Here is a 45483-nt window from a genome sequence, read left to right on the forward strand (position 1 = left end):
ATTTTGAAACATCTGACGAGAATTAAAAATTCTCATTTTTGAACTCACTTTCGTGAATTCGATACTCACTCGTTGTTCAGTTTTCAAAGATCAATGTCTTGCTTGTCCGTCGCTCAATGTCTCAGCAGCGACCTTTATAATATATCATGGCGACCGTTTTTCTGTCAAGCGTTTTTTTAATTTCTTTTTTTCGCTTCCTTTTCATCAAGTCATTCGAAAATGTCTTGCTTCAAGGGCCGAGAATTAATTTACCATATTATCCGGTACTGCGTCAACCCTTAAAACAAAGTTATTTTCAAACCCAATAACATCAGTACTCCGGGCAGCCCTAAAACCGTTACTGCGCCTATAGTTGCCGGGTTAAGGGGAATATGCGCATCTGTTATAACGCCTGAGAAGTTCACTAAGTAAATACCCAGCGCTGCCAGGATTAAATGAGTGCCGAATAAACTTAACCAGCTGAAACCCAGTTTTTTGCGAAATGCAATCAGAAACAATAGAAGAACGGATATACTCAATACTCCAATAGCCACTAATCTCAACAATGTCTCTCCTCCTTTATCAGCTCTGTTACATTTCTTTACAGCTGTTTCCAGTTAAGCCCCAAACTCTTGGCATGCTTTAGATGAATCTGATATTTGCGTTCCGCCGCTTCTAAGATATAAATAGCGTAATCTATCTGATCCTGGCCCAGCGCTTCATCGAACATCAGGTAGGCTCGTTCCCATTCCATTTGCGCTTTGCGAACTTCTATAAACGTGTTCCAACCTTCATCATACTCCCGTTCCTTCTCAGCATTCCCCCGCCATGCACCCCACCAGCCCATGTTCAGCTCCCCTTCCGAATAAGTGTGAACAACAAGAACGCTACCGCTCATTCGTTCATTCTCATTCATATAGGGAACGGGACAAACTTAGAACTAAAAAACTACCACAAATCTATAACCTCTTATAACAGGACACCCCTGATTAGCTCTGAACGCAAAAAAAGAAGCCCCTTAGCTTCCTTGGGACTTCTCTACATACTCTAAAGCACCTTACGATCTAAAACAGCTCACGACGGCCTTCTAAGGCCTTAGACAGTGTGACCTCGTCTGCGTACTCCAGATCGCCACCTACAGGCAAGCCGTGGGCTATTCTAGTGATTTTAATATCAAAAGGGCGCGTTAGCCGCGAAATATACATAGCTGTCGCCTCCCCTTCAATATTGGGATTTGTCGCCATAATCAATTCCTTCACCCGCTCGTCGCCGAGTCTTACCAAAAGCTCCTTCAGACGGATATCATCCGGTCCAATACCTTCCATTGGCGAGATCGCTCCCTGGAGGACGTGGTAATAACCATTGAATTCCTTAGTACGCTCAATGGCAACTAAATCCTTGGCATCCTGAATCACGCAGATTACAGACGCATCACGCGTCTTATCCTGACAGATCCGGCACGGGTCAGTATCGGTAATGTTACAGCACACCGAGCAATAGTGAAGATTGCGTTTGACGCTTACCAGCGCTTTAGCAAAATCAATGACTTCATCCTCTTTCATATTCAGCACATGAAACGCAAGACGAGCGGCCGTCTTCGGACCAACCCCCGGCAAACGCGTAAAAGCATCGATCAGCTTAGCTAGCGGTTCGGGATAATGCAAAGTAATGTTTCTCCTTTAGGCTAAATGGAGTAATGGTCTAGAACAAACCAGGAATCTTCATTCCGCCAGTAAATTTACCCATATCGTTGTTTGCCAAATCTTCAGCTTGTGTCAACGCATCATTCACAGCAGTGATCACAAGATCCTGCAACATTTCCACATCATCCGGATCCACTGCTTCCGGTTTAATCTGAATGGACAGTAGTTTCTTGTGTCCGTTCACTTGTACGGTAACTACGCCACCACCAGATGAACCTTCAACTGTTTTGCTGCCAAGCTCTTCTTGAGCTTTGAGCATTTGCTCCTGCATTTTTTTAACTTGTTTCATCATTTGGTTCATATTGTTCATAATCGATCTCTCCTTTGGAATGCGCCGTTTGGCGCTAATCTGCTGAAAGCATTATTCTTTTATGACAACAAGGTCTTCTCCAAAAAGCTGGATCGCCTCATCAATCCAAGGTTCTTGTTTTGCTGCTCCTGCCTCGTGTTCATGCTCCAGGCGCAATTCTTCCTTGCCAGGCTGTTCGGCAGACTTCATAGAAGCCTCATTCCAATCGCGAAGCATGATGGTTACAAGACGGTACGGCTTGCCCAGACGGGCAGCCAGAACACCCTCAATCACCTGCCGGTTAGCCGGCTTCTCAGTAGTATCCCGGTGTATGGTGTTCTTGAAAGCAACCAGAACTGCGTCTTCCATAACCGATACAGGCTCTCCATCCACAAACCAGGCATGGACGGTGATTTTCTCTTCCTTCACACCTTGCAGCACTAGGCTCCACTGTTTATAAATAGACGCAAAGTCAGCACTGTCCTTACCGGCGATGAATTTATCCACCTGTGGCGGCATCTTGGAAGCCGTGCTGATCCGCGGAGCAGCACTAGGCACAGAGGCAGGTCTAGCCTGTGCACCCTCGCGCCCTCCGGAAATACCACCTGACTGCAAGGCCTGTTCCAACTTCTTCTCCAGTGTGGCGATCTGTTTCTTAAGCACGCCCAGCTCACCAGGGTCAGAAGCGGCAGCTCCTCCTGCAGCAGCTCCTTGGAAGGCGCCAGAAGAAATGACCGCATCAGCCGGAACCGAGGCACTTTCCTGCAAGCTACAAAGCTTCATTAGCGCTACTTCGAACAGTGTCTGTGGATGGGTAGCATATTTCATCTCACCCAGATAACGGTTAAGCGTCTCCACAATTCCGAACAGCTGCTCACGGCTGAAGGCGGTTGCCATATCCTTAAAATCCGCCGGGTTCAGGACACGGTCGGTTAAGTGATCGGCATTCGGAACCATTTTAATCATAAGCAGGTCCCGGAAGTAATACAATAAATTTTCGAGGCATTTATCGGCACTTTTGCCCTCATGCATAAGCTGCTCAACAAGCTCCAGAAGAAGTCCCATATCGCCTTCCAAAATCGCTCTGGCCAGACGGGCGAACTGTTCCGAAGGTATTCCCCCAGTCATTCCAAGCACTTGCTGGTAGGTAACCTGGCCCTCTGTAAAGGAAGATATCTGATCGAGAATACTAAGCGCGTCACGCATCCCCCCATCAGAGAGACGTGCGATGTACTGCAGAGCGTCATCATCTGCGGAGATGCCTTCCTTCTCACAGATTTGCTTCAGATGACCCGTCTGCTCCTCTAATGATACCCGGCGGAAATCAAACCGCTGACAACGGGAAATAATCGTTGCCGGCAGCTTATGAGGCTCTGTCGTCGCCAGTATGAACATTACATGGGGCGGTGGCTCTTCCAGCGTCTTCAGCAGCGCATTGAACGCTTCTGTTGTCAGCATATGCACTTCATCAATAATATACACTTTACGACGCACTTCGGTAGGCGCGTACTTCACCTTATCCCGCAGGTCACGAATCTCTTCTACACCCCGGTTGGACGCCGCATCAATCTCCTGCACATCCATGACATTGCCAGCAGTAATCCGCAGGCAGGATGGACACTCGTTGCAAGGCTCCGGCCCCTGGCCGCGCTCACAGTTGACCGCCTTGGCCAGCACCTTGGCAGCACTGGTCTTACCAGTCCCCCGCGGACCGCTGAACAGATAGGCATGTGAGACCCTGTCTTCCCGTATAGCATTCTGCAGCGTTTGGATAATGTGCTGTTGTCCTACCATGTCCTGAAACGACTGCGGCCGCCAAGCACGGTACAGCGCGATATGTTCCACTATGCATTACCCTCTCTCAAGTGCCACTTTCCTGGCATTTGTCGCTAACTCATTATACTATATTCTCCAGACTTTGACCAAAAACAAAAAGCATCCTCGCTTATCGCAAAGATGCTGTCATTTATTCATATAAACCGTGCACCTGTTATTGATGGCTGCGATCCAAGCGGCAACCCTACTGACTGCTCGGGCTAGGCCACCCTCCGGCACAAGAGCAAACTTGCTTATGGCTGCTTCCTTCCGGACCTGACCAGGTTCACAAGCACTCATTGCGGAGGACCCAACCGTCAACACAGCCCATAGGGACCAAGGCCTCACATCGACAGCACCTCTAACAGGAATTCAACCTCGCTACAGCGGATTGCGAGTTACAGGGCACCGCTACCTCCCCGTCTAGCACGGCGAAGTTAAGTATATCCTACGCTCGGACAAAAATCAACCTCGGAGAATTAACAGCTCCCCATCACATGCTTTACAGGAATAATAACGCCCAATAATTTGGAGCAATGAAAAACCCCCGGCATTAAGCCGGGGGCTAGATCTAATAATTATGCCGCAAACGGGCTAATTGAATTAGATACCGTATTTCTTCTTAAATCTATCAACGCGACCGCCGGCATCCAGGAACTTCTGCTTGCCAGTGAAGAACGGGTGGCAGTTGGAGCAAATTTCGACGCGCAGCTCTTGTTTAACAGAACCGGATTCGAAAGTGTTGCCACATGCGCAGGTTACCTTAGTAATGTTGTACTTTGGTTGAATTGCTTCTTGCATTTGAATTTCACCTCTCTTGCCCTAAGCCTCATGCGGACTCAGAGTTAATAGACACATGAGCATAGTTTAGCACGAAACATGCAAATGGGCAATATGTTTCAAATTTACATTTCCAATGCTAAACGTGTATCCGACCAGACTTGGCACGGGTCAAATTAGCAGGCGGCACATGGGTAAATGAGCCGATAACCACACCGGGAAGTTCTTCCCGGAAAATGTCTAACATCGTCTTCATACCGAGGATCTCCCCTTGAGCTGGAGGGATCAATTCCAGATAACTCTCCGGGTCAATATTCAGATTCCGCATCTGGATCAACTTGAGATCGGTGCGTCGCACGAATTCCACCATGGCTTCGATCTCTTCTTCACGATCGGTCACACCAGGGAAGATCAGATAGTTGATCGACGTGTACACGCCCTGGGATGCCGCATATTTCAGAGATTTCTCAACATTGGCTAAAGTATAACCCCGCGGCTTGTAGTAGGCATTGTAGTGATCATCCAACGCACTGATGGTGCTGACACGCATCAGATCAAGCCCAGCATCAACGATTCCGCGGATATGGTCGCTTAAGCCCGCATTCGTATTGATATTAATGTAACCCATATCGGTAGTAGCACGCACTTCTCGCATAGCTTCGATAATAATCTTAGCTTGTGTCGACGGCTCACCTTCACAACCTTGTCCAAAACTAACTATGGACTCTGGCGTCTTCAGGTGCTCCAACATCACTTCTACCAGTTCGTCTACACGCGGGCGGAAGTTCATCCGCGTCTGTGGAGAGACAAAGCCACTGTCATCCGGTTGCTCGGAGATACAGCCGAAGCAGCCTGCATTGCAAGAATAGGAGACAGGTACAGCGCCCTCCCAACGACCCAGGAAGGTGTTGGAGGAGGTTAAGCATTCATAACCAAGTGCACAATTGGACAAATGTCCAAAGAGACGGTTCTCTGGATACTTAGCCGTCAGATCGCCTACACCTTTCTTGACAAGATCCCGATCACAGTTAAGCGGGTTCCACTGTTCAGGATCATCTGTAAGCTCTGCGCCTACATAGAAGCGCCCGTCCTTCCATACCACTGCCGAATAACCGAACAGGGGCAGCTTGTAAGACTTATCTGTCTTGACATAGCCGGGAAGGCATAACCGTGTATAACCTTGCGGCATCAATGCCCCAACCGCTTGAGAACCTTCGGGCAGCGGCAGCATTTCACCGGTTGCCGGATTCATGCCCACTGCCCGTGTGTTAGGCAGACCAACCAGCGTAGCACCCTCAGGCAGTGGAATTAGCTCTTCCTCCAGCATTTCGACAATCATATCCCCGCTGCGGGCTAGCCCATACAGCTCGGGATGATCATATACGTTACCTTTCTCATCGGCATATACCAAATACATGTTAGTCTCCTCTTATTCTCGTTCTAGGTTGTGGATACGGTGGGTGCCTTCGAGCGGGTCGTGCGGCGTGCAGATGCTCCGCTGTTCGATGTACCGCCACTGCTGGCCGTGCCACTGGCAGACTCTTTACCTGCAACATCAAATGATGCCAGGAACTCGGCATTCGTCTTGCTGTCACGCAGCTTTTTGAGGAAGCCTTCCACAAAATCATAGGACTCATTCATATTTTTACGGATAGCCCAAATGGTATCCAGTTCTTCCTTACTCAGCAATACCTCTTCACGGCGCGTACCTGAACGACGAATATCGATCGCAGGGAAAATACGTCGTTCCGCAAGCTTACGATCCAGATGCAGCTCCATATTACCTGTACCTTTAAACTCTTCATAAATAATGTCATCCATACGTGAACCTGTATCGATCAATGCTGTAGCCAGAATCGTCAGACTACCGCCTTCTTCCACATTACGCGCCGATCCGAAAAACCGTTTAGGGCGATGGAAAGCAGCAGGATCAATCCCTCCGCTCAGCGTCCGTCCAGATGGAGGTACAACAAGGTTGTATGCACGCGCGAGTCGCGTAATACTGTCCAGCAGAATAACAACATCTTTCTTGTGCTCGACCAAACGAAGCGCACGTTGAAGCACGAGCTCAGCTACTTTGATATGATTCTCCGGCAATTCGTCAAAAGTCGAGGCCACAACTTCACCCTTCACAGAGCGCTGCATATCGGTTACTTCCTCGGGACGTTCATCGATCAGAAGCACAAACAGTTCTATCTCAGGATTATTAGTGGAAATGCTGTTGGCAATTTCTTTTAGGAGGAGCGTCTTCCCTGCTTTAGGAGGCGCTACAATCAAACCGCGTTGCCCCAGACCTACAGGAGCGAGCAAATCCATTATTCGGGTAGATAAATGAGTAGGGGATGTTTCAAGCGGCAGCTTGTCTTGCGGATAAAGAGGTGTTAACGCCGGGAAATGCAGGCGTTCCGCTGCGCTGGCAGGGTTCTCGCCATTAACGGCATTGACCTGAAGCAATCCAAAATAACGTTCATTTTCTTTGGGGGTCCGACATTTCCCCGATACCAGGTCTCCGCTTCGAAGATCAAACTTGCGAATCTGGGAGGCTGAGATATAAATATCCTCCGCACTTGGCAAGTAGTTGATCGGCCTTAGGAATCCGTAGCCTTCCGGCAGAATCTCCAGTACACCTTCCATAAACATGAGCCCGCTTTGCTCCGCCTGCGCCCGAAGGATGGCAAAGATCAGCTCCCGTTTCTTCATCTGCCCGTAGTAAGGAATCTGGTATTTCTTGGCCAGCTTGTACAAGTCGGTCAGCTTCATTTCTTCCAGATCGGAAATTTGAAGATCCATGTAATAACCACCTATTCAATTTTTATAATGAGTCCGTGAATATAGCTCTATGTACACTGAACTATATCAACAAAAAATAAGAGTCCGGCAAAATCCTCATTAGAATAGGATTACCCGAATTGGAAGGAGATATGCAGTCTTCTTGCAAAATAAACTCCTTCCAGTTAGCGGGAAACCCTATAAATTCATTCTATTCGTTCTCGCGCCAAACGTCAGCCCCCAGATTACGGAGATTTGTCACCAAATGATCGTAGCCACGATCAATATACTCCACGCCCGTTACTTCGGTGATGCCTTCCTCTACTGTAAGGCCGGCGATAACAAGCGCCGCACCAGCCCGCAGATCAGCCGCTTTGACTTTGGCTGCATTAAGCTTGCTGCCTTCCACGATTGCCGAACGACCCTCGACACGAATCTTGGCCCCCATACGAACCAGTTCCGGCACATGCTTGAAGCGATTGCTGTAAACAAAATCACTCAGCACACTAACACCTTCAGCCTGAGTCAACATGCTGGTCATTGGGGACTGCAGATCGGTGGCAAAGCCCGGGTAAATCAGCGCTTTGACATCTGCATGCTCATACTTGGCTCTGCCAATTACACGAATGCTCTCATCAAGCTCTTCAATATCTACGCCCATCTCCAGCAGCTTGGCGGTTAAAGCCTCAAGATGCTTAGGGATGACGTTATCTATAAGGACGTTGCCGCGCGTTGCCGCTGCAGCAATCATATATGTTCCAGCTTGAATCCGGTCAGGAATAATGGAGTGACGGCAGCCGTGCATTTCCGTAACGCCTTCGATCCGGATGGTTTCCGTACCGGCACCTTTAATAATGGCGCCCATTGAATTAAGGAGTGTAGCTACATCTATAATCTCAGGCTCTTTAGCCGCATTTTCAATAATAGTAGAGCCTTTGGCTCTTGAAGCCGCCAACATGATATTAATCGTGGCCCCGACACTGGATACATCCAGATAAATCTTGGCCCCGCGTAATTCCTTGGCATACAGGTGGATAGAGCCGTGTTCATTAGTCACTGTTGCGCCCAGCGCTTCAAATCCCTTGATGTGCTGGTCAATCGGACGGGGCTCAAAATTACAGCCGCCGGGAAGCCCTATTGTCGCTTCCTTGAATCTTCCAAGGAGCGCTCCCATCATATAGTAAGACGCCCGCAATTTCTTGACAGGCCCATTAGGCATAGGGATGGACACAATACGGGAGGGGTCAATTCTCATTTGGTTGCCTGACCAGGATACACTTGCGCCAAGCTCTTCCAGTATTTCGGAGTAAACTGCAACATCGCTAAGGGACGGTAGATTATCCAGCACAACTTCAGATTCGGCTAAAATCGCCGCAGGAATAAGCGCAATCGCGCTGTTCTTGGCTCCGCTGATTGTAACAACACCTTGCAGCGGACGTCCACCGCCAATCATTAATTTTTCCATAAATTAACAGGTTCCCCCTACGTGTATTGCGGTTGATCGACAATACGTGCTGTGGCTTTTCTGATGATAAAGGCGATGAAAATGGAAAGACACCGGCTATGCGGTGTACTCTCCACATCATCATATTCAACTGAAAAGGACAGTATAACCTGTCCGATATGCTTATTCAAAACTTCATGGACTAATGTCCTTCAAAACTTAAGAAAACAGATCTTACGCTTTGTTGTTGGAACCGAACTCACGGATTTTACCGATAACGGTTTGTTTGATAGCATCGCGGCCTGGTACGATGAATGTACGTGGGTCGTAAGCATCAGGTTTAGCAGCCAAAACTTCGCGAACTACTTTAGCAAATGCGATTTGGTTCTCAGTGTTCACGTTGATCTTGGAAGTACCCAGGGAGATCGCTTTGTCGATGTCATGTACAGGGATACCAGTACCGCCATGCAGAACGAGTGGCAATTTAACAGCGTCGCGGATTTCTTCCATTTCTTTGAATCCGAGGTTAGGCTCGCCATGGTAAGGACCGTGTACGGAACCAAGTGCTGGAGCCAAAGTGTCGATGCCAGTTTCTTTAACAATGCGTACGCACTCGTTAAGATCAGCATATTGAATGCCGCCGATAACATCGTCTTCTTGTCCGCCTACAGTACCTACTTCAGCTTCTACAGAAACACCTTTAGCGTGAGCATATTCAACGACTTTCTTAGTCATTTCAATGTTCTCATCGATTGGGTGGTGAGATCCGTCGATCATTACGGAAGTAAAGCCAGCATCGATGGCTTCTTTACATTTATCAAAGCTGGAACCGTGGTCCAGGTGAATCGCTACAGGAACAGTGATTTTCAGGTCGTGGATAAGTCCTTCCACCATCTTAACAACAGTGGTGAAACCGCCCATGTGACGGGCTGCGCCTTCGGATACACCAAGAATTACCGGAGATTTCTCTTCTTCGGCTGCACCCAAAATAGCTTGAGTCCATTCAAGGTTATTGATGTTGTACTGACCTACTGCGTACTTTCCTTCAAGTGCTTTGTTCAACATGTCTGTCATTGATACTAATGGCATGGTTCATCCTCCTAAAGATGTTTTCGCTATAATTTATAGAACCGTTTATCACATACAGGCTTATTATAGCACATCCAGTGTCAAATACTAAATAGCACTAGCAAAAAAATGTCCCGGTGGGACGATATTTATCCACCCCTGTTGTTATCTGCCCTTTTCCAAGTTTTCCCCTCCGAAAAAAGGATTCTGCCATTTAGCAGAATCCTTACTTCAGCTGCACTGATCGACCGATTTATTGCGAAGATGCATATTTACCGCCACACGCATCTCGTCAATGTCGAAAGGTTTGGTAAAGTGCATAAGCGCGCCCAATTTCGTTGCTTCTTTAATCATGTCCAGCTCTCCGTACGCAGTCATCATGATCACCTTGATCTCCGGATTGATCTCCTTCAGATGCTTGAGAATTTCAAGCCCATCCATTCCCGGGATTTTCATATCGAGCAAGACCAAGTCTGGGGATTCGGTACGAACAATTTCCAGTGCAAGTTTACCGTTAGCCGCCTGAAATGTGGTGTAACCCTCGCTGTTGAACACTTCCATGAGAAGAATCCTGATCCCGTTCTGATCGTCGACAATTAACACTTTATTTTTCTCCATTATCAATACCCTCCCAGAATTTAAGGCAGATTGACCATACCGCGCTCTCCACAGCTAACGGCCCCTTTGTAACTTAGTCCATACGAAACCTATAATTCGTGGTGTAGATTCAAAATCCTGCTAATTGGATAAAATGCGTAAATGTATGCCATAAAATGTATCGTCCGGATCGACTTTTCTTGATAGGAAATGTTAAAAATACCAAAATGTCAACTTACATTAAAATTGAAATTATTCTTGAGGTCAGATAGGACCTAGCATAAGAAAAAGAGCCTCCAAATGGAGGCTCTCACGAACACCTTTATGGTGCTATATATACTATTTATTGAGCACTGTAGTGAGTAAGTGAAGCTTTGACGAACTCGCGGAACAGTGGTTGCGGACGGTTCGGACGGGAAATGAACTCCGGATGGAATTGTACCGAAAGGAACCAAGGATGACCCGGAAGCTCCACGATTTCTACCAGACGTCCGTCTGGGGATGTACCAGAAATCACCAGACCCGCTTTTTCAATCTCATCACGGTAAGCATTGTTGAACTCATACCGGTGACGGTGACGCTCGTACACAAGCTCATCATCGTAGCAAGACATCGCCAGGGAACCCGGCAAAAGCTTACAAGGATAAAGACCAAGACGCATTGTACCGCCCATATCTTCGATATCTTTCTGTTCAGGAAGCAGATCAATCAGAGGATGATTCGTAGACGGATCAATCTCTGAGCTGTTCGCTCCTTCCAGACCCAATACGGAACGTCCGTATTCAATGACAGACACCTGCATACCCAAGCAGATACCGAAGAATGGAATTTGTTTTTCCCGTGCATAACGGATAGCAGAGATTTTACCTTCAATACCACGATCGCCGAAGCCGCCTGGAACGAGAATGCCGCCTACACCGCGCAACTGCTCGTCCACGTTCTCATCGGTAACCAATTCCGCATCTACCCAGCGAAGCTTAACTTCTGCGTTGGATGCAAAGCCTGCATGCGAAAGGGATTCAACCACACTCAAATAAGCATCGTGCAGAGCAACGTACTTGCCGACAATGGCAATTTCAACGGTATGCTCCAGTTTGTTGATCCGGTCCAGCATGCCTTCCCATTCCCGCATATCCGGTGCAGGCGTGGTCAGCTTCAAATGGTTAACTACGATCTCGTCCAATCCCTCGTCGCGCAAATTAAGCGGAACTTCATACAGCGTGGAGGCATCGCGGCATTCCACTACGGCATTGGCGTCGATATCACAGAACAGGGCAATCTTCGCCTTCATGTCCGAAGACAGCTCATGCTCCGTACGGCATACAATCACATTCGGCTGAATTCCGATGCTGCGCAGCTCTTTTACACTATGCTGGGTCGGTTTGGTCTTCACTTCACCCGCTGCCTTGATATAAGGAATCAGGGTTACGTGAATGTACATTACGTTCTCGCGGCCGATATCGCTCTTGATCTGACGAATCGCTTCCAGGAACGGAAGGCTCTCGATATCGCCCACTGTACCGCCGATCTCCGTAATTACGACATCGGAACCGGCTTCACGGCCTGCACGGAAGACACGCTCCTTGATTTCGTTCGTAATATGCGGAATAACTTGAACTGTTCCGCCCAGGTACTCACCACGGCGCTCCTTACTGATTACCGAGGAGTACACTTTACCTGTCGTTACATTGCTGTTCTTAGACAGGTTAATGTCAATAAACCGTTCATAGTGTCCAAGGTCAAGGTCCGTTTCCGCGCCATCGTCTGTCACGAATACTTCACCGTGCTGATAAGGACTCATTGTTCCAGGGTCCACATTAAGATACGGATCAAATTTCTGAATCGTCACCTTTAGACCTCTGTTCTTAAGCAGCCTACCCAGCGAAGCAGCGGTAATGCCTTTGCCAAGGGAAGACACAACCCCACCCGTTACAAAAATATACTTTGTCACTGTAAAACCCTCCTAAATAAAGTCCAGAAATTCAGGCGACGCATGATGTTTATCGTAACCCGTTTTTCTATCGTCAAACGGGGGAAATCAAAAGTTACTTTAGCCGGCACAAAAGACCTTCCTCCGCCCCTTTAAAATCGCGGAAATTCCGGCTCCTTGGCATCTAAAAAAACAAAAAAGTGACACCCGTAGCACCGGGGCACTTTTTATTTTAGAAAACACATATTAACTTTCATCATAAGCCCATGCAATAGTTTACTCTGACGGTTCTCCACTGTCAAGGGCAGAATTGTACTACCTCAAAGAACGGGATTAATATTTATCTTCCTCGTCTTCATCGTCCAAATCTTCTTCACTTTCCGCGTCGGAGTCTTCATCGTCCACGTCATCTTCGTCGATGTCTTCTTCGTCAATAACCACATCGTCGTCAACTTCTTCTTCGCTGTCGTCGTCGGAATAGAGGTCGTCGCGATCTTCGTCGATAGCGTCGAAATCCTCTTCTTCGGATGCGTAGTTATCATCTTCCTCGGTGAAATCATCGTCTTCCAAATCGTCATCCTCGTCGTTGATGATACGTGGACGTTTGGAATTACCGACTGGATCATCGGAGCGCTCCAGCGGATACCAGCGTTTCAACCCCCACAGGTTCGTTCCTACACAGGCAAAACGTCCGTCGATGTTAATCTCAGTATATAACTGGGCAATAGTATCGTTGGTTTGTTCTTCGGTCATCCCGCGCAGCTTGGCCACCTCGACCATCAGGTCACGGTAATAAAACGGCGTATTAGCCGCCTTCAGCACTAGGAAAGCCAGGTCCACCATCGGCATTTCTTTTACTTTCTCGGGGTCCAGCTTTAAATTGAGTGGCGTACTCATTAAAGGACACTTCCTCTCACGCATTGTTCACTATTCACGGCTTTAATTCAATAATATCCAGTAACAAACCTAAGTAAAACCTATTTAGCAACAAAATGCAAGTCAAAAGGGACAAGCTTCAGACGCAAAAAAACCGCCGGCATTTTCCGACAGGGAAACGTTTTTTTCGCAGGTAACGATCAATATGTACTTTTATGAATGACTAAGCCGGTTCGTACAGGTGTAAGGCCTCTCTAAAAAAGGCGGAGGAAACTCCTCCGCGCATGACTGTATCCACGCCAAGGAATGGCTCCTTACGGGATGTTGCAAAGAGAGTGTTAAATCTCTTCTGTTTATTTTATGTGAAGCGCCGTCTTTTGACACGATGGGCAGCCCATTTCCTTAAAAAAGGGCAAGTTCCCATTCGGCTACCCTCCTCCGCTCATACAATATTTCAGTACGGCACCGAGGAGGGGACGGCAAAACACATGGACTATTACGGATTTTGGCAGATACTGCTTGATGAGATATCGGCTGCCCCCAAGAATGACGAACGGCGTATAGTTACCTTTTATGATGCCCGCCATTACGCCGGAGCCTTATCCCAGTGGAAGACCCTACGTACGAAAAAAACGAGACTGCGGCAGGTGCAGGTCTCTCCGCTGATCCGCGCTTTTTTTGTGCCTGCCGCAGGCGCGGCAAAGCTGGTGCATAAATTTTCAGACACGCTGAGCGTGGAAGACGATTACCGCATACAGCTCCATGCGCTGCCCAGTGAAAAAACCGGGACCGCCGTGATGCCCTGGGGAGTGAAAGCGATTCATGCCCCCCAGGCCTGGTCGAAGTCAACCGGTGTGCAAGTTAAGGTAGGCGTTATTGATACAGGTGCCGACTACCGTCACCCTGATCTGCGCCATTCGCTAGCAACAGGTGTCAATCTGCTGCGGCGGGGGATGCTACCACTGGATGACAATGGCCACGGCACCCATATCGCCGGTACACTGGCCGCCGCTGGCGGCACACGCGGCATGATGGGAGTTGCACCAAGAGCCATTCTCTATCCCGTCAAAGCTTTTGATCACAACGGCTCTGCTTATGTGTCCGACATTGTGCTGGGGATTGACTGGTGCGTCCAGAACCGGATCGACATCATTAATATGAGCTTCGGCATGAAGACACGAAGCAAGGCGCTTCATAATGTCGTCATGAAGGCCTACCGCGCTGGCATTGCCATTGTCGCTTCCTCAGGCAATGATGGCAAACGCGGCGGGGATTATCCGGCGCGCTATCCGGAGACCATCGCCGTAGGCGCCATAGATAAGAAGCGCCGGGTCGCCAGCTTCAGCAACCGCGGGTCGTACATCGATGTATACGGACCCGGCGAAAGCGTGCCCTCCTGCTGGCTGAAGGAGGGCTACAAGGAAATGAGCGGCACATCCATGGCGACGTCACATGTGACGGGAGCCGCTGCTCTGCTGCTCGCTCTCCGGCCAGGGCTCACCCCCCGGGAGCTGAAGCTCCTGCTGCGCCGCACCGCTTGCCCGGTGCGGCTGCGTAAAGGGCAGCGCAGAGCCTCCCTCGGCGGCGGCGCTGCCGATGCCCTTCGCCTGCTACGCGCAGGCATCAGGGCCAAGCGGGGCCCATCCGCGAATGCCGCCAGCCGGCGCGCGGATTGACAAGAGCCAGTGGCGCAGCGCCACTGGCTCAAAACGGCCGCCATCCTGTAACCAAGGATGGCGGCCGTCTGCAAAGCACATGAAGCTAACTATGTGCACTTCTCTTCTTTGTATAGACACAAGCACACCGCCTCCAAAAAATCGCTGGAGGCGGTGTGCTGACCATCCCTTGCCCCGTTCAGGCGGGGGCTTGAGGATGGACGAATTACATGCGGTCCGGAGCGGATACCGCTAGAAGACGCAATACATTGGCAATAGTGGTACGCGTTGCTCCAAGCAGAGCAAGACGGGCCAATGTTTGGGCCGAATCTTCGGTAATGACACGCTCAGCCTTGTAATAGCTGTGGAAGAGCGCCGCCAGATCATAGACATAACGCACCAGGCGATGCGGCGCGTAAGCATCCGCTGCAGAAGCAATCTCAGCCGGCAGCTCACCAATTTTGCGTAGCAAGTCATATTCGTGAGGAGCACTCAGCTTGCTGAAATCAAGTTCGGCATAATCCGGCAGTGCGATTCCTTGTTCCTCAGCTTGACGGAAGATGCTGCAAATCCGCGCATGAGCATACTGTACATAGAATACCGGGTTCTCGTTGGATGTAGAGATCGCCAGGTCCATATCGAAGTCCAGATGAGAGTCCATGCTGCGCATGGTGAAGAAATAACGGATGGCGTCGATACCAACCTCTTCCATCAGATCCTCCATCGTTACCGCTTTACCAGTACGCTTGGACATTTTCACTTTCTCGCCGTTCTGGAACAAGCTGACCATTTGGGCAATCAGGACAACCAGTTTCCCCGGGTCATTGCCGAGTGCCGACATCGCTGCCTTCATCCGCGGAATATAACCGTGGTGATCGGCACCCCAGATGTTGATCATTTTGTCATAGCCGCGGCCGTATTTATCGTTATGGTAGGCAATATCCGGTGTCAGATACGTATAGGTACCATCGTTCTTGATCAGCACGCGGTCCTTGTCGTCGCCATACTTGGTCGTCTGCAGCCAGGTTGCGCCTTCCTCTTCGTATACCTCGCCACGCTCACGCAGATCGTCCAGCGAACGCAAGACTGCTCCATTCTCATAGAGAGAGGTCTCGCTAAACCAGATATCAAATGGAACACGGAAACGTCCCAGATCGCGTTTGATTTTATCTAATTCCTTATTCAAGCCATAGGTACGGAAGAATGCCGCACGATCCCCCGGCGTCAGCTCCAGCAGAGAATCTCCCTTCTCAGCCACAAGTTCTTTGGCAAATCCCTTGATATCTTCACCATGATAGCCATCCTCCGGCATTTCTGCCGGTTGTCCCAGCTCCTGCAGGTAGCGGGTCTCGATAGATTTGCAAAGATTGGCAACCTGATTTCCGGCATCATTAATATAGTACTCACGGGTTACCTGATAACCGGCATAATCCAGCACGTTACAGAGTGCATCGCCGACAGCTGCGCCGCGGGCATGTCCCAAGTGTAGACTTCCCGTAGGGTTCGCGCTGACGAACTCAACCTCTACCTTTTGACCCTGTCCTAAGTCAATGCGGCCGTAGTTGTCTCCCTGTGCGGCAACCTGGGTGATGACATCATAAAGATAGTGCTTGGACAATGTAAAGTTAATGAAGCCTGGTCCGGCAATCTCTGCCTTCTCAATGGAAGCGCCGCTCTTGTCCAAGTGTTCTAGAATGGCCTCAGCAATTTGGCGCGGATTGCGCTTAGCAATTTTGGTGAGCTGCATAGCGGCATTGGTCGCCAGATCACCGTGCTCCTTGTCTCTTGGCACTTCCAGCACGATGGCTGGAAGGTCTTCACGTGCAACCAGCCCCGCAGCAACAACTGCATCGGCAATGGCTTCTTTTACCCGTTCATTAATAAGTTCGAGCGGATTTTGACTCTGTGTCATGATTTTGGTTCCTCCTGTATATGCAAACTGAGTACGAACTGCCCTGACAACTCCTCGTATACGTATAAATCATACTCCCACGTTACGTTCAGAGAGCGCCCGTCTCGGGAAATCTCCAGCTTCCGGGTCTCCGTGGACAGATTAAAGTTCGTATAGGGAGAGCGGTAAAAGCCCGGCAAACGCTGTCCCTCTTGGAAGCTCTGCTCGGACTCAACCGCGCCATGGCGGATCAGCTTCAGTTCGCTGCCTGCAATCTTTATCATTGTACGAACAGCTGTCTCCTCACCCTGAGGGCCCTGCCCGGGCTCTACATATCGGATGAACAGCTGCTGTCCCTTGGCTATAACTTCTCCGGTGGTATTCAGTACAGTACGCTCACCTTCATGCTGGCTTACGAGTGTAACTGAAACGCCGTATTTGTGATTCTGAATTTCCGGCACCTGCATTCCTCCATTCTGCAAGCCTCTGCAGACCAAAGGCGAATTCGCTTTCCCATTGTACTACTATATCCAGTTCAAGGGTGCAATTCAATTCCTTATTCGAGGAAGATTCCACGGAATCTAATTTTACCATAGCGACACAAAAAAGACACTTGCCCTGCTATTACAAAGATGATGATTCATTGCTTCATATTTTTCTCTTCTATAAATGCTCCTTACACAACCGAAAGACGCTCACTAACTAAACAAGGACGCCAAGTACAAAAAGAGGCTTTCCCCAGCCATATAATAGGACTGGAGCAGCCTCTTCCTCTTTAGATAGCGGCCTGAAGCTACCTTACCGCATCTTTGAAGGCGAATCTTTGCTTCCAGGTAGATCCGCCATCCGCGGTGGCATATACAGCTGATTGATCCTGTTCCCTTACGGCGAGCCAGCCATGCTTGCTGTCCGGGAAGGAGATAGTACCCTCGAATCCCTGTATAGGCTTCAAGTTACTCCACGCTTTCCCACCGTTCACGGTGCGTCCTACGGCAACCTGCTCTCCAGCGGGAGAATAGCCGACGAGAAAAGCGGTGCTGTTACCAACCAACTGCATGTTGCCAGGTCTGCCGGATGCCGGCCCAGATTTGAGCTGTGCCGATCCACTGCCCGGCGCAGGCCCACCACCGGCTGTCGCCTGAGCAATTACACGTTTCCAGCTCCCTCCCTTGTCTGAGCTGGCATACAGGGAATATGAGGTCTGCGACATGCCTGAGTCGCCATACAGCAGGGCATATACCTGGTTGCCCTTCGCATAGATCTCGCCGCTTGTTGGATAAGCAATGCGGGATTGGAGAGAAAGCTTCCAGGTAGATCCGCCGTCAGTCGTCTTCATTACCCGGTAACCCTTACCGGGTGCCACGACAACACTCCAACCGCTGCTGGGGCTGCTGAAATAGGCACCCCGCGTATTGGCAGGTGTCGGAATCTCCGTCCAACTCTGGCCGCTATCCTTGGTGGTAAATACTGCATTCCGGCTGTAAGCAAAGCCGTTCTTACTGTCCGTAAAGTCAATCCGGTCGAAGGCTGTTGCCTTCCCGGAGAGATTTTTCCAGGTAGAGCCGCCGTCTGTACTAGCTATCAGATAGTTGGCCTGTCCTTCTCCAATAGAAGCAATTGCCCAGCCATGCACATTATCGGGAAAAGAAATTCCTTTGAAGTTCCACTGTCCGTGATAAATTTCTTGAAAATGACACCCGCCGTCCGAGGTGCCAATCATAAAGCCGTTACCAACAGCTCGGCCAGTCTCACTATTCAGAAATGCAATGTCTGAATAGGTGAGTGGCGTTTCAGCTTGCTGGGCATGTTTTTTTTGTAAATTCTCCAGCAAACCATGATCGCCCGTTCCACAAACCGGTGTACCTGCTGCAGCTGATTGGGGCGCTGGTGCGGAAGAAGCAACCGTTCCCCAGCCTGAAAGCGCCAGCAGTCCTGCTGAAAAGAGCGTCAATGCTGCTCTGTGCCAATGATGTGTCCAATTCATAGGGATAACACCTCCTTTTAATATATACCCCGTGCTGCAATTGTTACTCTGTCAGAACCTCCCCCGCCCCAGTGAATATCCTGTCACTTCCTTTCCCATAATGAGGATAAGAGCAAGAAAGGAGTCTGGTGCTATGCCTAGCAATTCCGCCAACCCGCCTAAACGCAAAAGTCCTCTCCGCCGGGCATTTCGGCTGCTGTCAGCCTTGACGATCTTATGCTTGCTGGCCGCCGGATCCCTGCTGGGATATCTATATCAGAAAGATCTGCCGCCTACCCTGGACGATGTCCGCTCCAGGCTGCTTGATGTCCGGGGAAATGTACTGGCCACCTTCACATCAGATGGACGCAGTCGCGATCCAGTGGAGCTGAGTCATATTTCGCCGCTGCTTGTTCAAGCTACACTGGCGGTTGAAGACCGCAAATTCTATAAGCACACCGGCTTTGACCTCAAGGGCATGGCCCGGGCCATCCTCGTCAATCTGGAGGAAGGAGGCCGCTCGCAAGGCGCCAGTACACTTACCCAGCAGCTTGCACGCAATCTCTATCTATCCCATGAGAAGACCTGGACCCGCAAAATTAAGGAAGCCTTCTATACGATGCAGCTCGAGATGAAATATAGCAAAGACGAAATCCTGAACATGTATTTAAATGAAATCTACTACGGCCACGGGGCATACGGCATTGAAGCCGCGGCCAAAATGTATTTCGGCAAATCAGCAGCGGATCTTGACCTCGCAGAGAGTGCGATGCTGGCCGGGGTACCCAAGGGGCCAACTTACTATTCACCTTACAATCACATAGACAACGCCAAGAATCGCCAGCAGCTCATCCTGTCTGTTATGGCCGAGCTTGGCGACATTACAGAAGCTGAGGCCAAGCTGGCGGCACAGGAGAAGCTCAATTTCAAGCCGCAAGGGGAAAAAGACACCACCGTAGCCGCGCCCTACTTCCGTGATTATGTGCGTGGCTTGGCGATAGGTTTGCTGGATATCGACAGCGACGAATTCGAACAGGGTGGACTGAATGTCTACACCACTCTGGACCCGGTCATGCAGCAAGCCGCAGAGGATGCCGTCGGCAAAGGAATGGACCCGGCTAGCGAATTGGAGACGGCCCTGGTATCCATAGATCCACGCACCGGCTACATTAAAGCGATGGTGGGGGGCAAAAACTACCGGAATAACCAGTTCAATCACGCATTGGCGACCACCCGCCAGCCCGGATCTTCCTTCAAGCCGATTATGTATCTTGCGGCCCTGTCTTCCAAGACGATGAACGGACTTTCAGTGTTCAATAGCCAACCCACACTGTTCCATTATGACAATAACCGCAAGACCTACCAGCCCCGTAATTTTGGCGACAAGTATCTGGGTGAAATTAATATGCGTCAGGCGATTGCTGCCTCTGACAATATTTATGCCGTGAATACGATCATGAAGATTGGAGCGGACAAGGTGGCAGAGATGGCTGCGGAGATGGGGATTAAAAGCCCGCTCCAGCACGTGCCTTCCCTGGCGCTAGGCACTTCACCGGTCAGTCCGCTGGAAATGGCCTCAGCCTTCGCCGTGATCGGCGGAAGCGGTGTCCGGATGCCTGCGACAGCCATCCTGAAGATTACAGACGCCAAGGGAGTCGTTCTGTACGAGGCACCTGAGCCTCAGGGAGAGGCCGTAGCGGAACCGGCAGCAGCTTATGTGTTGACCCGGCTGATGGAGGGTGTGTTCGAGACCGGGGGCACCGGGAACCGCGTAGCCTCCATTATCAAACGGCCTGTTGCCGGCAAGACCGGCACGACCGATACCGATGGCTGGATGGTTGGCTTCACCCCCGAATTATCGACGGCCGTCTGGGTCGGATACGACAAAGGCCGGGATATCGCAACGGCAGACGGTAGGCGCGCTGCCCCGATTTTTGCCCAGTACACAGAGAAAGCGCTGGAAAACGTACCGCCTAAGATTTTTCCAATTCCAGACGGTGTAGTTAGTGTCTATATTGATAAGCAATCCGGCAAGCTGGCTACAGCCGATTGTCCGGACAAGGTGCTAGAGACCTTCATCAGCGGCACAGAACCCACAGCATATTGCGATCTGCACGGGGCAGGAGAAAAGGCCCACCGAACAGAAGAATCCGTTCCCGGAAAGAATGATCCCGGTGAAGGTCACTCCCTATGGCAGGATATCAAGCGCTGGTGGATGAATTAGGCCTACTTGGGTATAAAGAATTGGATTTTAGCGTTTCGTCAGCCCAAAATTGGGTATAAAAGAATAGAACCCCAAGCAACCTCTCCCTTTGGACCTTTGAATCGGAGAGGTTTTTATTTAAGAACCTATAACTGGGTATTGGGATGTAAGGCATAGATAACCCCCGCAACCTCTACGCACAGACAGAAAATATCTGCTTATTATTCCGTATCCTTATAAAGGAGGTCTGTCCATGGTCCCCTCAAAGCTGGCAGTCTATGGGGCCGCAATCATCTTTATCGCAAGCGTGGGTTGCTCGTTGGTATCAGGCTCTGCTCTAGCAGCTACGGCTGGCACAGGATCCGCTACTGTCTCTCCGGCTGCACCGACAGAACAAACCAGGCGATCGCTGGAACATGCCGGCTTCCGTCAGCAAGGCGCCATCTACCTACCTTTAAAAGAAATGGCACCACTGCTCGATCTCCACGTGCTGTGGAACGCAGACAAATCCAGTATTGAGGTTACCGGTCTTTATCAGGCGCTTAGCCTAAAGGTTGGACAATCAAAGGCCTACACGGCGGACAATAAAGTGATCAGTCTAGGTGCACCCACACTCATCAGAGATGGCATCACCTATGTACCGACCACCCTGTTCACCAAAGCCTTTAGCCTTCCTGTTGGGTGGGACGGTAAGCTAGATGTTACTGTTCCATACACCGAACGGTATCTCAAAGCGGTATCTGGGCGGGAATTGTTCTGGCTACATAAGGAAAAGGGGGTTGTCTATAGCGGAGAAAGTGGGAGGCGACCTGTAAGGGCAGGAATCGCTAATGTTCGTCAGTTGGATTGGACCACTCTCAGCGTGCGTACGGTGAACAGAACGAGCTATGTGCTTGATCTTAATAATGCCTCTGGTGAGCCACATATTCATGTCAGTAACTATCGGATTTTGCTGCATGAAGGACGACTGGTTCGCCAGGCCGTAAGTAGTTACGGAGGAATGCGCAATCTCGGGATGAGAGAGAATGTCTCCGCCTATCAAGGAAATCTGGTCATGATGAACAAAAGCATTCTTTACCTGGTCAATCCGGACGGTCATATTTTCAAAACCTACAATTTAGCAGAGCTCACCGGCATTGACGATACTTTTGCCCTCGAAGCCATCGATGAGGACTTTCTTCTGGTGCGTCCGTACCAGAAAGGAACACTGTTCCTAATTGATTGCAAGAGCGGGGAAAGTACAGCGCTCTATACACAACTTCTAGGGTCAGAGGATCAGGCCTGGTTGGAGCAGTACCCGAATTGGGACTTTGATTATCCGGGCGACCGGCTCCAATATAATGGACGTTCGGGCAATACGCTATCCTTTACTTGGACGTCTTTCGAGGACAACCGACAGGTTCACTTCACGTATACGCTTTCTTAACTCTAATTATTTACATTTCTGTTATAATAAAAGAAACACCAAATCTAAACATGTGAATGAGGGACATGGTATGAAAGATACGGGTATGATTCGGAATTTGGACAGTCTGGGGAGAATTGTGGTTCCCGTGGAAATCCGCATGACACGCAATATCGACATTGGAGATCCTATCGAATTTTTCATTATGAATGAGGATGTTATTGTGCTTAGAAAGTACACCTCCACGGAATGCACCTTCTGCAGAAGTCTGGACCACGTGAGCTATTACAAGGATCAATTCATCTGCAACAGCTGTCTGAAGGAACTCGGTGATCCGGAGCGTCTCCCGCAGGAGCCTGAACCTTCTCCGCTCCTTCCTCAGGCTACCGCCGACCCTGGCAGCAGTGTCAAACGGAAGAAGACTGAAGAGATGACACAGCGACTGGAGCGGGCCATTGAAGAGCATCCATTCGCCAATCAGAAGCAGCTCGCCGAGATCCTGGGAATCAGCCAAGCGCGGGTAAGCCAACTAAAGCGCAAGCTTAATGCTCCGAGGCAATCCAAGATCGGCTGATCGGCTGTACCGGAAGGAATCCATATCGTTCGATTTGCCTGAGTTGCCGCACTCCGCTCTATTAGCAATTATAGAATACTAAAAAGGCTGCATCCCCCTAGTACAGGAGATGCAGCCTTTTGCTGGGATGTCTGCTTAACGGACGGATAAATCCGGCAAAATTCTGAAGATTATTCCGATAGTGCCGCCTTCAGCTCTTCCCTCGAAGTTTCCCACCACTCTTCATTATGTGATATAAGCAGGGATTTCAGCGCCGCCTTTTCCGGTTGGCCAAGCCCTTCCACAATAACTTTCCGTTTTAACGCAGAATCAAGTTTGTTCACATGCTCGGCCAGAATCTTCCACCCGCGACGGGCTTCAGTGTCAATCCACATCTCACAAGCCGTAATTCCGGCGTAGTGCTGGCCCTCGGCTGTCCGGTCTACAGCTACCCATACGACCCAGACTTGTCTCCCGTTCGGAACATCCTCACGGTTCATGGAGAACTTAATGCCCTTCTCCACCTTGCTCTTAGCGTGCATAGCCCCGATATCAATGATAGCTTCGCCGTTATCAATAATGACGGGGGACACATTGTTCAAATCAATTGAGCCTGCTCCAAATCCTTTATGTTTGCTCTTCGCGTTGACAATATTCAAGGCAATCTGTTTCTTGCCTTCCGGTTGCTTGTTATCCACAGATGCACGTCCTTCCTCTTACGAATAATTTAATTTTAGCTAATAATCCGGCGATTGCAAACATATACATCCCGTAGATGCTTGTCAACGGGAGGGAATCACAGTATGAAGCCACCGACATTTCGAACCAAAATCAGCATTCTGGCTCTGGCCGCCCTAACGCTGCTGGGCGGGAGCTTGTGGAGCTACCCAGGTGCAAGCCCTGCCTTGGCAGGCATGTCTGCCCAAAAAGCGGCCAAGTCCCCCGCTGTCTCGCCCGGAAAGGGCAACGCGCAGCAGGCATTCCCGGAGAGCGCACCCGTTCCCGTGTCCGAGGCGCTGAGTCAAAGAGTCGCCGAGTACCATATCGACGTGAAGCTTGACCCGGAGACAGCCACATTAAAAGGCGCAGAGACAGTAACTTGGAACCATCCCGGCCGTAAGCCGGTAAGCGATCTTTATTTTCATCTCTATCCCAATGCCTTTGAATCCCGCAATACGACTTTTATGAAAGAATCCGGCGGTGAGCTGCGAAGTGACAAGATGCCCGACAATGGGTTCGGCAGCATGATCCTGACGGATGTGCGAACCTCAGAAGGCACTTCTCTCATCCAGAGAGTGCAGTATGTTCAACCCGATGACGGAAATATCAATGACCGCACATTGGTGAAGTTACATCTGCCTGAACCCGTAAACGGCGGGGAAAGTGTAACCCTCAAGCTGCAATTTGAGGTCAAGCTACCCAAAGTATTCGCCCGGATGGGGATCGCGGGAAACTTCGTTATGGCCGGACAATGGTTTCCCAAGATTAGCGTCTATGAACCCGCCGGAACCCGCGGAGTAACCCAGGAAGGCTGGAATCTGCATCAGTACCACGGGACATCAGAATTCTACAGCGATTTTGGCATATACAATGTGACGATAGCTGTGCCTCCTGAGTATACCGTGGCTGCCACCGGATTCCCGGTGAAGACCGCTAAACTAAAGCAGAATCAGAAAATTTATCAATTCTACGCTGACGACGTCCATGATTTTGCCTGGGCTGCCTCTCCTGATTTTGTGGTCACCGAAGAGGCCTTCTCCACGCCGGAAGTTCCTGGTGTGCGAATCAAGCTATACCTGGACCCGCTGCATAAAGACCTCAAGGAGCGTTATTTCCAAGCTACGAAGGCTGCCCTAAGCGCATTTAGTAAATGGTACGGGCCGTATCCTTATTCCACACTCTCAATAGTGGTTCCGCCCAAGGATGCCAACGGGGCTGGAGGAATGGAATACCCCACATTGATTACAGCCTTCGGTGCATCCGAGTCTTCTCCAGACACCTCATTGGAACGAACGGTGGTTCACGAAATAGGCCATCAATATTTCTATGGTATGTTAGCCAGCAACGAATTTGAGGAAGCCTGGTTGGATGAGAGCTTCACCTCCTATGCCGAAGACCGTCTAATGGAGCAAGAATACGGTGTGATGGCCAATCTGCCCATTCAAGCCAGCCTGGTGACCTCTCCTCAGGCCCTCACACTGGAAACCTGGAAATATAGCGGAGCAAATGCTTATACCCAGAATGTTTACCTCCGTGGCAAATTGGTGCTGAAAGACATCGAACGGCAGGTCGGCACTAAAACTATGGATACCATCCTGTCCACCTATGCGAATAAATACCGGTTCCGCCATCCCTCTACCCGTGATTTTCAGAAGGTCGTAGAGAACGTGACCAAGAAATCATGGCAGAACTATTTCGATCTTTATATCTATGACGGCGGAGCTCCTGATTTCTCGATCGACGATATCCAGATGCGTACCAAAGAAAATGCCGGCACCGGCCAAGGCTACGAATCCATCGTAAAGGTCAGCAACAGAGGTAGCCACTACGCGAATGTCCCCATTAAATTCACCTTCTCTGATGGCCACACCGTGGAGCGAGTCTGGAATGGGGACAACAAGAATACAGCGTTCCAGCTGATCTCCAGCTCCCCGCTATTGTCGGCAGAGATCGATCCCCAGCACACCCTTCTGCTGGAGAACAAACATATCAACAATTTCAGGCTGGCGGAGATCAAGCCGGATACCCTCTCCCGCTGGACGCTAACCTTGTCGAAACTGCTTGAAACTGTGCTTGGAACTCTGGTCTGGTGAGGTGGATGAGCTTGAAAACATCAATTATTCGCGGCTGGCAAAGTTTGAAGGAGCAAACTTATATTCTGATACTGCTATTCATCTACCGGCTACTCTGGGGCTATTTTATGTATGGTTTCGTACGGGAGGCCGTAGTATCAGTCCTACTGCGGTATCCCGACCACAACGCGGGGGGCAGCGGTATGGCCAGGCTGCTGTTCTACATCGAGGGTCAGCATAGTCTTACCTCCGACCCTGACGTACAGCGCTGGCTATGCCTGCTGTTAGGGTTAACCTTGCTGCGACTGCTCATTTCCCCGTTCATTCGGGCGGGCCTGCTTCATGAGCTGCATCAGGAGCGCTCAGGAGAACGCGGTCTGTTCTTTTTCCCCGGCATGAAAAAGCATGGTCTGTCCGTGCTGATCTTCAGCCTGGTAGAGTGGCTACTCGCCCTCCTGCCCGTTTACTGGTTCGCACCCAAGATATATGCACTGCTGCTGTCGTCTTTAATGGACTATAAGCTGCTGCTGAACGGTGTTCCCTATATTCTGGCTTGGTGTGCCTATGTATATGTTATCCGCTTGCTGCTATTGTACATGCAGTTTGGTTATACAGCAGGAACTGGCATGTTCTCCTCCCTGCTAATCGCCCTACGGTGCCTTCTCACCGCGATAGGGGTATCAATCGTGATGGGAGCAGGCAGTCTGCTGCTCTTGGTGATCTACGCCTTGGGGATTATTTACTTCCCTGGCTTGCCTGCACTCCTGATCCGCCAACTCCTTCCGCTCCCGTCCACACTCCTCAAATTGTGGGGCATTGCGGCTCAATATGACTTATGGAGGAGTAAAGCATTTCCACAATAAATCCGCCCCCTCGGGGCATATTAGAAGAGTCACTGTTCCTGGATAACAGGAGCCGCGACTCTTTTTTGTCATCTTCAGCAGAGCGATTTGCAAAATGGTAACGGGTTTGATACAATGGCTTCTGTACTACTAGTAACAACTTTGTAATCTTTTGAAGGTATTTCTTAATATCTACGCTTATGTCATGTATGCAGTTGTCGATACGTCACACTTTAGGTGCATAAAACGCCGAATTCCTTGCACCGGGAAGTGGGGGAACCATATTTTGGGTGAATTGATCTCGTAAGAGAGGGATCATAGGGGACCTTCTACCGAACCCTTAAGCTAACCTCGCAGGCCTTGGAAGGAGTACATCTTTTGAACAGACAGAATTTTAAGAAAATCATTGTTACAGCCACACTAGGTTTGGCACTCGCCATCGGTATCGGAACCAATAGCGCTTCAGCAGACTCCAAAATGGACACGGTTATTACAAAAACCCTCGGAACCTCCTACAAAACTGGAGGAACAAGCACGGCCGGATTTGATTGTTCTGGATTCACTACATATGTATACAAAAGCATCGGCATTTCGTTGCCGCGCACATCCCAATCGCAATATAACGCAGGAACCTCCATCTCTCGCAGTCAAATGCGTCCAGGAGACCTCGTATTCTTCAACACACTCGGCAACGGTGTATCTCATGTCGGTATCTTCGTCGGCAATGGTAAATTTGCTCAATCCTCATCTTCCCGCGGTGTCATTATTAGCTCACTGAGTGAGAAATACTGGGCTGATCGCTACATTGGTGCCAAACGAATCATGAGCACAACTGCTTATAAAGCGGTTGCCTACGACTAAACTAACCTCTAAAATACAATCATTCCATTTAACCTCATACCTATACTGTGCCCGGAGACTTGATTATCATCATAGTCAATTTCCGGGTTTTTCCTATTTTATAGTATACGTATACACCTCTTTGGAATAGATGAATCATATTTTGCGCCAAAAAACTCAATAAATTTTGGAAAATTTAGTTTGTCCTCTATTTTCAACGTTAATAGTGAGAATCCGCTCTTAAAATCCCATTTTTTTGCGCACAAATATGCTATAAATGATTGCCAAGCGACGCTGTGTTTGTTACAATTAGCGCAGTGAGTTTTTAGTAACATTTTTGTAATTATTGAGTCACCTTTTTATAAGGTTTTGTCATGTATTCATATAGCAGTCTAATTCTAATCAACGGTATATGCCGAGTTCCCTAATCATTAGGGAAACGGGGGAACCACTTTGGGTGAATTGACCTCCTGTTTGAAGAGGGGTCATAGGGGACCTTCAACCGAACCCTTAAGCTAACCTCGTAGGCATTGGAAGGGGTTTACACTTTTGAAGAAGAAATTAGCAGCAGCAGTGCTTGGCTTTTCAATGATGCTTACCGCTATTGGAGCAGGGAGCGCTTTCGCCGATTCCAAGATGGATAAGGTGATTGACAAGGCTATCGGCACCAAGTACGTAGCTGGCGGCACGACTACAAGTGGATTTGATTGCTCTGGTTTTACAATGTATGTCTTCAACAAGATGGGTATTGACCTACCACACCAATCCGGTTCCCAATATCAGATGGGCTCCACGGTGTCCCGTGATGAACTTAGAGCGGGCGACCTGGTATTCTTCAATACCAGTGGCAAAGGAATCTCCCATGTTGGCGTTTATGTTGGCGAAGGAAAATTCGCCCATGCTTCATCTTCTCGTGGTGTAACGATCAGCTCGCTGAGTGAAAGCTATTATGTTAGTCGTTATGTGGGTGCTAAACGCGTGATGAGCACGGATGCTTATCAGGCGCTTGCGACGGATGCTCAAGATTTTGACGATGTACAATAATTTATAAGTCATAAGCCAGTCCTTTTCCCGATTTTATCGAAATCTGGAGAAGGGCTTTTTTGTCGTTTCTGTTACTCTTCATTACCCCTCCTGAGATTCACCAAACAACATTTTCCTGACTTTCTGCGCCTGATCTTATGCTTTTTGTATATAATTAAATTATAGAGCTTTATCCTGTGGAAAGGAGGTCTCACGACCCGATGATGCATTTACCTGTTACGTTCCATGTGGTACCCATGGAGACCAGCCATGCCGAAGACATCTGCCAATGGAGCTATGAGCCTCCTTACAATATATATGGCTGGATGCCCTGGCAACAGATGGAGGAGCTCGGCATTGAGTTCGGCGATGCCCAGCTGCGCAGTGAGCAGTATGTGTCTGTGCTGAACGATGAAGGCGATCTCTGCGGCTTCGCACAGCTATTCCCGATGGAGGGTGTGGTGCGTCTGGGGATTGGTATGCGTCCAGAGCTTTGTGGTCACGGAATGGGCCAACACTTTGTCCGTGCCATCGTCCAAGCCGCAGTTCTACGCTACCCTGAGCGGGAAATCGATTTGGAGGTACTAACCTGGAATCAGCGGGCCATTCGGACTTATCAAAAAAGTGGTTTTACGATTACTGACACTTACGAACGAATGACACCCACTGGAAGTAAACCATTTTATTGTATGGTCTATGAGAAATGATGCTTTGTTAAAGGAAGTTTAGAGAAGTATCGCATAGTCGTTCATTTTTTTGCCACAAATGCTATGATAACGCTTCACCTTCCGCTATAATGTAGGGAGCAGCTTACATAGAAGGGACGATTGGGGATGCAAAAATGGATCATGAGCGGATTGTTTTTTGCCGCCTGTGCCTTTGCGGTAGTTCTAATGTTCACACTTCCAGGTAAAGAAGAGGTAGCGGAACAGAACAAGCCTACTATGCCTGAAATTCAGCTTGATGCCGCCAAGGCAGAAGCGACTGTGAAAGCCAATTGTATCACCTGCCATGGCGATCAGCTTCAGGGCGGGATAGGACCTAGCTTGAAAAACGAAGGTGGCCAGCATGACGCTGCCGGGATTTACAGTATAGTAACCAAAGGACGGGGCCAAATGCCTTCCTTCAAGGAAAAGCTGGCGCCGGAGGAAATTGCGAACGTGGCCACATGGCTGGCTGAGAAGAAGTAGAGCTTCATTAGAGAGACAACACAAATACGCCCGTGTCAGGATCTACATCCTGCGACACGGGCTTTTTCGCATGTATGAGTATTCTTTTACCATTGCTATGTTAAAGGACTATACGACTGGCTAGCGGGCCTTCTCGAAGGCTTCATTAAACTCTTGTGCACCACGAATGTCCAGCGGCGTAATTCCACCCTCTTCATGTGTCGTCAAGCGAAGCGTGACTGCTTTATAATCAATCGTAATATGCGGATGGTGGTCAAAAGCCTCCGCAATGGCGGCCACCGCATCGACGAAGGCTATTCCCTTCATATAATCGCTGAACATATATTTGCGTGTAATCGTATTTTTCACCAGCTTCCAGCCTTCCAGCTTGCCGATCTGCTCGATCAGTTCTTCCTCTGTAAGTAGCACATTATTACCTCCCTTACCTTATTAGTAGCAAAGTTCCGATCGCCTTGCCTCTTTGCTTGTTTAAACAAAACATCCCTTAGCTTCTGAGGTCCAAGGGATGTGCCAGGATAAAGACAATTTTCGGTTTAATTGTATTCTTCAATCCCGGTAAATAGTACTTCGCTCCGTCAATTTTACCACGGGCGGCAGACTGCGGCAAATTCCGCTCACCTGTATTCCTATTAAACCAGAACAACAGAGGCCAAGTCCTCATCGCCGAGCAAAATATTGATCCGGTGTGTATCCTTGTCGTAAATCACAACCCCGCTCCCCACTTCAATGACCGGTTCATTGCCCAGTGCATAGAACAGATCCTCGGCAAGCGCTTCCCATACCTCAAGCTTCGACTCCTGTGGCAGCTCCTGCCATTCCTCCGGGTCCATTTCAAAAAATAAAAATCCGTCGGTAATACGTGAGGCTGCTTCAGTCAATTCGTTCAGGATTTCTGCATAATCTCTGCCATGTTTAACGCCCATGTGTATCACTCCGTTTTCTTCACTGATGAATAATAACTTACCTTATCCATTATAGCCGAAAAAATGACTTCACAAAAAAGGGAATGATGTCGATAAATAAGAATATAAGTTATTCCGTTTGGGTTAAGATGCCCTGCCGCGCTTCAAGGATGATTAACGCGGCTAAGTCGGATCACTTCTTAAATCTCATGGACGAGGTGCATAATGGAAATCTCAACAATAATCGGTCTAGTCTTTGGTCTGGTCTCTGTTCTTTTCGGGATGGTGCTGAAGGGCGCTCCCATCCAAAGTTTGGCCACTCCCGCTGCATACTTAATTATTTTATTGGGTACCGCCGCTTCAATCTTTATGGCTTTTCCATTTTCAGAAATCAAAAAGGTACCTAGCTTGTTCAAAATGATCTTTGTTAAAAAGAAAATGGTCAGCAAAGCGGAACTAATTACTACATTTATGGAATGGGCATCCATCACACGCCGCGAAGGTCTGCTGGCTTTGGAGTCCAAGGTTGATGAAATAGAGGATGGTTTCCTCCGGAACGGGATGCGGATGATTATCGATGGCAACGATCAGGAATTCGTTCGCGATGTACTTATGGAGGATATCCGTGCTACTGAAGATCGTCATAAAGCCGGTGCACTGATCTTCTCCCAGGCCGGTATGTACGCACCTACGCTTGGGGTACTCGGAGCCGTAATCGGGCTTATCGCTGCACTTGCCGATATGACCGAGATGGAAAAGCTCGCTCATGCGATCGGCGGAGCGTTTATTGCTACCGTACTCGGTATTTTCACAGGGTATGTGCTGTGGCACCCGATTGCCAACAAGCTCAAACGGCTCTCCAAGCAAGAGATTGATGTCCGCCTAATGATGGTAGAAGGTCTGCTGTCCATTCAATCCGGGGTCTCCACCATTGCGATTAATCAGAAGCTGGCAGTCTTCCTAACACCTACGGAACGCGTCAAGCTGCTGGAGAAGGAGGCCGGTTCGAGTGAGCAAAAAGACTAGACACGAGGAACATGAGGAGCATGCCGATGAATCCTGGCTGCTGCCGTATTCCGACCTCATGACCCTGCTTGTCGCCTTGTTCCTCGTTATGTATGCCATGAGCGCCACCGATGCCAAGAAGTTCGAAGAGATGGCCCAGGCCTTCAGTTCCGTTCTGAACGGCGGAACCGGCGTGCTGACAGAACGGGCAGCAACCCCTTCAGAGAGTAATCTGGACCAGGGTAAAAGCGAGAAGATGAACAATGTCATCTCCAAGAATACGGGAGAAGCAGAAATGGCCAAGCTGCGCCAGAAGGAACAGGAAGATCTTGAGAAGCTCAAGAAGCAATTCGATCAATATATCAAGAACAATGGACTGACCGATCTGCTCAGCACCAAGTTGAACCAGTCCCAGCTTATGATTACCATCAGTGACAATGCCCTGTTCGCTTCCGGACAGGCTGTAGTCAAGGATGAATCCAGACAGCTGGCTAAGTCCATCTCAACAATGTTACAGCAATTCCCCGACTACGATGTAGTCGTTCAGGGACATACGGACAATATCCCGATCTCCAACACTAGCTATTCTTCCAACTGGGATCTCAGTGTGGATCGGGCCTTGCACTTCATGAAGATTCTGCTGCTTAACCCTAATCTCGATCCAAAGAAATTCAGTCCGATCGGATACGGTGAATACCATCCTATCGCGGATAACTCCACACCTGTAGGGCGTGCGAAGAACCGCCGGGTTGAAGTCTCCATCATTCGGAAGTATCAGGAGTTCAAGCAATTCACAGGGATTCCTCCATCCGATAATTAGCTATCCGTCGTGGGCAAGTAAAGAGCGGCTCCTAAAGGTAAACCTTAGGAGCCGCTCTTATTTGTTGTTATTCTTTTATAAGGTACTGCTGAGCCTACAGCAATTCATAATTCAACATGGCTCCTAGCTCAGTTCTTTCGTTAGGCGACAGATCACGCCATTGTCCGACCGGTAAACTGCCCAAATTGATATTCATAATACGGATGCGCTGAAGACGTCTGACCTCATAACCGAAGGCGCTACACATACGGCGAATCTGCCGGTTCTTACCTTCAGTCAAAATAATCCGGAAGACCCGCTCCGTGATGCGTGTAACGGTACAAGGCAGCGTCTTCTCCCCCAGAATCTTCACACCGCTCGACATCCCTGTAATAAAGGATGGTGTGATCGGCCGATCGACAGTCACTATATATTCCTTCTCATGGCGACCCTCTGAACGCAATATCTTGTTAACGATATCTCCGTCGTTAGTCAGCAGAATCAAGCCTTCCGAATCTTTATCAAGCCGCCCGATCGGAAAGATCCGCTCAGAGTGCCCTACAAAATCAACAATGTTGCCTTTAATATGCTCCTCTGTTGTAGAGGTGATGCCTACTGGCTTGTTCAATGCGATGTACACGATAGTATTGCCCGTCTCCAGCAAATTCCCATCAATCCGTACTTCATCACCCTGCTCAGCCTGACTGCCAAGCACTGCTTGTTCTCCGTTGATCGTTACTCTGCCGCTTTCAACTAGCTTGTCAGCTTCACGGCGTGAGCAGTAGCCTGTCTCACTGATGAATTTATTGATTCTCACCTTGCTATTCACTCCGTTCTTCATTCATGCCCTTACGGGGGATAACAACTTCCGCAGCAGGCATAGTAATTGTAACCTTAGCGCCGCTGCCTACCTCACTTGCTATCTCCATACTGCCCTTATGCGCCTGTATAATACGCTGGCTAACCATAAGTCCCAGTCCTGTACCGGTTTCTTTATTGGTGAAAAATGGTTCTCCCAGCTTAGGCAGTATGTCTTCTGGAATTCCTTCACCTTCGTCCGTAATCACAATGACTACGCTTTGATCAGCGATATACTGTTCCAGTGTGATTGTGCCGCCTTGCGGCATGGCCTCGATGGCATTCTTGACAATATTGATAAAGACCTGCTTCAACTGATTCTCCTCACAATGAACCGTTGCGGGCTCATCGGAGAACCTGGCTACGAATTCAATGTCAAACAGATGGGCCTGACTATCCAACAGGGAAATGACATCACTGAGGATAAACCGGACATCCTTCTGTTGAAAGTGAACCGCTTGCGGCTTGGACAGAATCAGAAACTCGCTGACAATAAGATTGATCCGCTCCAGCTCGGACAGCATCAGCTCAATATGTAGCGGGATTAGGACCTTCTTCTCCTGCTGCAGCTGCAGGAAGCCCCGCAGCGTGGTCAACGGGTTGCGGATCTCATGCGCTACCCCTGCCGCAAGCTGACCGACCGTAGTCAGCTTCTCTGAGCGTCTCAGCAGTTCTTCCATCCGGTTCCGCTCAGTCATATCACGTGAGACGTGGACAAAGGACAGCGGATTGCCTTCCTCATCCCGGATCACCGAGGTACTGACGCTGACCTCAATAATAGAACCATCCTTCTTCAATCTTAAGGTCTCCACAGGCGGAAGTACCTTCCCCTTCTTTAGTTCCTCCAGCCGCTCTGCTTCCAGCTTGAAGGCCGTTGCGGGAACGAGATACGGGGTTTTCCCTGCCGATTCATTGATGCTCCAACCATACAGCTCCTCAAATGCCCGATTCGTACTAAGAATCTGGCCATTCATATCCATCGTGTGTATCGCATCGGATGTTCCGTTAATCACCGATTCCAAGTGCTCCTTGACCGCACGATTCTCTTCCAGCGTCTGGCCGAGACGGCTTGTACGCTGCATGAGATGATCAGACATTGCATTAATCCGCTGAGCCAGCTGTCCCAGTTCGTCCCGGCTACTGACCTTTAGCGTCGTCTCAAATTTCCCCCTGGCGACATCATTGACTTTGGCCAGGATTGCTTTAATTGGACGTGTAACAAAGCCGGACAGAATATAACTGCCTAAAAAGAAGGTCACCAGCAACAGAAGACTAGTTGAGCTATTGTTGACCAGCTGTTTACGGATCACCGAGGATATGACCGAGTAATCCATAACCACACTGATGACATAGGAGCCTTTCCCTGGCTGCATAATAGGGATGAAGCTTTTCAGCACTCTTTTACCCAGAGCTTCCGTATCAAGCAGCACTGGCTGTTGCCGGCTTATAGCTGCAGCCACAGCCGCCTTATCCTGCTGCACATTGCCATAATCATAGCTGCCATACTTAATGGGACGATTGCGCAGCTTCAGATTCAATGTATCGCTTCCATCTGATGACATACTGGTCAGGGCAAAGGTCTCTGGGTTAATTCCCGTAATCTCCAGAATCCCTGGATTAACCTCTTGCGTCTGCTTCACAATTTCGTCTGGGCTCATAATCTTGACATAATCGTTAACGGAAGTACTACGGACATAAGGATCAATGATATAATTGCTTGTCCCATCATAATAATATCCCCACTTCTCGATAAATTCCGGATTGGAGGTAGAGTATTCGAAGGGACCTGACCAAAAATGGTCCAGCGTCTGTCCTTGGTCGATGGTGACCTGATGATTGAGGAACAGCTCCAGGAAGGCAATATACCAAAAACCCCAGCCCTTGGTGGACAAGCCCACCTCTTTGGGGTCAGAAGACTTGGCAATCACGATATCATCATTAGTTTTGACAAGCAGCGAAATATTAGACACACCCAGCTTGTGGGATAGCTCTCGTAGTTGGCGGTTGTCCACATTCTTAATATCAGGGTCCAACTCGTGTGAAGCCAGGATCGCAGCCATCCGCAAATTGTTGGCAATCTGGCTTTCGACATAATTGGAACTATAGCTGCTCTGTTCAACGGAAACGGCAATCTGCATGGCGGTCATTCTCATGTTTCTTTCCGTTTCATTTTGCAAATTATTTCGCACATCATAGAGGTTAAGTGTCAGATTCAGTACTAGAACAAGCAGCACTGAACCAAATAAAATGGCTGATAATTTAGTTTTTATGGACAAGCTCGCTTTTCACCTCTTACCGCTGGTAAATCCTAGCGGAGTGTTCATCATTATCATACCTTTTGCCCCTTCATTTGAAAAGAACATTATAATGTAGGAATACGAACGGGGATTGAAATACAGAAACACATTCACTACAATGGGTATGAAACCATCCACATCTTATGCACATATAAACAAATTATCAGAACGTATTGTGTACAAAAATGTGTATAAGTCGGCGGTTATCCACAGACTTGTACACAATTTGTTCAGAACGAATATTTGTTCGTTGAACAATAGGAACAAAATCCGAAGGGAAGATGTACTTTTGAGTAAGATGGAATATGAACCGCCTATAGATGCACAAGCCGCCCATGAGTATTGGATGAGGTATGCAATCGAAGAAGCACGCAAGGCAGAAGCGCTCGGTGAAGTTCCCATTGGTGCAATTATTGTACATGATGATAAAATCATCGGACGTGGCTACAATCTCCGGGAGACCACACTGGATTCGACTGCACACGCCGAAATGGTAGCCATTCGGGAAGCCAGTCAGGCTCTGAATTCTTGGCGGCTCCTGGATTGCAAACTTTACGTTACGCTAGAGCCCTGCCCCATGTGCGCAGGAGCGATGGTACAATCCAGAGTACCACTGACTGTATACGGCACAACGGATCCTAAGGCGGGCTGTGCGGGGACTCTGATGAATCTGCTGGAGGAACCGCGATTTAATCACCGTACGGAGGTCATTCAGGGCATTCTACAGGAGGAATGCGCTGAACTGTTGACCTCCTTCTTCCGTCGTTTGCGCCGCAAGCCGGCCACAGCCGACAAATTAGAAATTCCGATAGCAAGTCAAGATATTAGAAAGGAATAGAACAATGACACTCACTTTATCCAACTCATCCAAAGGAATCTATCTCTCCCCTCTAGCCCTTAAAGATGCCGAGGAATTGCTTGCTCTACGCCTGCGTAACCGAATCGCACATCAGCCGTTTGAGCCAAAGCGGGATGCTGATTTCTTCACACTTGAAGCCCAGCATCAGCATATAAGCCTACGGACTGCCGATGCAGAACAAGATCGGGCTTATATGTTCGGAATTTATGCGCTGGATGGCAAACTCATTGGCCAAATTACTTTGTCTAATGTAGCACGTGGAGTAGCTCAATATGCAGACCTCGGCTATTTCATTGATAAGGACACCGAAGGTAAAGGCTATATGACCGCAGCGGTCAGACTTGTATTGGAATACGCCTTCCGCGCACTGGGTCTGCACAGGGTGCAGGCAGGTATCCTGCTACACAATGAAGGTTCCCGCCGGGTACTTGAGAAGAATGGCTTTCAAGCCGAAGGCGTGGCCCGTAAGTACCTTAGGATCAACGGAGAATACCAGGATCACCAGACCTTTTCCATCCTGGCCGACGAATTTAAGTAGAGCCAAGTAGAAACGGCTTTGCCGTCCTCTAAGGGAGGGTATCCGTTTCAGCGAGAAATATAAAGATGATTTATAGCGTAAAACATATAAATTATTATATTTTTAAAAATCCCGCACATGCCTTTAAAGGGCACATGCGGGATTTTTATATTTTACCGATTAAAATGTATCAGAGCTACCGCCAAACTGCTTCTGCAACTCATCCAATGTTACAACAGCATCGCCTTGCGGAATACCGATTTTGAAATCGGCTTTTTCGTTGATTTTGCTATATTGGTTGCTGCCAGTTACCGACAATCCAATGTTTGTGCTATCTTCCGGAATGTTCACTTTAAAGTCCATCAGAAGATTCTGATACACCGGGAAATCATCCTTATTGATTGCAGTATTGAACTGGAACTGGTTGATCGTTAAGTATTTTTCGAGATCGGCCAGATCTTTGTCAATTTCTTCTTTATTCTTTCCGGCAAGTATCTCCTCTTTAGCTTTTGCTAGATCCGCAGGATCTACTTGCAACAAATCCTTATATTCTTCCTTGCTGATTACGTCGAAGAGTTTAGGAAGCGCGTTATTGATGAAGATCGTGATCGCTTCTTTAATATTGTCATTGTTCAGCCCAAACTGAATGACCTGCTTCGCATCCACACCTTCGGGAAGTCCTGCATCCTTAGGTTTGATATCTTTGAAGTATTTAGCTTCGTCGTACTGAGCCAGAACAGCGTCCAGAACTTCGCTCTGAAGCTTGCGCGCTTTCTCAGTATCCAGTGCTGCAGTGTTGATCTCTTGACCTGATTTTTCAGCCAGTTCTTTGAGATCCAGCTCTACAAATTTGCCGACAATGTTCTCTGGAATCGGGAAGAACGGTATAGATGGAACCTTAATATACACTTTTTCTTTAGTGGCAACGATAGGAATAGTAAAGCTCATAGCCATATCGCCCTTCAGGTTAAGCACCAGCGTGGCTTCGGTTTGCATCGGATCCGCTTGATATACACTGTCCACGGAAATCTCTGCGTTCTTCAGCATACTGATTACCTGCGTAGCCATCGCACTCGATGGATCATCCGTAGGTGCATCAATAGATAAATTATTGACCACAAATTTGGTGTTCAGCTCATAAGAGCTGAGTGTTACCGCTTTAGCTGCGGCATTCTTTAGTGCTTCTTTCGGTGGTTCTTGCTTACTTGCACATCCTGGCAGAATTACAGCTGTTGCAACCAACAGCGCTGCCGCGGATAGCCCCCATTTTTTAAACATTATATATCTCCTCTCCCATGCAAAGAAATGTTTCCCTCCCCTAATGATATACCATTTGACAATTTTGAGAAACATTACTCAAGAACTAAAGTCGGTTTAATTTTTATCCTTGTGGATTATGATGATCCACATGGTTGGCCTGCTTCACCTTTTTCGAACCGGAAAGTGGCTCCTGTCCATTAGATTTAGGCTCCTCCTTGCGACTTCTTCCGGAATTCTGCGTTCCTGGAACCTGAATCGTTTTAGGTTTGCTCATACGCTCTCCTCCTAAGGATTAGTAATATCTTTCAAGGCTTGTGCGCATTCATGTATCTGCCGCGCATACTGCTGTGCCAGGCCCTGTACGGCATCCGTATGTTCATCTATATGCCGTCCTGCTTGTTCCACATCAATCAGGTTCACAGCTACCTCCCTGCTGTCCACATACGTGCAGCGAAAATCCAGTGAGTAATCCTGATGTCCTGCTGCATTAAAATGAATTAGCAGGCTGGTGCGGTCTGCGGCGTCTCCTTGCACGGTGAAGCTGTCGCCATCCTCCATAAGCGCGGGCAGGCGCTCCTGCCAAGCAGAGACCAACTGCTGTTGATCCAATTGCAGATCTCGGTTCATTGTTATAATCAACCTCCTTCTCTAATACATTGCGGAGAAACCCATCTTTTTATTCCCCAATGAAACCAAACAAAAAAAGCCGCCTCCAGAGGAGACAGCTTCAACTCGTTATATAGATGATGTTCTTGAAAATAAATGGCGGAGAGGATGGGATTCGAACCCATGTGGGCTTGCACCCTAACGGTTTTCAAGACCGCCCCGTTATGACCGCTTCGGTACCTCTCCAATAAAACTAAAATCACATGCAATAGGAATTATATCACACAACCTAAAGGTTACGCAACTATATTATTATTGAGCCGATTTTGGGGTAATGGATTTCACATTCCGCATGTACGGCTGCAGGCATTCTGGAATTTGTACACTGCCATCTTCCTGCTGGTAGTTCTCCAAAATAGCGGCTACAGTCCGACCGATAGCCAGTGCGGATCCGTTCAGCGTATGTACGAATTCCGGCTTAGCTTTAGGCTCCTTGCGGTAACGAATATTGGCACGGCGGGCCTGGAAGTCCTCTGTATTGGAACAGGAAGAGATCTCGCGGTACATTCCGCTTTCAGGTAGCCAAACTTCCAAATCATATGTTTTAGCCGCTGTGAAGCCCATATCGCCTGTACAGAGTCCTAGTACACGATAAGGAAGGCCCAGCAGTTGCAAGACACGCTCAGCGTCGGCCGTCATTTTCTCAAGCTCCTCATAGGAGGTCTCAGCTGAGGTGATTTTAACTAACTCTACCTTGTTGAATTGATGCTGGCGAATCAAGCCGCGTGTATCACGTCCAGCAGATCCGGCTTCAGAACGGAAGCAAGAGCTGTAAGCCACGTGGTATTTGGGCAGGTCAGCAGCTGTCAGGATTTCTTCACGGTAGTAGTTAGTAACTGGAACTTCAGCTGTCGGAATCAGGTAATACTCTGTGTCACGCAGCTTGAAGAGGTCCTCCTCGAACTTAGGCAGTTGTCCTGTCCCATAAAGGCTGTCCTTATTAACAATATAAGGTGGCAGCATTTCTTCATATTGATGTTCTCCGCTGTGCAGATCCATCATAAAGTTGATCAACGCGCGCTCCAGACGAGCCCCAAGGCCTTTGTAGAAAACAAACCGCGAGCCTGTGACTTTCGCTGCCGCTTCAAAATCAATAATATCCAGCTGCTGTGCCAGCTCCCAGTGGGATTTTGGCGTGAATCCGAATTCCTTCGGCTCTGACCACCGGCGAATCTCGACATTTTCTTCCTCAGACTTGCCAACCGGTACGGATTCATGAGGAATATTCGGAATATTCATCGTCAGCTCGGAGATTTTGACTTCCAGCTCACGTACCTCATCATCCAATTCTTTAATACGGTCAGATACCGTACGCATTTCAGTAATCAGGTCCTCCGCAGGCTCACCGTTCTTCTTCTTCTTGGCTACCTCTGCAGAAACCGTATTCCGACGGTTTTTAAGACCTTCTGTCTCTTGCAGTACTTCACGGCGACGCAAATCAAGCGCCGGGAATTCCGCAATCAAATCCAGTGATTTTCCACGTTTCCCAAGTGCTTCCTCTACGCGGGCATAATCACTGCGCAATATTTTCACATCTAACACAAAGTTTCCCTCCTGAAAACAGCCTTAACTCTTTCAATAGGCCTGTTACAGCATTGAAAGAGTCAAGATGTTCTTATATACAGTTCTATTTATTAGCTGTACCGACGGCCTGAACCATATCTGCAAAGTATTGATGCAGCCTGTAATCGTCGGTTAATTCCGGGTGAAAAGAGGAGACCAGCAGATTGCCCTGGCGTGCAGTTACAATCTCATTGTTATAGACAGTAAGAACATCGACCTCAGGGCCCACCTCAGTAATAAGAGGGGCGCGGATGAATACGGCACGAACCGCTTCATTAATCCCTTTGACTTCCAGGTCACATTCAAAGCTTTCCCGTTGGCGGCCAAATGCATTCCGAGCCACGGTAATGTCCATCAGCTCCAAATGTCCAGGCTCGCCACTGGCAATACGTTGTGCAAGTACGATCAGACCGGCACAGGTTCCAAATATAGGCTTACCTTGGCTAGAAAAGTCACGTATCGCTTCAATAAAGCCATACTTGCGCATCAGCTTGCCGATCGTAGTACTCTCACCACCAGGGATAATAAGCCCCTGAACCTCTTCCAGCTGTTCTACCCGCTTAATCGGTAAGCCTACAGCACCGGTCTTCTCAATACTGACAATATGTTCTGTTACTGCGCCCTGAAGCGCCAGCACTCCTATTTTCATCCTGAACCCTCTCTCTATTAACGGCCACGCTCCGACATACGCTCAGCCGGTGTCAGCGTCGCAATATCGATACCCTTCATTGGTGCACCAAGGTTCTTGGACACTTCGGCAATTAATTTGTAGTCAGTGTAGTGTGTAGTAGCTTCCACAATAGCACGAGCGAATTTCTCAGGGTTGTCCGATTTGAAAATACCGGAGCCGACGAACACACCATCAGCACCCAAGTGCATCATCAAAGCAGCATCGGCCGGTGTAGCTACACCGCCTGCGGCGAAGTTAACCACCGGAAGCTTGCCCAGCTCATGAACTTCAAGCAGCAGTTCGTAAGGAACGCCAAGTGTTTTGGCTTCATTATAAAGCTCATCCTTGGAAAGGTTAGTCACTTTACGGATTTGGCTATTGATAAAGCGCATATGACGTACCGCTTCAACAATATTGCCTGTTCCTGGTTCTCCCTTAGTCCGAATCATGGATGCTCCTTCATTAATACGTCGAAGAGCTTCACCCAGATCTTTCGCACCACAAACGAATGGAACGGTAAATTCACGTTTATCAATATGGAACACTTCATCAGCCGGAGTCAGTACTTCACTCTCGTCAAGGTAGTCCACACCCAAGGACTCCAGGACCTTCGCTTCAACATAATGACCGATTCGCGCCTTTGCCATAACGGGGATACTTACCACTTTGAGAACTTCTTCTACAATAGTAGGATCAGCCATCCGTGCTACGCCACCTGCTGCGCGGATATCGGAAGGTACGCGTTCCAGAGCCATAACGGCAACTGCACCCGCGGCCTCGGCAATCTTTGCTTGTTCTGCATTCATGACGTCCATAATGACGCCGCCTTTTTGCATTTCTGCCATGCCTCGTTTTACTCGCGATGTTCCTGTTTCCATGTCCATGCCTCCCGATTGACTATCATTAATCTAACTTGTAATTTTACTGCATGAAGCGTAAATATACAACCCGTTAACTCGGATTATTTACTTCATTAGACAAAAAATTCGTTAGAACAAGTTCTTGATTCCGCTAAAGAGATCACCGAAAAATTCGCCTATTGCTCTAAGAAATAACTTGAACCAGCCCGCTTTTTCAGCTTCCTCTGCCGTAATCAGATTCACAGTCTTTTGTTGAACGAGATCCATGCCGTCTACCTTGTAAGTATACGTCACCTTGCCGACCTTGGAGGAGGTAGCAATAGGAGCAACCAGTGTCGCTGGATCATTGGTCTGAACAGTGGACTCAATTTTCGGAGCAGCCGTTCCTTTAGGTACGATAAATGTTACGCCTTGATCCGTAACTACCGGTACTTCTTTATTCTTCCCTTTTACCACTGGCACTGTTTCAGTACCTTGAATCACTGACTTTGGTGCAACGACCTGCTTGATCTCAAAATTATTAAATCCATAATCGAGGACTTTCTTCGTCTCGGTGAAACGATGCGCTTCAGTGTTTGCTCCCATAACCACACTGATCAAGCGCATGCCATCACGGACAGCCGTACCTGTAAAGCAGTTCCCGGCGCTGGCAGTATGACCTGTCTTAAGTCCGTCAAGACCAGGATAAGCATACGCCTTGAAGTTGGCGATATCCTTATTTGATTCTAGCATCCAGTTGTAGTTAATGATCGGCTTCTTATCACGCTCGCGGAATTTATAAGATTGAATGGTTGTGAACTTATTAAAGTCCGGGTGATCGGTAACAATGTATCTAGCAAGAATCGCAGCATCCATAGCAGACATTACAGTCTCACGGTCACTTTCTGGACGGAATTTCGCTGGCATATCCGCCCGGCTAAGACCTGTAGAGTTGATAAAATAAGCCGTCTTCATGCCCATTTTCTGTGCCGTCTGGTTCATGAGCTCTACAAATTGCTGCTCCGAACCGGATACCAGCTCAGCCAAAGCCACGGTGGCATCGTTGGCCGAACCAACTGCCATAGCTATATACAGCTCTTCAACTGTATGCTCATCACCTTGAGCGAGGAAAATACGGGAACCGACTTGTTTGGAAGCATTCTCTTGCACGACAACCTTTTGATCCCAAGACAGTTGTCCATTCTTCACAGCATCAGCAACCAAATACTCGGTCATCATTTTAGTCATACTCGCCGGAGGAAGTGGAACATCCGCATTTAGAGACATTAGGATTTCGCCTGTAGTAGGCTCCATTAGAACGGCTGACCGTACATTTAGACCTAAGGAATCTACAGAAGGAATTTTGGAGACTGTACCCGTTACAGCCTTCGTAGTCGGTGTTTTACCGGAATCTGTTGTAGCTGGCGTCTTCGCCGCTTCAGCCAAAGCTGCCGGAATCGAAGGTGACAAAAGCATATTTAAAAGCAAACCTACCGTTGCTGTCTTAATCACGAATTGTTTACCGCTGAATTGTTTTCTCTTATGCTTCAATGATACTACTCTCCTTTGAAACTCATTTCAGTGCTTGTTCTATTCTAACACAGGGGTATCTGCAAAAAAAGACAGACCCGGCGAAAATCGCCCGGTCTGTCCATTATTTAGTCATTCTATTCCATTATACGGAATAGTTCGGCGCTTCTTTTGTAATCTGTACATCATGTGGGTGACTTTCACGCAATCCAGCACCTGTAATTCGGATGAATGCCGTGTCATTGCGCAGCTCATTAAGATTCTTCGTTCCACAATAACCCATACCAGAGCGGAGACCGCCAATCAATTGGTGAATGGTGTCAGAAAGAGGTCCCTTGAAAGCTACACGACCTTCGATGCCCTCAGGAACGAGCTTCTTGTCGTCATCTTGGAAGTAACGGTCCTTACTACCTTGTTTCATAGCGCTCATACTGCCCATACCACGGTATACTTTGAACTTACGTCCTTGGTAGATCTCAGATTCACCAGGGCTTTCTTCTGTTCCTGCGAAAAGACTACCCATCATAACAGCGTGGGCACCAGAGGCAATCGCCTTAGTAATCTCACCGGAGTACTTGATACCCCCATCAGCAATGATTGGAATCCCATACTCACGGGCAACCGTCGCACAATCATAGATTGCTGTAATTTGCGGGACGCCGATACCGGCGATAACCCGCGTCGTACAGATCGAGCCTGGACCAATACCGACCTTAACCACAGAAGCCCCAGCTTCGATCAACTCACGTGTTGCATCGCCTGTAGCCACGTTACCTGCAACAATGGTCAGTTCAGGGTACAATTCACGCAATTTACGAACGGCATCAATAATATTGATGTGATGGCCATGGGCAGAATCGACCGTAATCAGATCGACACCTACATTAACCAGTGCTTCAGCACGCTCGAAAGTATCCTTGGAAATTCCGATTGCCGCGCCTACCAATAAACGGCCCTGTGCATCTTTCGCACCATTAGGGAACTGGATCGCCTTCTCAATATCCTTGATGGTGATTAGGCCTTTAAGAATATTGTTCTCATCGACAAGCGGCAGCTTCTCGATCTTATGACGCTGGAGAATGCCTTCAGCTTCCTGAAGTGTTGTGCCCACAGGTGCAGTTACAAGATTCTCACGAGTCATTACTTCTTTAATCTGAATGTTAAAATCGTGGATAAAGCGCAGATCCCGGTTGGTAAGGATACCTACCAGTTTTTTGTTCTCATCGACGATAGGTACACCGGAAATGCGGTATTTACCCATCAGATGCTCTGCGTCAGAGACCCAGTGGTCCGGAGTAAGCGAGAACGGGTTAGTAATAACCCCACTCTCAGAGCGCTTCACACGGTCTACTTCTTCCGCTTGTTGCTCTACAGACATGTTCTTGTGAATGATACCGATACCGCCCTCACGTGCGATAGCGATCGCCATAGCCGCTTCAGTAACTGTATCCATCCCTGCACTGATAAGCGGAATATTCAGCTTTACATTCTTGCTCAGAACAGTCGTCAAGTCTACTTCCTTCGGCAGTACCTCGGATTTACGCGGAACCAGCAGCACATCATCAAACGTCAAGCCCTCTTTACCAAACTTGTCTTCCCACACCTGGGTCATTCCTCCTCGATAGTTGTATTTATTCCACCCGCCCGCAAACTTTATAAATGAAGAAAAACTCGATCGAGTCCATTCACGACAGACAAAAGTACAGCAACAAAAGTTGTACAAAATCGTATCTTCAGTGTAGGTTTGAGATGCATGTCCAAAAATATATTATTGCCTATCTTAGCAAAGGGCATTTGCACTGTCAAGAATATTACATCATCAATTACAGGATTAAAATTTGCCTGCACAGGTAAGCGAATTCTTGGACAAAAGTCCACAATAGGCGGACAAAGATAGTGGTTCTATCCACCATCGAAACACGTTAACGAGGTAATTCAGCCTTCATTTTACAAAAATAACCTTTGAGCTTTTCTATTTATTCATTTCTAAAAACACAAAAAAGCCCTTGTTGATTTAATCAACAAGGGCTCATGTGCTTGGCGGCGTCCTACTCTCCCAGGACCCTTCGGTCCAAGTACCATCGGCGCTGGAGGGCTTAACGGTCGTGTTC

At 48.6% G+C, this 45483-nt stretch carries 43 protein-coding genes, 1 tRNA gene, 1 rRNA gene, 1 other RNA gene and 2 riboswitches; of the genes, 14 read left to right on the forward strand and 32 right to left on the reverse strand.

Translation table 11 applies throughout. The features are described 5' to 3' along the window. Positions 1 to 278: 278 nt before the first annotated feature. The 14 genes from ACFVU8_RS29485 to rpoE form a co-directional block, all read right to left on the reverse strand. Complete coding sequence (locus ACFVU8_RS29485) at positions 279 to 545, reverse strand: pro-sigmaK processing inhibitor BofA family protein (RefSeq protein WP_379470093.1); 267 nt, start codon at positions 543 to 545, stop codon at positions 279 to 281. 35 nt (positions 546 to 580) lie between these two features. Next, entirely contained in the window at positions 581 to 877 is a 297-nt protein-coding gene (locus ACFVU8_RS29490) for a hypothetical protein (RefSeq protein WP_387432109.1), read from the reverse strand. Between the two features lie 166 nt (positions 878 to 1043). Continuing rightward, positions 1044 to 1643 carry a recombination mediator RecR gene (gene recR, locus ACFVU8_RS29495; protein ID WP_175369898.1) on the reverse strand — a complete coding sequence of 200 codons (600 nt, stop codon included), beginning with the start codon at positions 1641 to 1643 and terminating at the stop codon, positions 1044 to 1046. 37 nt (positions 1644 to 1680) lie between these two features. Beyond that, positions 1681 to 1992: a YbaB/EbfC family nucleoid-associated protein gene (locus ACFVU8_RS29500; RefSeq protein ID WP_175369899.1), complete on the reverse strand. Its 312-nt coding sequence runs from the start codon at positions 1990 to 1992 to the stop codon at positions 1681 to 1683. Positions 1993 to 2043: 51 nt separating this feature from the next. Then, positions 2044 to 3816, reverse strand: coding sequence for a DNA polymerase III subunit gamma/tau (dnaX, locus tag ACFVU8_RS29505; RefSeq protein ID WP_387432111.1), 1773 nt, complete (start codon positions 3814 to 3816; stop codon positions 2044 to 2046). Positions 3817 to 3950: 134 nt separating this feature from the next. Beyond that, an RNA gene (ffs, locus tag ACFVU8_RS29510) (signal recognition particle sRNA large type) lies at positions 3951 to 4218 on the reverse strand. Between the two features lie 171 nt (positions 4219 to 4389). Continuing rightward, complete coding sequence (rpmE, locus tag ACFVU8_RS29515) at positions 4390 to 4587, reverse strand: 50S ribosomal protein L31 (RefSeq protein WP_066368182.1); 198 nt, start codon at positions 4585 to 4587, stop codon at positions 4390 to 4392. Between the two features lie 118 nt (positions 4588 to 4705). Then, entirely contained in the window at positions 4706 to 5983 is a 1278-nt protein-coding gene (locus ACFVU8_RS29520) for a radical SAM family protein (RefSeq protein ID WP_175369901.1), read from the reverse strand. Between the two features lie 23 nt (positions 5984 to 6006). Then, positions 6007 to 7356, reverse strand: coding sequence for a transcription termination factor Rho (gene rho / locus ACFVU8_RS29525; RefSeq protein WP_175369902.1), 1350 nt, complete (start codon positions 7354 to 7356; stop codon positions 6007 to 6009). 190 nt (positions 7357 to 7546) lie between these two features. Continuing rightward, positions 7547 to 8800: a UDP-N-acetylglucosamine 1-carboxyvinyltransferase gene (locus ACFVU8_RS29530; protein ID WP_175369903.1), complete on the reverse strand. Its 1254-nt coding sequence runs from the start codon at positions 8798 to 8800 to the stop codon at positions 7547 to 7549. 213 nt (positions 8801 to 9013) lie between these two features. Next, complete coding sequence (fba, locus tag ACFVU8_RS29535; RefSeq protein ID WP_066368169.1) at positions 9014 to 9868, reverse strand: class II fructose-1,6-bisphosphate aldolase; 855 nt, start codon at positions 9866 to 9868, stop codon at positions 9014 to 9016. Between the two features lie 210 nt (positions 9869 to 10078). Beyond that, positions 10079 to 10465, reverse strand: coding sequence for a response regulator (locus ACFVU8_RS29540; RefSeq protein WP_066368165.1), 387 nt, complete (start codon positions 10463 to 10465; stop codon positions 10079 to 10081). A 322-nt stretch (positions 10466 to 10787) separates the two neighbouring features. Continuing rightward, positions 10788 to 12395: a CTP synthase gene (locus tag ACFVU8_RS29545; protein WP_379470101.1), complete on the reverse strand. Its 1608-nt coding sequence runs from the start codon at positions 12393 to 12395 to the stop codon at positions 10788 to 10790. 312 nt (positions 12396 to 12707) lie between these two features. After that, positions 12708 to 13271, reverse strand: coding sequence for a DNA-directed RNA polymerase subunit delta (gene rpoE / locus ACFVU8_RS29550; RefSeq protein ID WP_379470103.1), 564 nt, complete (start codon positions 13269 to 13271; stop codon positions 12708 to 12710). 467 nt (positions 13272 to 13738) lie between these two features. Here rpoE and ACFVU8_RS29555 point away from each other — a divergent pair, with 467 nt between their 5' ends. Next, entirely contained in the window at positions 13739 to 14926 is a 1188-nt protein-coding gene (locus tag ACFVU8_RS29555; protein ID WP_379470105.1) for a S8 family peptidase, read from the forward strand. 205 nt (positions 14927 to 15131) lie between these two features. Here ACFVU8_RS29555 and argS read toward each other — a convergent pair whose 3' ends face one another. From argS to ACFVU8_RS29570, 3 genes are all read right to left on the reverse strand, one after another. Next, the gene (gene argS / locus ACFVU8_RS29560; protein ID WP_379470107.1) at positions 15132 to 16817 is read right to left on the reverse strand and encodes an arginine--tRNA ligase; all 1686 of its coding nucleotides are present in this window, start codon (positions 16815 to 16817) and stop codon (positions 15132 to 15134) included. After that, positions 16814 to 17257: a YwiB family protein gene (locus tag ACFVU8_RS29565; protein ID WP_379470109.1), complete on the reverse strand. Its 444-nt coding sequence runs from the start codon at positions 17255 to 17257 to the stop codon at positions 16814 to 16816. The genes argS and ACFVU8_RS29565 overlap by 4 nt, the downstream gene beginning before the upstream one ends. Positions 17258 to 17589: 332 nt before the next feature. After that, complete coding sequence (locus ACFVU8_RS29570) at positions 17590 to 18780, reverse strand: YCF48-related protein (RefSeq protein WP_387432113.1); 1191 nt, start codon at positions 18778 to 18780, stop codon at positions 17590 to 17592. 133 nt (positions 18781 to 18913) lie between these two features. Here ACFVU8_RS29570 and ACFVU8_RS29575 point away from each other — a divergent pair, with 133 nt between their 5' ends. From ACFVU8_RS29575 to ACFVU8_RS29585, 3 genes are all read left to right on the forward strand, one after another. After that, positions 18914 to 20983 (forward strand): transglycosylase domain-containing protein, encoded by a 2070-nt coding sequence (locus tag ACFVU8_RS29575; protein ID WP_387432115.1) that lies wholly within the window; start codon positions 18914 to 18916, stop codon positions 20981 to 20983. Between the two features lie 232 nt (positions 20984 to 21215). Continuing rightward, on the forward strand, positions 21216 to 22388 hold the full coding sequence (locus ACFVU8_RS29580) for a copper amine oxidase N-terminal domain-containing protein (protein ID WP_387432117.1): 1173 nt from the start codon (positions 21216 to 21218) through the stop codon (positions 22386 to 22388). Between the two features lie 70 nt (positions 22389 to 22458). Next, entirely contained in the window at positions 22459 to 22941 is a 483-nt protein-coding gene (locus ACFVU8_RS29585; RefSeq protein ID WP_379470117.1) for an AbrB/MazE/SpoVT family DNA-binding domain-containing protein, read from the forward strand. A 170-nt stretch (positions 22942 to 23111) separates the two neighbouring features. Here the strand turns inward: ACFVU8_RS29585 and ACFVU8_RS29590 are convergent, their stop codons facing one another. Further along, complete coding sequence (locus ACFVU8_RS29590; protein WP_175369915.1) at positions 23112 to 23618, reverse strand: YwhD family protein; 507 nt, start codon at positions 23616 to 23618, stop codon at positions 23112 to 23114. Between the two features lie 105 nt (positions 23619 to 23723). Here ACFVU8_RS29590 and ACFVU8_RS29595 point away from each other — a divergent pair, with 105 nt between their 5' ends. From ACFVU8_RS29595 to ACFVU8_RS29620, 6 genes are all read left to right on the forward strand, one after another. Continuing rightward, a complete protein-coding gene (locus ACFVU8_RS29595; RefSeq protein ID WP_387432119.1) occupies positions 23724 to 25733 on the forward strand; it encodes a M1 family metallopeptidase in 2010 nt (669 codons plus the stop codon). Between the two features lie 11 nt (positions 25734 to 25744). Beyond that, positions 25745 to 26575 (forward strand): hypothetical protein, encoded by an 831-nt coding sequence (locus tag ACFVU8_RS29600; protein ID WP_387432122.1) that lies wholly within the window; start codon positions 25745 to 25747, stop codon positions 26573 to 26575. A 216-nt stretch (positions 26576 to 26791) separates the two neighbouring features. Next, a riboswitch (cyclic di-AMP (ydaO/yuaA leader) is annotated at positions 26792 to 26929 on the forward strand. Positions 26930 to 26932: 3 nt separating this feature from the next. Further along, a complete protein-coding gene (locus ACFVU8_RS29605; protein ID WP_387432124.1) occupies positions 26933 to 27415 on the forward strand; it encodes a C40 family peptidase in 483 nt (160 codons plus the stop codon). A gap of 382 nt (positions 27416 to 27797) precedes the next feature. Beyond that, positions 27798 to 27939: riboswitch (cyclic di-AMP (ydaO/yuaA leader) on the forward strand. 4 nt (positions 27940 to 27943) lie between these two features. Continuing rightward, a complete protein-coding gene (locus ACFVU8_RS29610) occupies positions 27944 to 28438 on the forward strand; it encodes a C40 family peptidase (RefSeq protein WP_387432126.1) in 495 nt (164 codons plus the stop codon). A gap of 200 nt (positions 28439 to 28638) precedes the next feature. Continuing rightward, entirely contained in the window at positions 28639 to 29124 is a 486-nt protein-coding gene (locus ACFVU8_RS29615; protein ID WP_387432128.1) for a GNAT family N-acetyltransferase, read from the forward strand. A gap of 126 nt (positions 29125 to 29250) precedes the next feature. Beyond that, entirely contained in the window at positions 29251 to 29607 is a 357-nt protein-coding gene (locus ACFVU8_RS29620) for a c-type cytochrome (RefSeq protein WP_175369920.1), read from the forward strand. A 120-nt stretch (positions 29608 to 29727) separates the two neighbouring features. Here ACFVU8_RS29620 and ACFVU8_RS29625 read toward each other — a convergent pair whose 3' ends face one another. Continuing rightward, positions 29728 to 30015, reverse strand: coding sequence for a 4a-hydroxytetrahydrobiopterin dehydratase (locus ACFVU8_RS29625; RefSeq protein WP_066368090.1), 288 nt, complete (start codon positions 30013 to 30015; stop codon positions 29728 to 29730). A 221-nt stretch (positions 30016 to 30236) separates the two neighbouring features. Beyond that, entirely contained in the window at positions 30237 to 30530 is a 294-nt protein-coding gene (locus tag ACFVU8_RS29630; protein ID WP_175369922.1) for a hypothetical protein, read from the reverse strand. A 204-nt stretch (positions 30531 to 30734) separates the two neighbouring features. Here ACFVU8_RS29630 and motA point away from each other — a divergent pair, with 204 nt between their 5' ends. Together motA and motB are read left to right on the forward strand one after the other, a co-directional pair. After that, the gene (gene motA, locus ACFVU8_RS29635) at positions 30735 to 31535 is read left to right on the forward strand and encodes a flagellar motor stator protein MotA (protein ID WP_379470134.1); all 801 of its coding nucleotides are present in this window, start codon (positions 30735 to 30737) and stop codon (positions 31533 to 31535) included. Next, positions 31519 to 32334, forward strand: a complete 816-nt coding sequence (gene motB, locus ACFVU8_RS29640; RefSeq protein ID WP_387432130.1) for a flagellar motor protein MotB — start codon at positions 31519 to 31521, stop codon at positions 32332 to 32334. Before motA ends, motB begins: the two co-directional genes overlap by 17 nt. Positions 32335 to 32428: 94 nt before the next feature. On the opposite strand, the gene rluF is transcribed toward motB, so the two are convergent. Both rluF and ACFVU8_RS29650 read right to left on the reverse strand, forming a co-directional pair. Next, positions 32429 to 33130: a 23S rRNA pseudouridine(2604) synthase RluF gene (gene rluF / locus ACFVU8_RS29645; RefSeq protein ID WP_175369925.1), complete on the reverse strand. Its 702-nt coding sequence runs from the start codon at positions 33128 to 33130 to the stop codon at positions 32429 to 32431. 4 nt (positions 33131 to 33134) lie between these two features. Next, positions 33135 to 35447, reverse strand: a complete 2313-nt coding sequence (locus tag ACFVU8_RS29650; RefSeq protein WP_387432132.1) for an ATP-binding protein — start codon at positions 35445 to 35447, stop codon at positions 33135 to 33137. Between the two features lie 319 nt (positions 35448 to 35766). On the opposite strand from ACFVU8_RS29650, the gene tadA reads away from it, so the two are divergent. Together tadA and ACFVU8_RS29660 are read left to right on the forward strand one after the other, a co-directional pair. Then, the gene (gene tadA, locus ACFVU8_RS29655; protein WP_175369937.1) at positions 35767 to 36306 is read left to right on the forward strand and encodes a tRNA adenosine(34) deaminase TadA; all 540 of its coding nucleotides are present in this window, start codon (positions 35767 to 35769) and stop codon (positions 36304 to 36306) included. Between the two features lie 4 nt (positions 36307 to 36310). Beyond that, on the forward strand, positions 36311 to 36865 hold the full coding sequence (locus ACFVU8_RS29660; RefSeq protein ID WP_387432134.1) for a GNAT family N-acetyltransferase: 555 nt from the start codon (positions 36311 to 36313) through the stop codon (positions 36863 to 36865). 159 nt (positions 36866 to 37024) lie between these two features. On the opposite strand, the gene ACFVU8_RS29665 is transcribed toward ACFVU8_RS29660, so the two are convergent. The 10 genes from ACFVU8_RS29665 to rrf form a co-directional block, all read right to left on the reverse strand. Next, complete coding sequence (locus ACFVU8_RS29665; protein WP_379470140.1) at positions 37025 to 38122, reverse strand: hypothetical protein; 1098 nt, start codon at positions 38120 to 38122, stop codon at positions 37025 to 37027. Between the two features lie 103 nt (positions 38123 to 38225). Then, positions 38226 to 38378: a small acid-soluble spore protein P gene (locus ACFVU8_RS29670; protein WP_066368058.1), complete on the reverse strand. Its 153-nt coding sequence runs from the start codon at positions 38376 to 38378 to the stop codon at positions 38226 to 38228. 11 nt (positions 38379 to 38389) lie between these two features. After that, positions 38390 to 38731 (reverse strand): hypothetical protein, encoded by a 342-nt coding sequence (locus ACFVU8_RS29675; protein ID WP_175369929.1) that lies wholly within the window; start codon positions 38729 to 38731, stop codon positions 38390 to 38392. Positions 38732 to 38867: 136 nt separating this feature from the next. Then, positions 38868 to 38956 (reverse strand) — tRNA-Ser (locus ACFVU8_RS29680). A 66-nt stretch (positions 38957 to 39022) separates the two neighbouring features. Next, on the reverse strand, positions 39023 to 40312 hold the full coding sequence (gene serS / locus ACFVU8_RS29685) for a serine--tRNA ligase (RefSeq protein WP_387432137.1): 1290 nt from the start codon (positions 40310 to 40312) through the stop codon (positions 39023 to 39025). Between the two features lie 85 nt (positions 40313 to 40397). Beyond that, positions 40398 to 40982: a pyridoxal 5'-phosphate synthase glutaminase subunit PdxT gene (gene pdxT / locus ACFVU8_RS29690; protein ID WP_175369931.1), complete on the reverse strand. Its 585-nt coding sequence runs from the start codon at positions 40980 to 40982 to the stop codon at positions 40398 to 40400. 17 nt (positions 40983 to 40999) lie between these two features. Then, positions 41000 to 41881 (reverse strand): pyridoxal 5'-phosphate synthase lyase subunit PdxS, encoded by an 882-nt coding sequence (gene pdxS / locus ACFVU8_RS29695; RefSeq protein ID WP_175369932.1) that lies wholly within the window; start codon positions 41879 to 41881, stop codon positions 41000 to 41002. Positions 41882 to 41992: 111 nt separating this feature from the next. After that, entirely contained in the window at positions 41993 to 43393 is a 1401-nt protein-coding gene (locus ACFVU8_RS29700) for a D-alanyl-D-alanine carboxypeptidase family protein (protein WP_387432138.1), read from the reverse strand. Between the two features lie 124 nt (positions 43394 to 43517). Further along, positions 43518 to 44975, reverse strand: coding sequence for an IMP dehydrogenase (gene guaB / locus ACFVU8_RS29705; protein ID WP_175369938.1), 1458 nt, complete (start codon positions 44973 to 44975; stop codon positions 43518 to 43520). Positions 44976 to 45407: 432 nt separating this feature from the next. Further along, positions 45408 to 45483: ribosomal RNA gene (rrf, locus tag ACFVU8_RS30010) — 5S ribosomal RNA — on the reverse strand; the annotation flags it as partial.

Origin of the sequence: Paenibacillus sp. NPDC058177, assembly GCF_042883835.1 — a bacterium.
In the GTDB taxonomy this organism is placed as follows: domain Bacteria; phylum Bacillota; class Bacilli; order Paenibacillales; family Paenibacillaceae; genus Paenibacillus_AQ; species Paenibacillus_AQ agri.

Coding starts and splice junctions, on each gene's coding strand:
- ACFVU8_RS29490 (WP_387432109.1), bottom strand. CDS start 877: ATGAGCGGTAGCGTTCTTGTTGTTCACACTTATTCGGAAGGGGAGCTG.
- ACFVU8_RS29500 (WP_175369899.1), bottom strand. CDS start 1,992: ATGAACAATATGAACCAAATGATGAAACAAGTTAAAAAAATGCAGGAG.
- rpmE (WP_066368182.1), bottom strand. CDS start 4,587: ATGCAAGAAGCAATTCAACCAAAGTACAACATTACTAAGGTAACCTGC.
- ACFVU8_RS29520 (WP_175369901.1), bottom strand. CDS start 5,983: ATGTATTTGGTATATGCCGATGAGAAAGGTAACGTATATGATCATCCC.
- rho (WP_175369902.1), bottom strand. CDS start 7,356: ATGGATCTTCAAATTTCCGATCTGGAAGAAATGAAGCTGACCGACTTG.
- ACFVU8_RS29530 (WP_175369903.1), bottom strand. CDS start 8,800: ATGGAAAAATTAATGATTGGCGGTGGACGTCCGCTGCAAGGTGTTGTT.
- fba (WP_066368169.1), bottom strand. CDS start 9,868: ATGCCATTAGTATCAATGACAGACATGTTGAACAAAGCACTTGAAGGA.
- ACFVU8_RS29540 (WP_066368165.1), bottom strand. CDS start 10,465: ATGGAGAAAAATAAAGTGTTAATTGTCGACGATCAGAACGGGATCAGG.
- rpoE (WP_379470103.1), bottom strand. CDS start 13,271: ATGAGTACGCCACTCAATTTAAAGCTGGACCCCGAGAAAGTAAAAGAA.
- ACFVU8_RS29555 (WP_379470105.1), top strand. CDS start 13,739: ATGGACTATTACGGATTTTGGCAGATACTGCTTGATGAGATATCGGCT.
- argS (WP_379470107.1), bottom strand. CDS start 16,817: ATGACACAGAGTCAAAATCCGCTCGAACTTATTAATGAACGGGTAAAA.
- ACFVU8_RS29570 (WP_387432113.1), bottom strand. CDS start 18,780: ATGAATTGGACACATCATTGGCACAGAGCAGCATTGACGCTCTTTTCA.
- ACFVU8_RS29575 (WP_387432115.1), top strand. CDS start 18,914: ATGCCTAGCAATTCCGCCAACCCGCCTAAACGCAAAAGTCCTCTCCGC.
- ACFVU8_RS29580 (WP_387432117.1), top strand. CDS start 21,216: ATGGTCCCCTCAAAGCTGGCAGTCTATGGGGCCGCAATCATCTTTATC.
- ACFVU8_RS29585 (WP_379470117.1), top strand. CDS start 22,459: ATGAAAGATACGGGTATGATTCGGAATTTGGACAGTCTGGGGAGAATT.
- ACFVU8_RS29595 (WP_387432119.1), top strand. CDS start 23,724: ATGAAGCCACCGACATTTCGAACCAAAATCAGCATTCTGGCTCTGGCC.
- ACFVU8_RS29615 (WP_387432128.1), top strand. CDS start 28,639: ATGATGCATTTACCTGTTACGTTCCATGTGGTACCCATGGAGACCAGC.
- ACFVU8_RS29620 (WP_175369920.1), top strand. CDS start 29,251: ATGCAAAAATGGATCATGAGCGGATTGTTTTTTGCCGCCTGTGCCTTT.
- ACFVU8_RS29630 (WP_175369922.1), bottom strand. CDS start 30,530: ATGGGCGTTAAACATGGCAGAGATTATGCAGAAATCCTGAACGAATTG.
- motA (WP_379470134.1), top strand. CDS start 30,735: ATGGAAATCTCAACAATAATCGGTCTAGTCTTTGGTCTGGTCTCTGTT.
- tadA (WP_175369937.1), top strand. CDS start 35,767: ATGGAATATGAACCGCCTATAGATGCACAAGCCGCCCATGAGTATTGG.
- ACFVU8_RS29660 (WP_387432134.1), top strand. CDS start 36,311: ATGACACTCACTTTATCCAACTCATCCAAAGGAATCTATCTCTCCCCT.
- ACFVU8_RS29665 (WP_379470140.1), bottom strand. CDS start 38,122: ATGTTTAAAAAATGGGGGCTATCCGCGGCAGCGCTGTTGGTTGCAACA.
- ACFVU8_RS29670 (WP_066368058.1), bottom strand. CDS start 38,378: ATGAGCAAACCTAAAACGATTCAGGTTCCAGGAACGCAGAATTCCGGA.
- ACFVU8_RS29675 (WP_175369929.1), bottom strand. CDS start 38,731: ATGAACCGAGATCTGCAATTGGATCAACAGCAGTTGGTCTCTGCTTGG.
- pdxT (WP_175369931.1), bottom strand. CDS start 40,982: ATGAAAATAGGAGTGCTGGCGCTTCAGGGCGCAGTAACAGAACATATT.
- pdxS (WP_175369932.1), bottom strand. CDS start 41,881: ATGGAAACAGGAACATCGCGAGTAAAACGAGGCATGGCAGAAATGCAA.